At 58.8% G+C, this 57,671-nt stretch carries 48 protein-coding genes (2 of these 48 running past the window's edge); 28 read left to right on the top strand and 20 right to left on the bottom strand.

The window, feature by feature from the left end:
- Positions 1–629: the 3' portion of an ABC transporter substrate-binding protein gene (locus ACIPY9_RS06510; RefSeq protein WP_400698251.1), read on the top strand. It extends 352 nt beyond the left edge of the window; only the last 629 of its 981 coding nucleotides appear in the window; the start codon falls outside the window, past its left edge; its stop codon occupies positions 627–629.
- Between the two features lie 80 nt (positions 630–709).
- Here ACIPY9_RS06510 and ACIPY9_RS06505 read toward each other — a convergent pair whose 3' ends face one another.
- Positions 710–1,612 (bottom strand): LysR family transcriptional regulator, encoded by a 903-nt coding sequence (locus ACIPY9_RS06505; protein WP_400698247.1) that lies wholly within the window; start codon positions 1,610–1,612, stop codon positions 710–712.
- A gap of 147 nt (positions 1,613–1,759) precedes the next feature.
- On the opposite strand from ACIPY9_RS06505, the gene ACIPY9_RS06500 reads away from it, so the two are divergent.
- A complete protein-coding gene (locus ACIPY9_RS06500) occupies positions 1,760–2,665 on the top strand; it encodes a TauD/TfdA dioxygenase family protein (RefSeq protein WP_400698245.1) in 906 nt (301 codons plus the stop codon).
- Between the two features lie 33 nt (positions 2,666–2,698).
- Here the strand turns inward: ACIPY9_RS06500 and ACIPY9_RS06495 are convergent, their stop codons facing one another.
- From ACIPY9_RS06495 to ACIPY9_RS06485, 3 genes are all read right to left on the bottom strand, one after another.
- Positions 2,699–4,303 carry an alkaline phosphatase family protein gene (locus ACIPY9_RS06495; protein ID WP_400698243.1) on the bottom strand — a complete coding sequence of 535 codons (1,605 nt, stop codon included), beginning with the start codon at positions 4,301–4,303 and terminating at the stop codon, positions 2,699–2,701.
- Positions 4,304–4,321: 18 nt separating this feature from the next.
- The gene (locus ACIPY9_RS06490) at positions 4,322–5,386 is read right to left on the bottom strand and encodes an ABC transporter substrate-binding protein (RefSeq protein ID WP_400698240.1); all 1,065 of its coding nucleotides are present in this window, start codon (positions 5,384–5,386) and stop codon (positions 4,322–4,324) included.
- 113 nt (positions 5,387–5,499) lie between these two features.
- Positions 5,500–6,450, bottom strand: coding sequence for a LysR family transcriptional regulator (locus ACIPY9_RS06485; RefSeq protein ID WP_400698238.1), 951 nt, complete (start codon positions 6,448–6,450; stop codon positions 5,500–5,502).
- Between the two features lie 140 nt (positions 6,451–6,590).
- On the opposite strand from ACIPY9_RS06485, the gene ACIPY9_RS06480 reads away from it, so the two are divergent.
- The 9 genes from ACIPY9_RS06480 to ACIPY9_RS06440 all read left to right on the top strand — a co-directional run bounded on the left by ACIPY9_RS06480 (position 6,591) and on the right by ACIPY9_RS06440 (position 17,696).
- Positions 6,591–8,957, top strand: coding sequence for a TonB-dependent receptor (locus ACIPY9_RS06480; RefSeq protein ID WP_400698237.1), 2,367 nt, complete (start codon positions 6,591–6,593; stop codon positions 8,955–8,957).
- A 26-nt stretch (positions 8,958–8,983) separates the two neighbouring features.
- The gene (locus ACIPY9_RS06475) at positions 8,984–10,324 is read left to right on the top strand and encodes an aryl-sulfate sulfotransferase (RefSeq protein WP_400698235.1); all 1,341 of its coding nucleotides are present in this window, start codon (positions 8,984–8,986) and stop codon (positions 10,322–10,324) included.
- A 342-nt stretch (positions 10,325–10,666) separates the two neighbouring features.
- Complete coding sequence (locus ACIPY9_RS06470) at positions 10,667–11,581, top strand: glutamate/aspartate ABC transporter substrate-binding protein (RefSeq protein WP_400698232.1); 915 nt, start codon at positions 10,667–10,669, stop codon at positions 11,579–11,581.
- Between the two features lie 190 nt (positions 11,582–11,771).
- Positions 11,772–12,518: an amino acid ABC transporter permease gene (locus ACIPY9_RS06465; protein WP_400698229.1), complete on the top strand. Its 747-nt coding sequence runs from the start codon at positions 11,772–11,774 to the stop codon at positions 12,516–12,518.
- Positions 12,515–13,183 (top strand): amino acid ABC transporter permease, encoded by a 669-nt coding sequence (locus tag ACIPY9_RS06460; protein ID WP_400698337.1) that lies wholly within the window; start codon positions 12,515–12,517, stop codon positions 13,181–13,183. Before ACIPY9_RS06465 ends, ACIPY9_RS06460 begins: the two co-directional genes overlap by 4 nt.
- On the top strand, positions 13,180–13,914 hold the full coding sequence (locus tag ACIPY9_RS06455; protein WP_400698226.1) for an amino acid ABC transporter ATP-binding protein: 735 nt from the start codon (positions 13,180–13,182) through the stop codon (positions 13,912–13,914). The genes ACIPY9_RS06460 and ACIPY9_RS06455 overlap by 4 nt, the downstream gene beginning before the upstream one ends.
- A 76-nt stretch (positions 13,915–13,990) precedes the next feature.
- A complete protein-coding gene (locus ACIPY9_RS06450) occupies positions 13,991–15,886 on the top strand; it encodes an ATP-binding protein (RefSeq protein WP_400698224.1) in 1,896 nt (631 codons plus the stop codon).
- A 126-nt stretch (positions 15,887–16,012) separates the two neighbouring features.
- Positions 16,013–17,338 carry a sigma-54-dependent transcriptional regulator gene (locus ACIPY9_RS06445; protein WP_400698221.1) on the top strand — a complete coding sequence of 442 codons (1,326 nt, stop codon included), beginning with the start codon at positions 16,013–16,015 and terminating at the stop codon, positions 17,336–17,338.
- Between the two features lie 19 nt (positions 17,339–17,357).
- On the top strand, positions 17,358–17,696 hold the full coding sequence (locus ACIPY9_RS06440; protein WP_400698219.1) for a GlpM family protein: 339 nt from the start codon (positions 17,358–17,360) through the stop codon (positions 17,694–17,696).
- Positions 17,697–17,806: 110 nt separating this feature from the next.
- Here ACIPY9_RS06440 and ACIPY9_RS06435 read toward each other — a convergent pair whose 3' ends face one another.
- Positions 17,807–18,406 (bottom strand): GntR family transcriptional regulator, encoded by a 600-nt coding sequence (locus tag ACIPY9_RS06435; protein WP_400698334.1) that lies wholly within the window; start codon positions 18,404–18,406, stop codon positions 17,807–17,809.
- 318 nt (positions 18,407–18,724) lie between these two features.
- Here ACIPY9_RS06435 and ACIPY9_RS06430 point away from each other — a divergent pair, with 318 nt between their 5' ends.
- The 6 genes from ACIPY9_RS06430 (at position 18,725) to ACIPY9_RS06405 (ending at position 26,278) form a co-directional block, all read left to right on the top strand.
- On the top strand, positions 18,725–19,957 hold the full coding sequence (locus ACIPY9_RS06430) for an NRAMP family divalent metal transporter (protein WP_400698217.1): 1,233 nt from the start codon (positions 18,725–18,727) through the stop codon (positions 19,955–19,957).
- A gap of 20 nt (positions 19,958–19,977) precedes the next feature.
- Entirely contained in the window at positions 19,978–20,736 is a 759-nt protein-coding gene (locus tag ACIPY9_RS06425; protein WP_400698214.1) for a LamB/YcsF family protein, read from the top strand.
- 8 nt (positions 20,737–20,744) lie between these two features.
- Positions 20,745–21,539 carry a putative hydro-lyase gene (locus ACIPY9_RS06420; RefSeq protein ID WP_400698211.1) on the top strand — a complete coding sequence of 265 codons (795 nt, stop codon included), beginning with the start codon at positions 20,745–20,747 and terminating at the stop codon, positions 21,537–21,539.
- A 9-nt stretch (positions 21,540–21,548) separates the two neighbouring features.
- A complete protein-coding gene (locus ACIPY9_RS06415) occupies positions 21,549–23,153 on the top strand; it encodes a 5-oxoprolinase/urea amidolyase family protein (protein WP_400698208.1) in 1,605 nt (534 codons plus the stop codon).
- Complete coding sequence (locus ACIPY9_RS06410) at positions 23,150–24,886, top strand: acetyl/propionyl/methylcrotonyl-CoA carboxylase subunit alpha (protein WP_400698206.1); 1,737 nt, start codon at positions 23,150–23,152, stop codon at positions 24,884–24,886. Before ACIPY9_RS06415 ends, ACIPY9_RS06410 begins: the two co-directional genes overlap by 4 nt.
- 150 nt (positions 24,887–25,036) lie before the next feature.
- Positions 25,037–26,278: an OprD family porin gene (locus ACIPY9_RS06405; RefSeq protein WP_400698203.1), complete on the top strand. Its 1,242-nt coding sequence runs from the start codon at positions 25,037–25,039 to the stop codon at positions 26,276–26,278.
- Positions 26,279–26,441: 163 nt separating this feature from the next.
- Here the strand turns inward: ACIPY9_RS06405 and ACIPY9_RS06400 are convergent, their stop codons facing one another.
- From ACIPY9_RS06400 to metE, 3 genes are all read right to left on the bottom strand, one after another.
- Positions 26,442–27,095 carry a DsbA family oxidoreductase gene (locus ACIPY9_RS06400; RefSeq protein WP_400698200.1) on the bottom strand — a complete coding sequence of 218 codons (654 nt, stop codon included), beginning with the start codon at positions 27,093–27,095 and terminating at the stop codon, positions 26,442–26,444.
- A gap of 46 nt (positions 27,096–27,141) precedes the next feature.
- The gene (locus ACIPY9_RS06395; protein WP_400698197.1) at positions 27,142–28,134 is read right to left on the bottom strand and encodes an alpha/beta fold hydrolase; all 993 of its coding nucleotides are present in this window, start codon (positions 28,132–28,134) and stop codon (positions 27,142–27,144) included.
- 126 nt (positions 28,135–28,260) lie between these two features.
- Positions 28,261–30,570 carry a 5-methyltetrahydropteroyltriglutamate--homocysteine S-methyltransferase gene (metE, locus tag ACIPY9_RS06390; protein WP_400698194.1) on the bottom strand — a complete coding sequence of 770 codons (2,310 nt, stop codon included), beginning with the start codon at positions 30,568–30,570 and terminating at the stop codon, positions 28,261–28,263.
- A gap of 106 nt (positions 30,571–30,676) precedes the next feature.
- Between metE and metR the strand changes: the two genes are divergently transcribed.
- The gene (gene metR / locus ACIPY9_RS06385) at positions 30,677–31,594 is read left to right on the top strand and encodes a transcriptional regulator MetR (RefSeq protein WP_400698191.1); all 918 of its coding nucleotides are present in this window, start codon (positions 30,677–30,679) and stop codon (positions 31,592–31,594) included.
- Positions 31,595–31,728: 134 nt separating this feature from the next.
- Here the strand turns inward: metR and ACIPY9_RS06380 are convergent, their stop codons facing one another.
- From ACIPY9_RS06380 to ACIPY9_RS06370, 3 genes are all read right to left on the bottom strand, one after another.
- Entirely contained in the window at positions 31,729–32,136 is a 408-nt protein-coding gene (locus ACIPY9_RS06380; protein ID WP_400698188.1) for an NUDIX domain-containing protein, read from the bottom strand.
- Positions 32,133–33,224 (bottom strand): D-alanine--D-alanine ligase, encoded by a 1,092-nt coding sequence (gene ddlA / locus ACIPY9_RS06375; RefSeq protein WP_400698185.1) that lies wholly within the window; start codon positions 33,222–33,224, stop codon positions 32,133–32,135. The genes ACIPY9_RS06380 and ddlA overlap by 4 nt, the downstream gene beginning before the upstream one ends.
- Before the next feature lie 134 nt (positions 33,225–33,358).
- Entirely contained in the window at positions 33,359–33,637 is a 279-nt protein-coding gene (locus ACIPY9_RS06370) for a type B 50S ribosomal protein L31 (RefSeq protein ID WP_400698182.1), read from the bottom strand.
- A 330-nt stretch (positions 33,638–33,967) separates the two neighbouring features.
- On the opposite strand from ACIPY9_RS06370, the gene ACIPY9_RS06365 reads away from it, so the two are divergent.
- The 4 genes from ACIPY9_RS06365 to ACIPY9_RS06350 all read left to right on the top strand — a co-directional run bounded on the left by ACIPY9_RS06365 (position 33,968) and on the right by ACIPY9_RS06350 (position 38,428).
- On the top strand, positions 33,968–34,333 hold the full coding sequence (locus tag ACIPY9_RS06365; protein WP_400698179.1) for a hypothetical protein: 366 nt from the start codon (positions 33,968–33,970) through the stop codon (positions 34,331–34,333).
- A 291-nt stretch (positions 34,334–34,624) separates the two neighbouring features.
- Entirely contained in the window at positions 34,625–36,238 is a 1,614-nt protein-coding gene (locus ACIPY9_RS06360; protein ID WP_400698176.1) for an FMN-binding glutamate synthase family protein, read from the top strand.
- A 165-nt stretch (positions 36,239–36,403) separates the two neighbouring features.
- The gene (locus ACIPY9_RS06355; RefSeq protein ID WP_400698173.1) at positions 36,404–37,537 is read left to right on the top strand and encodes an OpgC domain-containing protein; all 1,134 of its coding nucleotides are present in this window, start codon (positions 36,404–36,406) and stop codon (positions 37,535–37,537) included.
- 42 nt (positions 37,538–37,579) lie between these two features.
- On the top strand, positions 37,580–38,428 hold the full coding sequence (locus tag ACIPY9_RS06350; RefSeq protein WP_400698171.1) for a hypothetical protein: 849 nt from the start codon (positions 37,580–37,582) through the stop codon (positions 38,426–38,428).
- Positions 38,429–38,491: 63 nt separating this feature from the next.
- Here the strand turns inward: ACIPY9_RS06350 and ACIPY9_RS06345 are convergent, their stop codons facing one another.
- Positions 38,492–39,361 carry a hypothetical protein gene (locus tag ACIPY9_RS06345; protein WP_400698168.1) on the bottom strand — a complete coding sequence of 290 codons (870 nt, stop codon included), beginning with the start codon at positions 39,359–39,361 and terminating at the stop codon, positions 38,492–38,494.
- 300 nt (positions 39,362–39,661) lie between these two features.
- On the opposite strand from ACIPY9_RS06345, the gene ACIPY9_RS06340 reads away from it, so the two are divergent.
- On the top strand, positions 39,662–40,345 hold the full coding sequence (locus tag ACIPY9_RS06340; RefSeq protein ID WP_400698165.1) for a hypothetical protein: 684 nt from the start codon (positions 39,662–39,664) through the stop codon (positions 40,343–40,345).
- A gap of 57 nt (positions 40,346–40,402) precedes the next feature.
- Here ACIPY9_RS06340 and ACIPY9_RS06335 read toward each other — a convergent pair whose 3' ends face one another.
- Both ACIPY9_RS06335 and ACIPY9_RS06330 read right to left on the bottom strand, forming a co-directional pair.
- Entirely contained in the window at positions 40,403–41,251 is an 849-nt protein-coding gene (locus ACIPY9_RS06335; RefSeq protein WP_400698163.1) for a hypothetical protein, read from the bottom strand.
- A 2-nt stretch (positions 41,252–41,253) separates the two neighbouring features.
- Positions 41,254–42,183, bottom strand: coding sequence for a hypothetical protein (locus ACIPY9_RS06330; protein WP_400698160.1), 930 nt, complete (start codon positions 42,181–42,183; stop codon positions 41,254–41,256).
- A 305-nt stretch (positions 42,184–42,488) separates the two neighbouring features.
- On the opposite strand from ACIPY9_RS06330, the gene ACIPY9_RS06325 reads away from it, so the two are divergent.
- From ACIPY9_RS06325 to ACIPY9_RS06315, 3 genes are all read left to right on the top strand, one after another.
- Positions 42,489–45,629 (top strand): transglycosylase domain-containing protein, encoded by a 3,141-nt coding sequence (locus tag ACIPY9_RS06325; protein WP_400698157.1) that lies wholly within the window; start codon positions 42,489–42,491, stop codon positions 45,627–45,629.
- Between the two features lie 72 nt (positions 45,630–45,701).
- Entirely contained in the window at positions 45,702–46,298 is a 597-nt protein-coding gene (locus tag ACIPY9_RS06320; RefSeq protein WP_400698154.1) for a PadR family transcriptional regulator, read from the top strand.
- Positions 46,295–47,065: a siderophore-interacting protein gene (locus tag ACIPY9_RS06315; protein WP_400698152.1), complete on the top strand. Its 771-nt coding sequence runs from the start codon at positions 46,295–46,297 to the stop codon at positions 47,063–47,065. The genes ACIPY9_RS06320 and ACIPY9_RS06315 overlap by 4 nt, the downstream gene beginning before the upstream one ends.
- 67 nt (positions 47,066–47,132) lie before the next feature.
- Here ACIPY9_RS06315 and ACIPY9_RS06310 read toward each other — a convergent pair whose 3' ends face one another.
- Positions 47,133–47,789, bottom strand: a complete 657-nt coding sequence (locus tag ACIPY9_RS06310; RefSeq protein ID WP_400698150.1) for a Pr6Pr family membrane protein — start codon at positions 47,787–47,789, stop codon at positions 47,133–47,135.
- Positions 47,790–47,828: 39 nt separating this feature from the next.
- Positions 47,829–48,056 carry a VF530 family DNA-binding protein gene (locus ACIPY9_RS06305; protein ID WP_400698149.1) on the bottom strand — a complete coding sequence of 76 codons (228 nt, stop codon included), beginning with the start codon at positions 48,054–48,056 and terminating at the stop codon, positions 47,829–47,831.
- Between the two features lie 234 nt (positions 48,057–48,290).
- Between ACIPY9_RS06305 and ACIPY9_RS06300 the strand changes: the two genes are divergently transcribed.
- Together ACIPY9_RS06300 and ACIPY9_RS06295 are read left to right on the top strand one after the other, a co-directional pair.
- Positions 48,291–50,321, top strand: a complete 2,031-nt coding sequence (locus ACIPY9_RS06300; protein ID WP_400698331.1) for a TonB-dependent receptor — start codon at positions 48,291–48,293, stop codon at positions 50,319–50,321.
- Positions 50,322–50,607: 286 nt separating this feature from the next.
- Positions 50,608–53,016 (top strand): glucose/quinate/shikimate family membrane-bound PQQ-dependent dehydrogenase, encoded by a 2,409-nt coding sequence (locus tag ACIPY9_RS06295; RefSeq protein WP_400698147.1) that lies wholly within the window; start codon positions 50,608–50,610, stop codon positions 53,014–53,016.
- 69 nt (positions 53,017–53,085) lie between these two features.
- Here the strand turns inward: ACIPY9_RS06295 and ACIPY9_RS06290 are convergent, their stop codons facing one another.
- The 4 genes from ACIPY9_RS06290 to ACIPY9_RS06275 form a co-directional block, all read right to left on the bottom strand.
- A complete protein-coding gene (locus ACIPY9_RS06290) occupies positions 53,086–53,616 on the bottom strand; it encodes a hypothetical protein (protein WP_400698144.1) in 531 nt (176 codons plus the stop codon).
- Between the two features lie 449 nt (positions 53,617–54,065).
- Complete coding sequence (locus ACIPY9_RS06285) at positions 54,066–54,488, bottom strand: group 1 truncated hemoglobin (RefSeq protein WP_400698141.1); 423 nt, start codon at positions 54,486–54,488, stop codon at positions 54,066–54,068.
- Positions 54,488–55,351, bottom strand: a complete 864-nt coding sequence (locus ACIPY9_RS06280) for a DUF3034 family protein (protein ID WP_400698138.1) — start codon at positions 55,349–55,351, stop codon at positions 54,488–54,490. Before ACIPY9_RS06280 ends, ACIPY9_RS06285 begins: the two co-directional genes overlap by 1 nt.
- Positions 55,348–57,671, bottom strand: partial view of an EAL domain-containing protein gene (locus tag ACIPY9_RS06275; protein WP_400698136.1) — the 3' portion only. The gene runs 37 nt beyond the window's last position; 2,324 of the gene's 2,361 nt are visible here — the last part of the coding sequence; its start codon lies off the right edge, out of view; its stop codon occupies positions 55,348–55,350. The genes ACIPY9_RS06280 and ACIPY9_RS06275 overlap by 4 nt, the downstream gene beginning before the upstream one ends.

The raw sequence follows: 57,671 nt of genomic DNA, 5'->3' as shown, positions 1-57,671 counted from the left end.
GCATCAAGCATTATCTGGCCGTGGTGCCGGGCTCTGGGATCAAGACCCTGCAAGACCTTAAAGGCAAACGAGTTGCTGTATTCCGCGGCACGGCCAGCCAACTGTCTTTCGATACCGCGCTGGCCAGTCAGGGATTGAACGAGAAAGACCTGAAAATCATCAACCTGGACTTCAACGCCGCACTGGCAGCATTGGCCGCCAAACAGATCGACGCCACTTGGGCGCTCTCGGGCCTGACGGCGCTGGAAGCCAAAGGTCTGGCAGAACTGCCCCTCAGCTCCAAGGATCTGGGCGGCGCAGGCAATATCCAGGGCGTGTTAATCGCTGATGGCGCTTTCGTCGATGCCCATCCGGAAGCCATCGCCCGCCTGCTCAAGGCACAGGAACAAGCCACACACTGGCTGACCGACGAAGCCAATAAACAGGCCTACATCGACCTGGTGTCCGGCTATGCGAGCTATCCGGCGGCCATCATGGAAAAAGACCTGCGCACGGAAAAAATGAGCGTCCTCTTTCCTTCGCAGCTCGACCCGCAGTTTCTCGCGGCCTTGCAGGCTTCGGTGGATATCGCCGCCAGAGAGCGGTTGATTCGCAGGCCGTTCAAGGTAAGTGAGTGGGTGCAGCAGTAATGACCCCTTCGCGAATGAATTCGCTCCTACATATATCGGTGGGAGCGGATTTATTCGCGAAAGCAGTACACGGTTGGGAGTCAGGCCCCATCCACCTCCAGAATCATCTCGATCATCGCCCGCGCCGCGGGTGACAACCTGAAACCTGCGCGGCTGACGATGCCGTAGCGGGCGCTCAGGCTGTCGAGCTGGCTGGGCAGGTTGCGCCAGTGCAGACGGGCCAGGGTGCCGTTGGCGATGTCTTGCTCCAGTGCCTCTTCGGGGCCGATGCCGATGACGTTCGAGCCTTGCACGATTTTCATCAGCACCGGGAAGTGTGCGGTTTCGATGTGCAGGGTGAAGTCGGAGCGACCGCTGAGGTTGGCCAGCCCCTTGCGGATGCCCGGCGGGATCAGCGTGGCACCCAGCGGATAATCGAACATGTCATTGGTGGACAGACTTTCCTTGCTCAGCAACGGGTGCCCTGCCCTGCAAAAGAACAGACCACGACGGGCCTTCAGGGGACGGGTCTGGAAGTTGGGGTCGGCCTCGAACTGGCGAGTGTCGGCCACAAAAAATTCGATTTCCTCACGGGCCAGGCTGCGCCCCAGTTTTTCCCAGTTGTTCACTTCCAGGTAAGTGCGCACCTTGGGATGAGCGTCGATGAACCGGGACATCGCGTCAGGGATCAGCCGCATGGCGGGTGCCGGTCCGGAGCCGAAGCGTATTTCACCGGCATCGAGCTTGGTCATCTGCGCCACTTCACTGCTCAGCAGCGCCGCCCCTTGCACCAGCCGCAAGGCATGCTGCAACACCACGTGGCCCTCGGGCGTGGGACGCAGGTCCTTGTTGCCGCGTTCGACCAGTACACAACCGAACTCCTGCTCCAGCCCCTGAATGCTGCGGCTGAACGCCGGCTGGGTAATCCCCATGGCGTCTGCCGCACGCACGAAACTGCGGTGCTCGTTCAGTGCGATGAAGTAGCGTAATTGGCGCAGATCCATATGCATTCCAGGCATTTGAAAATGAGGCCAAAGGTATTGGCCGTGCAGGTGGGTTGAGGTTTTAAATGCAAGCTCTTATGCCGTCAACGAACAAAACAAACATCAAATAGACCTTTTGATTCTAACGATAGATAAAGAGGATTTGCCATGAGCCAGGCTGCATTTGCTGTACAACCCACCGCCCTGACGCTGGACATTCAACCGGTCGCAGGCCGGATCGGCGCACAGGTCAACGGCATCACATTGAGCGCGGAGCTGGATGCCGCCACGGTGGACGCCCTGCAAGCGGCGCTGCTGCAGTACAAAGTGCTGTTCTTTCGTGGCCAGCATCATCTGGACGACCAGAGCCAGGAAGCCTTTGCCAGGTTGCTGGGCGAGCCGATTGCGCACCCGACGGTTCCGGTGCGTGACGGGACTCGTTACCTGATGCAGTTGAGTGGCGCTGACGGTCAGCGCGCCAATTCCTGGCACACCGATGTCACGTTCGTGGACGCTTACCCCAAGGCCTCGATCCTGCGTTCGGTGATCGCGCCCGCCTCGGGCGGCGATACGGTCTGGGCCAATACCGCCGCGGCCTATAACGACCTGACACCCGAGATCCGAGAGCTGGCCGACAAGCTCTGGGCCTTGCACAGCAACGAATATGATTACGCCGGAATCAAGCCGGGCGTGACCTCGGAAAAGCTTGAGCAATACCGCAAGGTCTTCTCCTCCACCGTGTATGAAACCGAACATCCGGTGGTGCGGGTTCACCCCATCAGCGGTGAGCGCAGTCTGCTGCTCGGCCACTTCGTCAAACGCATCAAGGGTTATTCGACCGGCGACTCCGCTCACCTCTTCAACCTGCTGCAAAGCCATGTCACGCGCCTGGAAAACACTGTGCGCTGGCGTTGGGCAGCGGGTGACGTGGCGATCTGGGATAACCGCTCGACCCAGCATTACGCGGTGGACGACTACGGTCAGCAGGAACGTATCGTGCGCCGCGTCACCCTCAAGGGCGAAGTGCCTTTCGGTGTTGCCGGGCAGCAGAGCGTGACCGTCAAGGGTGCCTGAAGCGTTCGCGGGCGCTCACACGTCCGCGATGTTTCACCAGACGCCGATCAGTACCAGCTTGTCTTCCTCCGGTTCGCCATAACGGAACCGCTTCCCGCGCAGATCGATCTCCTCGTTGCTGATCGTGGTGCGTCGTTTCAGCCCCCGTAACCAATCGAACAGGTAGCTCTGATGCTGCTCGCGTACCTGAGCGAACGCAGGATCGGCCCCCAGGTCATGAAGCTCATGAGGATCATTTTCCAGATCGAACAACTGCGGCCGGAAGCCATCGTAAGCCAGGTATTTGAAGCGCTCGCTGCGCACCATGTACATGCGGCAACGGTCGATCGGTTGTCCTAGGCGCTCACGGGCCGGGGCCTGGAATGCATAGTCATATTCGGAAATCGCGAACTGACGCCATTGAGGTTGCTGACCGTGCAGCAGCGGAATCAGTGAACGGCCTTCAAGGCGATGCCCGGCAGCAGGCAACCCCAGTGCCTCGAGAAAGGTCGGCAAGGCATCGATGGTTTCCACCAGACGCTCATCGACACGACCACGGGTCACGTCGGCCTCCGGGCGTGGGTCACGTACGATCAGCGGCACGCCCACGGCAGGTTCCAGAAGAAACTCCTTTTCGCCCAGATAGTGGTCACCCAGGAAATCACCATGGTCACTGGTGAAGACGATCAGGGTGTCGTCCCAGCGGCCTGTGTTCTGCATTACATCGAACAGCCGCCCGAGCTGATCGTCGATCTGCTTGATCAGCCCCATGTAGGTCGGAATGACATTCAGGCGCACTTCATCGCGGGAAAAATTGCGACTCTCCTCATGCTCGCGAAAGGCGCCATACACCGGGTGATCGCTTTCCTTTCCCGGCTCGGGACGAATTGCCGGGACCACATGCTCGTGGCCATACAACGCGTGGTAAGGCGCCGACGCGATGTAAGGCCAGTGCGGTTTGATGTACGACAGGTGCAGGCACCAGGGTTGCTCGCCCTGCTCCGCCATGAAGTCGATGGCGCGGTCGGTGGTGTAGACCGTTTCCGAGTGCTGCTCGGCAATACGTGCAGGCAAGTGGGAATGACGCATTTTCCAGCCGCTGAGGATTTCACCGCTCTCGCCTTCGGCGGCATTGGCCCAGTCGTGCCAGGGGTTGAGACCGTCAAAGCCCAGGCTGCGCAAGTGATGGGTGTAGGGCGCACTTTCACGCTTGTCAGCGAACACCGGATCGTCCGGGAAGATACCGTCATGGCGAAAAAAGGCCTCAAAGCCGACTTCATTCAGGTTCTCGGCTTGAGCGCTGTCGGGGTCCATCGCCAGCCGTTGCTGGGCATCCAGATTGGGCGTGGCGTGTGTCTTGCCGACCAGCGCAGTACGAATCCCGGCCGGACGCAGGTAATCGCCGAGGGTGAGTTCATCCAGCGGCAGCGGCACCGAGTTCCAGGCCACCTGGTGGCTGCTGACATAACGGCCCGTGTAGGCCGACATCCGCGACGGCCCGCAAATGGTGCCCTGGGTGTAAGCCCGAGCGAAGCGTACGCCCGCCTGCGCCAGACGGTCGATGTTCGGCGTGTGCAGATGCGGATGCCCATAGCACGACAGGTAGTCACGGCGCAGTTGGTCGCACATGATGTACAGCACGTTCTTGATTGCAGTCATGAGAAGTTACCTGTCAGGTCAGAGCGCATTGCCAGCGGCATCGAAGGCGGGCCAGAAACCGGTCAGTTTCTGTTGTTGCAAAGCGGTGTCGACGAATCGTGGCTCGAACCACTCCGCCACCTGGAATGTGCGTCGGATCAACCCCAGAGCTCTGGCCTGATCGACACTGTCTTGCAGGGTAGACTTCAGAAACGGATCGAGGCGCGGCGAGTTGCGGAACTTCAGGTCATCGCCTTTCAATTCCCGCTCGAACAAGGCCGCGGGCGTGGAGCTTCTTTCTCCCATCAGGGCACTGTAGGCCGGAAGATTCTGAGCATCGCTCAGCCAGACCGCATTCTTGACCAGCACATTGATCAGCCGCTGGGTCAGGTCTGGATGCTGATCGATGAACGCCTGGGTACCGATCAAACCGGCCTGGGTGGTGGACTGACGGGAAAGCTGCTTGGTGCTGACCGGGAACTGAATGCCCTTGCTCTCAAGGCCCAGCACGCCCATGCCCGACCACGTCGCATCGATCTGCCCACTGGCCAATGCGGCTCTGGCGGCGGCCCAGTCCAGGCTGATGATTTGCAGATCACGTTCTTTCAGGCCCTGACTTTCCAGCGCACGGGCAAAGGAAAGCTGATCCGCCGTACCGCGATAGACCGCGACACGCTTGCCCTTGAGGTCGGTCAGTTGTGCAATGCCCGCTTGTGGCGCCACCGCCAGATACATGTTGGCCCCGCGCGCGCCCAGCAGCAGACGGGTCTGCAAACCGCTGGAACGGCCGATGATCGCCGCCAGATCCCCCAGCCATGCGAAATCCAGTTGCTGATTGGCCAGCGCTTCATTGACCGCCGGCCCCGCGCCCTTGAAGAAGTGCCACTGCACTTTTACTCCGGAAGCGGCGAACTCCTGCTCAAGTTGTTGCCGGATATGCGCCAGCCCCACCACGCCTTGTATGAACGGCTGGCTTCCAGCGCCTTGATCCGGCGAGCCGATGCGAATGGTCACGCCCTCATCGCTGGCCTGGGCATGGCCCAGAAGCCCCGCGAGAAGCACGCCCATCAAAGGCTTGAAGAGATGTTTCAGAGATCTGCTCATGGTTCGGTCCGTTGATGTACAGGCTAATGGCGGCTATTTCGCGATTCGCGCAGCCATTCCTCAAGTGCATTTGCTGAATAGTTGATATGCAAGGCGTGCATACCGCGACCGCATTACACCGCCAGGCTGGTCAGCAGCGATTCGTGAGCGGCGTCTTCTGCCTGATCGACCTTCTTGATCTCTTCGATCATGGCCTGAGCCAGCGGCGATAACCGATAACCGGCCCGGCTGACGATGCCATAGCGTGTGTACAGCTCTTCGCAATGCTCATCGAGGCCCTCGATGCGCAGGCGTACCAGTTCCTGTCTGGCGTAATACAACGCATCGCTGTACGACCCCGCGATACCGATAGCGTCGGAGTTCATCACCACGGCCAGCAGGCTGAAGGTGTTCTCGCACTCGACGTTGGGGGCGAAATCCGGCTGGCCGCTCAGGTCGGCCATCACTTTGCGCAGGTTTGGTGGCCGAAGGGTCGCGGCCAGCGGGAAGCTCAACAATTCACTGGCCGTCACGCTCTCCTGCTGTGCCAGCGGATGCCCGGCCCGGCAGCAGAAATGCCACTTGCGCGGCCGCAGCTTGTGAGTCACGTAACTGGGGTCGGCCTCGAACTGTCGGGTGTCGGCCACAAAGAACTCAAACTCTTCATTGAGCAGCCGCTTGCCCAGGCTCTGCCAGTCATCCACCAGAAAATGCACCCGCGCCTTGGGCAGACGGCCAATGAAACTGCCGATCGCACGAGGCACCAGCCCCGACGCCGGAGCCGGCCCACACCCAAAGCGCAGCTCGCCTGCTTCCAATGCATTGAACTGGCTGATCTCACTGGTCAGTTGCCGGGCACCGCTGACCAGCCGCCGCGCATGTTCAAGCACCACCTGGCCTTGCTGGGTGGGCGACAGATCCTTGCTGACCCGATCGACCAATTGGCAGCCGACGCTGTGCTCCAGCGCCTGGATGCTGCGGCTGAACGCGGATTGCGACAGGTTCACCGCCGCTGCCGCGGCGACAAAGCTTCGATGCTCGGCCAGAGCGATCAGGTGACGGAGTTGGCGAAGGTCGATATGCATTTTTCACATAAAAAGTATCGGGCAAATGCATTTGCTCTGCCTCGGTAGCACTCCTTATAAAGGCAATCTCTTATTCGGTAAAACTTTATAAATACATATTCAAATAACCAAAAAGAATATTGCGTCACAGGAGCCGTGCCATGAACATTCCACAATCCGCCATTCCCATCGCTGCCGGACAGCTCAAGCGCTTGCCCCTCGCGTTGCTGCTGGCGGGGTGCGCCGGCTTTTCGCTTGCCCATGCCGCCGAGGCCCCGGCCACCAACAGCACAGTCGCACCGACGACCGGTGCAAGCACGGATGACACACGCCTCAAGACCGTAACGGTCACGACACGACGCCGCGAAGAAAGCTCACAGAACGTGCCCACGCCAATCAGTGTCCTGGATGGCACCGCGCTGGAGAGTCAGCGGGTGTACCAGATCCAGGACCTGCAACAACTGGTGCCGAGCCTGAACGTGGCTTACATGCACGCCCGTCAGTCGAGCGTTTCCATCCGCGGGCTGGGCAATAACCCGGCCAGCGACGGCCTGGAAGGCAGCGTGGGGTTGTACATCGATAACGTTTATCTGGGCCGCCCCGGCATGGCGGTGTTCGACCTCATGGACATCGAACAACTGGAAGTGCTGCGCGGCCCGCAAGGGACGCTGTTCGGCAAGAACACCACCGCCGGGGTCCTGAATATCAACACCCGCGCCCCCGGTTTCACCCCGGAGCGCAGTATCGAGACGTCCATCGGCGAGCGCGGTTACTTCCAGACCAAGGGCACGATTTCCGGCCCGCTCAATGACCAGCTGGCCGGACGTTTCTCCGCCTATCGCAGCCGCAGCGATGGCGATCTGGATAACGAATACAACGGACACAAGCTGGGCGGCGGCTCACGGGAAGGCTTTCGCGGGCAGTTGCTGTTCAAGCCCAACGAAGACTTCAGCCTGCGCTGGATTGGCGACTACAACGAGGAAAGCTCCAGCGCGGGAACACGTGCGCTGTTCAGCACCGGGCCGACCATCAACGGCGTCAATCGCTATGAAAGCCGCGCCGCCGCCGCAGGTGCCACGCTGGTGGATGGCTCGCACCGCAAGGTCAACCTCAACAGCGATCAACGGGTCACCGTGCATCAGGGCGGCACCTCCCTGGAAGCGAACTGGAAGCTGGCCAACGATTTCACCCTGACCTCCGTGAGTTCCTATCGCTGGTGGAATTTCACCCCGCGCAACGATGACGGCCTCAATGCTTCGGCGTCCTACAACGGCGGTGTGTCGGTGGAAGATAAACAGTGGTCCCAGGAATTCCGCCTGGCGTCCCCGACCGGCGGTTTCTTCGATTACGTCCTCGGCGCCTATTACTTCGGCTCGGACCTGGATAACAAGTCATTCACGAACTATGGCCCGCAGGCCGATATCTGGAACGGCACACCCAGCGGCGCCCTGGCCGACGTCAACAGCCTGGGCAAAGGCCATATCGAAACCAACAGCTTCGCCCTCTTCGCCCAGGGCACCTGGCATCTGACGCCCAAACTGGACTTCACCGCCGGTGTTCGCGGCACTTACGAAGAGAAGAATGCCTGGGTGCAACGCGATGCGCCGCAAGGTGGCACGACGGTTACCGGCGCCGCACTGACGGCACGCAATGCACGGACAGGCGCCTATGACTCGGGCGACCTTAACCAGTACACCGCCAGCCCTTCGGGTCTGCTCAACCTGAGCTACCACTTCACCGACGACCTGCTGGGTTACGCCACTCTCTCCCACGGCGAAAAATCCGGCGGGGTCAATCTGGCGGTCGGCACCGCACCGACAGCCGGTGCCGACTCTCTGTTGATCGGCACCGAACGCGCCAACAACGCGGAACTGGGGCTGAAAAGCACCCTCTGGGATCGTCGCCTGCAGCTCAACGCCAACCTGTTCTGGACTCAGGTCAACGGTTACCAGACCAATGCCTATGACAACGCCAACCGGGTCCAGTACCTGACCAACGCCGGCACCGTGCGCTCACGCGGCCTGGAGCTGGAAAGCATCATTCTTCCCATCCGTGGGCTGACGCTGAACATCAACGGCTCCTACAACGACGTGCGTTACACCTCTTATAAGGATGCGCCTTGCCCGCCAGAAGTCAGCCTTCAGGCCGGTGCTCCTGCCTCGTGCGACTTGAGCGGTCATCAGGTGGTTGGTGCATCCAAATACATCGCCAACCTCAACGGCGAGTACAAATGGGACCTGGACAGCGGCCTGCAAGAGTACGTCACAGCCAGCTATGCCTTCCGCTCCAAGGCCGTGGGCACGGTTGAAGACTCCGATTACGCGCAGATCCCCAGCTACGCCGTCGTTAACCTCAGCACCGGCTTGCGCGGCGATCTCGGCCAAGGCCAGTGGGATGTCTCGCTGTGGCTGAAGAATGCCTTCGACAAGACCTATTACACGACCCTGTGGAGCGAACCCAACGGCGGCTATGGCGGCCTGCTGGGCACGCCACGCACCCTGGGCATGACAGCACGTTATGACTTTTGATTTGCCGACCTGACTGGAGCCGAACCATGACCTTATCAACCTCTGCCTGGCTGGCTGCGGCGGTGTCCGCGCTTAGCCTCACCGTCCAGGCTGCGCCGAGCGTCTACCCCACGGGCGTCACCCTTTACGATCCCGCCAGGGCGTACAACCAATACGTGATCTTTTCGGGCGCAGACAAGCAAACCCACTTGATCGACATGAACGGCAACGAAGTGAAACGCTGGCCTTACAAGGGCTTCCCGTCTGCAATCATCGATCCGCAACGGGTGGGGGGCGAACGGGGCCGCGTGTTCCTGCAACTCTCGGAAAAGGCCCCGGGCAAGCTCGGCTCGGCAGGCAATGGCCTGAGCAATCAGAGCGTCGGTGAACTGGACTGGAACGGTCAGGTCGTCTGGCAGTGGGGCGACAAGGCACCCGGTGGCGCGGCTCAGCAACACCATGACCTGCGTCGACTGAGCAATGGTAATACGCTGGTGCTGGCCAATCAGGTGCATAAGGTCGCCGGTTTCAAAGTGCCCGAGGTGATCGATGACGTGATCTACGAGGTCTCGCCCTCAGGCGAAGTGAAATGGAAATGGCTGGCCAGCGAACACCTCAAGGAATTCGGCTTCAGCACTGAGCAGTTGAAGCTGGTGCATGCCAGCGAAAACCCCGACTACCTGCACCTCAATAACCTGAGCCCCGTCGGCCCCAACAAATGGTTCGATGCGGGCGATAAACGCTTCCATCCCGATAACCTGCTGGTGGATTCGCGCAACGCCAACTTCATCGCGATCATCGACAAGACCAGTGGCAAGGTCGTCTGGCGTCTCGGGCCCAATCTGCCGGTCATCAACCCCAGGACCGCACAGCAGGTGCCACGCCCTGTCGATCAGTTCGTCGGCCAGCATGACGCGCATATCATCCCCGCAGGCCTGCCGGGCGCGGGTAACCTGCTGGTCTTCGACAATCAAGGCAGCGCGGGCTATCCCTCCGTGCCTCTGGGGCTCATCAGCGGCTCTCGCATCCTGGAAATCGACCCCGTTACCCGTCAGGTCGTCTGGCAATACACCGCGGCCAGTTCCAGGCAGCCGGGCTGGGCGTTCTACAGCTCGTTCATCAGCAGCGCCCGACGCTTGCCCAATGGCAATACCCTGATCGATGAAGGCATGAACGGTCGTTTCTTCCAGGTCACCCATCAGGGAGAAATCGTCTGGGAGTATGTCAGCCCGTATACGGGCAAGGCTCCGTCAGGAGACGCCGTCAGCAATTGGGTCTACCGCGCACTGCCGGTCGATTACGACTGGGTACCCGCCGGCACACCTCGCACAGAGGAAGCCGTGAATCTGTCGGCAGGCACAGTGAAGACGGTCGGCAACAACCACTGACGGGCACTCGCTCCACATGACCTCCTGAAACCGTTGCCTGGGTGCAACGGTTTTCATCTATATGCACCTCCCCCTCCATTCGGTTTTCCGAACGCACCACCCGAGCGGGTTCGGCAAGCCGGACGCCATCCGGCTTGAAACACCATGAAACAAGCATTTAACCCCTTATAAATCAGCAGGTTAACCAAGTGTCCAGCCTTTGGCATGACTCCTGCTCTACACTCCTTGTCGATAGCTTCGACTGTAGCTATGTCTGGCTAGGGTTTTGTCGAAGCATTCACTGAAGAATCGGGTCCTGTAGCAATGGCCCTATGAATAAAAAACGAATTCGAGGATTCATCGATGCGTATCGTTCCCCAGTTGTTGGGCGCAGCAATCACTGCCGCTCTGATTAGCACTCCAGTTTTCGCAGCCGAATTGACCGGCACACTGAAGAAGATCAAAGAGTCGGGCACCATCACCCTCGGTCACCGTGACGCTTCCATCCCGTTTTCCTACATCGCCGATGCTTCTGGAATTCCGGTTGGCTACTCCCACGATATTCAGTTGAAAATCGTCGAAGCCATCAAGAAAGACCTGGACATGCCTGACCTGAAGGTCAAGTACAACCTGGTCACTTCCCAGACCCGCATCCCGCTGGTACAGAACGGCACCGTTGACGTGGAATGCGGTTCGACCACCAACAACGTCGAGCGCCAGCAGCAAGTGGACTTCTCGGTCGGCATCTTCGAGATCGGTACACGCCTGCTGTCCAAGAAAGACTCCAGCTACAAAGACTTCGATGACCTCAAAGGCAAGAACGTCGTGACCACCGCCGGTACCACTTCCGAGCGGATCCTCAAGGCGATGAACGCCGACAAGCAAATGGGCATGAACGTCATCTCCGCCAAAGACCACGGCGAATCCTTCCAGATGCTCGAATCCGGTCGCGCCGTTGCCTTCATGATGGACGACGCCTTGCTGGCCGGTGAAATGGCCAAGGCCAAGAAGCCTGACGACTGGGCTGTGACCGGCACCGCTCAATCCTATGAAATCTATGGCTGCATGGTCCGCAAGGGCGATGCACCGTTCAAGAAGGCCGTGGATGACGCCATCGTAGCGACCTACAAGTCCGGCGAAATCAACACCATCTACAACAAGTGGTTCCAGTCGCCGATCCCGCCAAAAGGCCTGAACCTGCAGTTCCCGATGAGCGAAGAGCTGAAAAAACTGATCTCCGAGCCGACCGACAAGGCCGCCGAAGACAAGAAAGCCTGAGCAGCCGACTCACCGTGAACCTGCGGTGTCCCGAGCAGGCCCAGGCCTGTTCGGGAGCCGATCATCACTCACTGTAGCCAGACAATGAACGCCGGGACGGAGTCTGAAGGCGTGTCGGGGTACACAAGGGCTCGAACGGATTCATGCGAGACGGGTGCGTGCATTTCGACAACAAGAGGGGGAGACCCTGATGAATTACAACTGGGACTGGGGCGTATTCTTCAAGTCCACCGGCGTGGGTAGCGAAACCTACCTGGACTGGTTCATTTCCGGTCTGGGCTGGACCATCGCCATCGCCGTGGTCGCCTGGATCATCGCCTTGATACTGGGTTCCATACTCGGTGTCATGCGTACGGTGCCCAACCGTCTGGTAGCCGGCATCGCCACGGTATACGTGGAAATCTTCCGTAATGTGCCACTGCTGGTGCAGCTGTTCATCTGGTACTTCCTGGTACCCGATCTGCTGCCGGAGAACCTGCAGGAGTGGTACAAGCAAGACCTCAACCCGACGACCTCGGCCTTTCTGAGCGTCGTGGTCTGCCTGGGTCTGTTTACCGCCGCGCGGGTCTGCGAACAAGTCCGTACCGGCATCCAGGCACTGCCTCGTGGCCAGGAATCCGCGGCCCGCGCCATGGGTTTCAAGCTGCCTCAGATCTACTGGAACGTGCTGCTGCCACAGGCCTACCGGATCATCATTCCGCCACTCACCTCCGAATTCCTGAACGTGTTCAAGAACTCTTCGGTGGCGTCGCTGATCGGCCTGATGGAGCTGCTGGCTCAAACCAAACAGACCGCCGAGTTTTCCGCGAACCTGTTCGAGGCATTCACGCTGGCCACCCTGATCTACTTCACCCTGAACATGAGCCTGATGTTGCTGATGCGTCTGGTCGAGAAGAAAGTCGCCGTGCCGGGCCTGATCTCCGTGGGGGGTAAATAATGGACTTCAATGGAATCGTTCCCGCCATTCCAGGCCTCTGGAACGGCATGATCATGACCTTGAAACTGATGGCCCTGGGCGTCGTTGGCGGCCTGGTCATCGGGACCCTGCTGGCACTGATGCGTCTGTCGTCGAACAAGATACTGGCCAATGTGGCCGGTGCCTATGTGAACTACTTCCGTTCGATCCCGCTGCTGCTGGTCATCACCTGGTTCTATCTGGCGGTGCCGTTCGTACTGCGCTGGATCACGGGCGAAGACACACCTATCGGTGCGTTCACCTCCTGCGTCGTGGCGTTCATGATGTTCGAGGCAGCCTACTTCTGCGAAATCGTGCGGGCCGGTGTGCAGTCCATCTCCAAAGGTCAGATGGGTGCCGCCAAGGCGCTGGGCATGACTTACGGGCAAATGATGCGCCTGATCATCCTGCCCCAGGCGTTCCGCAAGATGACCCCGCTGCTGCTGCAACAGAGCATCATCCTGTTTCAGGACACCTCTCTGGTGTACACGGTCGGTCTGGTGGACTTCCTCAACGCCTCCCGCGCCAGTGGCGACATCATCGGTCGCGCCAATGAATTCCTGATCTTTGCCGGTCTGGTGTATTTCACGATCAGCTTTGCCGCCTCTCTGCTGGTGAAGCGTCTGCAAAAAAGGTTTGCCATATGATTTCCATCAAGAACGTCAACAAGTGGTATGGGGACTTCCAGGTACTGACCAATTGCAGCACCGAGGTCAGCAAGGGTGAAGTGGTCGTGGTCTGCGGCCCGTCCGGCTCCGGCAAATCGACCCTGATCAAATGCGTGAACGCCCTGGAACCCTTCCAGGAAGGCGACATCGTCGTCGATGGCACCTCGATCTCCAATCCGAAGACCGATCTGCCGAAACTGCGTTCGCGTGTCGGCATGGTGTTCCAGCACTTCGAGCTGTTCCCGCACCTGAGCATCGTGGAAAACCTGACCATCGCACAGATCAAGGTGCTGGGCCGCAGCAAGGCCGAAGCCACCGAGAAAGGCCTGAAACTGCTGGACCGTGTCGGCCTGTCCGCCCACGCCCACAAGCATCCGGGCCAGCTTTCCGGCGGTCAGCAGCAGCGTGTAGCGATTGCCCGCGCACTGGCGATGGACCCGGTGGTCATGCTGTTCGACGAACCGACCTCCGCCCTGGACCCTGAAATGGTCAACGAAGTGCTCGACGTGATGGTGCAACTGGCCAACGAAGGCATGACCATGATGTGCGTGACCCATGAAATGGGCTTCGCGCGCAAAGTGGCCAATCGGGTGATCTTCATGGACAAGGGGCAGATCGTCGAAGACTGCGCCAAGGAAGAGTTCTTCGGGGACGTGAACGCACGCTCCGAACGCGCCCAGCAATTCCTCGCCAAAATCCTTCAGCACTAAGCAATACCGTTCACTGCTCATGCCCGGCGCTTTCAGCTCCGGGTATGGGCAGCTGTTCGCCTCAGGACGACTTGTGATGAAATGCGACCCCACTCTTTATAGCGCTGCGCCGCCATCACTCGCCGTGAAACCCCGTCTGATACGCCAACTGTTTCTACCCCCCCTGATTCTCATGCTGATGATAGGACTGGGCTACGCCGCCTATCTGGTCAGCGAAAACCGTGGCATCAAAAACCTCAGTGAAAATGGCGAACGCCAGCTGGAGCTGCATGCCCGTACGGTCGAAAGCGAAATCAACAAATACACCTACTTGCCCAGTGTGCTGGAGCTTGAGTCCAGCGTTTCGCAACTGCTGAAGAACCCGACGCCCGACCTCCAGGGCAAGGTCAACAGCTACCTGGAAGGCCTCAATCGTCGCAGCCGCAGCCGGGCCATTTACGTCATGGACACCACCGGGCGGGTGCTGGCCACCAGCAACTGGCGGGACAGTGACAGCTATCAGGGCGAAGACCTGTCATTCCGTGCCTACTTTCAGGATGCCGTGCGCGGCCTGCCCGGTCGCTTCTACGGGATCGGCACCACCGTCGGTGAGTCCGGCTATTACCTGGCCCATGGGCTGGAAGAACGTGGCCGCATCATCGGCGTCGCCGTCATCAAGGTACGACTCGAAGCCCTCGAAGAGCGCTGGCAGCGGGCACGCATGGAGGCCTTCGTCAGCGATGAAAACGGCATCATCATCCTGTCCAGCGACCCGGCACGCCGTCTCAAATCGGTTCGCCCGCTGAACCCGACCATCAAGGAGCGCCTGGCGCGCAGCCTGCAATATTACTGGTGGCCCCTGAACGAACTGGTGCCACTGGAACGTGAAACCCTGGCCGAAGGCGTCGAGAAACTCACCTTCCCCGCCAATGTCAGCGTCGATCGCGAACACACCCAGGTCAGCTATCTCGCACAGAGTCGGCAATTGAGCGATACGCCCTGGCACCTGACCCTGCTCACTCCGCTTGAGGACTTGCGCCGCGAAGCTGCCAACCAGGGCATGCTGGTCGCCGTGGCCTGCGCATTGGTGGCTTTCTTCCTGATCGCCTGGAACGAGCGGCGCAAGGTGATTTCCACCCGGCTGGCGGCACGTGAGGCCTTGCAGGCCGCCAACGACGAACTGGAACGCAAGATCGCGGAACGCACCGAGCACTTGCGCGCCAGCAACGAACGCCTCAAGGCACAGATTCGCGAACGCCGACAGGCCGAAGACACGCTGCGCAAGGCTCAGGATGAACTGGTACAGGCCGGCAAGCTGGCCGCCATCGGGCAGATGTCCACCAGCATCGCCCACGAACTGAACCAACCGCTGGCCGCCTTGCGGACCTTGTCCGGCAACACCGTTCGCTTCCTTGAGCGCGGCGCTCTGGACACCGCCAGCACCAACCTGCGGACCATCAACGATCTGGTGGACCGCATGGGCCGCATCACCGCCAGCCTTCGGGCCTTTGCCCGACGCGGCAACGATCAGGGCCAGGCGCAATTGAGCAAGGCAGTCGATGCGGCGCTGCAACTGTTGAGCGCCCGGCTGGAACACTTTTCCCTGACGCTGCATCAGGACTTCATCGATGCCGGACTGATGATCGATCAGACGCGCCTGGAGCAGATTCTGGTCAACCTGATCGGTAATGCCCTGGACGCGATGCAGGCCCAGCCACTGCCCGAGCTGTGGCTTGAAGGCGAGATTGTCGGGGATCGCTACCGTTTGCGCGTACGCGACAACGGCCACGGTATCGACGACGAGGCCCGCAAGCATTTGTTCGAGCCGTTTTTCACCACCAAGCCCGGCGAACAGGGGTTGGGCCTTGGCCTGACGCTGTCCGCCAGCCTCGCTGCGGCGGCGGGTGGCAGCCTGAGTGCGGAGTATCCGGCAGGCGGGACGACCTTTGTGTTGACGCTGCCGTTGACCAGGGATGAGGAGCAGGATTCATGAAGGCTTTCCTGTGTCTCTCGCACGTCAAATACCTTTCGCGAATGAATTCGCTCCTACAGGGTTGTGGGCGCGAAGGGAATCAGTCGACCTCAAAGGACCTGAGCGATCACCATGAGTAATTCGAAAATGACCACTGATCTGACTGTACTCATCGTCGAAGACGACCCGCATGTGTTGCTCGGCTGCCAACAGGCCCTGGCGCTGGAAGACATTGCCAGCGAAGGCGTCTCCAGTGCCGAGGAAGCCCTGGCGCGCATCGGTGACAACTTTGCCGGCATCGTCATCAGTGACATTCGCCTGCCCGGCATCGACGGGCTGGAATTGCTGAGTCGCCTCAAGGCCCGCGACAGCAGCCTGCCCGTGGTGCTGATTACCGGGCACGGCGATATCTCCATGGCGGTCAATGCCATGCGTGACGGCGCTTATGACTTCATGGAAAAACCCTTTTCGCCGGAACGACTGGTCGATGTCGCCCGTCGCGCCCTGGAGCAGCGCGGGCTGGCGCGGGAAGTCTGGTCCCTGCGCAAGCAACTGGCCGAACGCAACTCGCTGGAAGGCAAGATCATCGGTCGCTCGCCCGCCATGCAGAACCTGCGGGCACTGATCGCCAATATTGCCGACACCTCGGCCAATGTGCTGATCGAGGGCGAAACCGGCACCGGCAAGGAACTGGTCGCACGCTGCCTGCATGATTTCAGTCGCCGCACCAAGAATCAGTTCGTGGCCCTGAACTGCGGCGGGCTGGCGGAAAGCCTGTTCGAGTCGGAAATCTTCGGCCATGAAGCCAATGCCTTCACCGGTGCGGGCAAGCGCCGGATCGGCAAGATCGAACACGCCCACAACGGCACGCTGTTCCTCGATGAAGTGGAAAGCATGCCGATCAACCTGCAGATCAAGCTGTTGCGGGTCTTGCAGGAGCGGACTCTGGAACGGCTGGGCTCCAACCAGAACGTCGAGGTGGATTGCCGGGTCATCGCAGCGACCAAGTCCGACCTCAATGAATTGAGCAAGGCCAGCCAGTTCCGCAGTGACCTGTATTACCGCCTCAATGTCGTCACCCTGGAATTGCCGCCCTTGCGTGAGCGTCGCGAAGACATCCTGCAATTGTTCGAGCACTTTCTGCAGTTGTCTTCACTGCGCTTCGACCGCGAACCGCCGCAACTGGATCGACAGACAGCCTCGGCCTTGATGAGCCATGACTGGCCCGGTAATGTGCGCGAGCTGCGCAACGTGGCCGAGCGCTACGCTCTGGGCCTGCCAGCCTTCAAGAAATCCGATAACGCCGACAGCCAGAGCCTGGGCTTTGCAGAGGCCGTGGAAGCCTTCGAGAAAAGCCTGCTGCGCGAAGCGTTGCAACGCAGCGGCGGCAACCTCAGCCAGGCCAGCCAGGAGCTGGGCATGGCCAAGACCACGCTGTTCGACAAGGTCAAGAAATACGGGCTGCAAGCCTGATACTGAACGGGAATACATAGTGGATCTGCTACTCAAGGCCCTGCTGGGCGCAGCCGTTGTCGTGATTCTGGCCGCACTGGCCAAGACCCGAAACTATTACATCGCAGGGCTGGTGCCGCTGTTTCCGACCTTCGCCCTGATTGCGCACTACATCGTCGGCAAGGGCCGTTCGCTGGATGATCTGAAAACCACCATCCTGTTCGGCATGTGGTCGATCATCCCCTACTTCGTCTATCTGGCCGCCCTGTACTTGCTGGTGGACCGCTGGCGGCTGGAAGTGTCGCTGGCACTGGCGGCGCTTGCCTGGCTGGTGGCTGCCAGCCTGCTGGTGACATTCTGGGTACGCTTTCACGGCTGATGACACCGTAGGAGCGGATTTATCCGCGAAAACTTCATTTCAGACGCAACATGCCTTGCGAATGTACCGGCTTCTTCGCGAATGAATTCGCTCCTACCGATCCCTAGAATCTAGCGCTTCATGCTGCGTTCATAGGCCGCCAGCACGGTCCGCTCGGATTGCACCAGGTAGGTTTCGAGCATGACCGTCGCCTCCTCGACCCGCCCTTCTTCGACGCAATTCAGAATCGCGGCGTTCATGTCCAGGTAAGGCACGTGCAGGAATTCGGGGTCATCAAGCACGCCGAAGGCCAGGCGCAGTTCCGCTGATATCTGTCCGTAGAACACCACCAGCCGCGGGCTGTCGGCCAGTTCGACAATGGCCTTGTGGAACATCATGTTGGCGGTACCGACCGCCACCCAGTCCTTGTTTTCACGGCCGCGAATACCGGCTTCGACCGCTTCGCGCATTTTCAGCGCGCCCGGATGCAGCGGGAAAGCCTGGGCAATGGCCTTGCATTCGATAAAGCGGCGCACGCGATAGATGTCGATGATCGACGCCATATCGGGCTCGGCCACGGTCACGCCACGATTGGGTTCGTGCTTGAGCAACCCTTCACGGGTCAGGACTCTGAACGCTTCTCTCAAGGTATTACGGGAAATATCCAGGCTCTCGGCCAGTGCCGCTTCGGACAGGCGCTGACCCGGAACCAGCTCGCCTTCGACCAGCATTCGGCGGATTTCCTGGGTGATGGTTTCTCCCAACGTGCGAGGAAGGGAGGGAGAAGCGTCGTTCATGAGCAATCCAGAATGAAGAAAACTGGCAGATGTTCCCTGAGAGCTTAGTGCGTGGCAAGGCACAAGCATGTCGCCTGCTTCATTAAGTAGCGCGCACGGGTTAAAGGGTAACAATATGGTGCAAATAGCTCACACATACAGATAACATTGTTCAACAATGTTTTGTTGATACGCCTACATATCAGCGCCATTTACAGGTCATTGGCACGCTCATTGCTCAAGCAAGGTACCTCCCACCGTAGGATTGATGCCGTGACACAGACCGCTCATGACTTCACCAAGGCGCGCCGCTCTTCTCTGATCGCCGCGATCTTCATGATGGCGACCTCCGCCATCGGTCCGGGTTTTCTGACCCAGACTGCTACGTTCACCGCCACACTCGGTGCCGCATTCGCCTTTGGCATCCTGGCTTCGATCCTGATCGACTTTGTCGTTCAACTGAATGTCTGGCGTATCGTCACCCTGACCCGCATGCGCGCATCCGATCTGGCCAATGCGGCCATTCCGGGCAGCGGTTATCTGCTGGCCGTACTGGTCATCTGTGGCGGTCTGGTGTTCATGCTGGGTAACATTGCCGGTGCGGGCCTGGGCTTGAATGCCCTGACCGGCCTCGATCCCAAATGGGGAGGCCTGCTAAGCGCACTGCTTGCCATTGCGATCTTCTCGTCCCACCGGGCGGGTGTTGCCATGGACCGCATCATGATTGTGCTGGGCCTCCTGAAAGTGGGCCTGATCCTTTTTGCGGCCTTCGCGACTCATCCCCCACTGGGTGAAGCCCTGCGGCAAACGGTATTGCCCGATTTCATCGACTTTGCCGCCATCACCACCATCGTCGGCGGCACCGTCGGGGGCTACATCACCTATGCCGGTGCTCACCGCCTGCTCGATCGCGGCACCGTGGGAGTGGAAAATATCGAAGCAGTGTCCAAAGCTGCGCTGACAGGCATTCTGGTCACCGGCGTTGCCCGCTACGTCCTGTTTCTGGCTATCCTCGGCGTGGTGGCCAGTGGCGTTGTCATCGATGTGTCCGGCCAGGGCGCAAACCCTGCGGCCCAGGCCTTCCATGCGGCCGCCGGCGATATCGGCATGATGATGTTCGGCCTGGTGCTGTGGGCCGCCGGCATCAGCAGTGTGATCGGTGCATCCTATACGACGATGTCCTTCACCACCGTGTTCTCGAAACGCATCACCGAGCGCGTGCGCAACCTGGCCACCGTCGGCTTCATTGTCATCACCGTATCGGTGTATATGGCCATCGGCAAACCACCGGCGGCGCTGCTGGTGTTCGCGGGCGGTTTCAACGGTTTGATTCTGCCGCTCGGCCTGAGCATTTTCATGTACGTTGGCTGGCGCCGTTCCGATCTCATGGACGGCTATCACTACCCACGCTGGCTGCTGGTGCTGGGCGTGCTGACCTGCTTGCTGTCGTGGTTCATGGCATTCAAGTCGGCCGGTGCCATCTTTGCCTTTATCAACGCAGCCTGATCTCAACGGAGACCCTATAGATGCGTAGCATTGACCTGAACAGCGACCTTGGCGAAAGCTTTGGTGCCTGGAGCATGGGCGACGATGCGGCGGTTCTCGAAATCGTCAGCAGCGCCAACGTCGCCTGCGGCTTTCACGCCGGTGATCCGGCAGGGATTCTGCGAACCCTGGAGGCTGCTGCCGCTCGCGGCGTGGCCATCGGTGCCCATGTAGCCTACCCGGACCTGGTCGGGTTCGGGCGACGCAACATGGATGTGCCCTCCGGGCAACTGACGGCCGATGTGATCTACCAGATCGGTGCATTGCAGGGGCTGGCACGCAGCGTGGGGACACGAGTGAGTTACGTCAAACCCCATGGCGCGTTGTACAACACCATCGCTGGCGAACCACGCCAGGCAGCGGCGGTGATCCAGGCGCTGCTGCGCATCGACCCGCAACTGAAACTGGTGTGCCTGGCCAACTCGCCATTGCTCGGCTGGGCCCGTGAGGCAGGCCTGCCCTGTGTGGCCGAGGCCTTCGCCGACCGTGCCTATACAGCCGAGGGCACACTGGTATCACGCTCGCGGCCAGGGGCTGTGCTGCACGATCCCGAACTGATCGCTCAACGCATGTTGCGTCTGGTGCGCGACGGGGTCATCGAAGCCGAGGACGGCAGCCTGATCAACCTGGAAGCCGATTCGATCTGTGTGCATGGCGACAACCACGACGCGGTCGCCATCGCCCGCAATCTGAAAACCCGCCTGCTCGAAGCGGGCGTCACGATCAGCGCATTTACCTGAGGTTGACCATGAACGCACTCCAGCAGGCCCGTGAGGCCGCCGTTGCCGCCCGTGCCCGTTATCGCGCAGGCGCCGTTGCTCCGACAGCAGGCCAGGCGCCCGGTCTGACCCAGGCCAACATGATTTCCCTGCCCCGGGAATGGGCTTATGACTTTCTGTTGTTTGCCCAACGCAACCCACAGGCCTGCCCGGTGCTCGATGTCACCGAGCCAGGCAGCCACAGCACATTCCTGGCCGAGCAGGCCGACCTGCGCACCGACCTGCCTCTGTATCGGGTCTGGCGCGACGGGCAACTGGCCGGGGAAGTGAGCGATGCCACTGAGCTCTGGGCAGAACACAGCGATCTGGTCAGCTTCCTGATCGGTTGCAGCTTCAGTTTTGAAACCGACTTGTTGAACGCCGGTATCGATGTGCGGCACATCAGTGAAGGCTGCAACGTGCCGATGTATCGCACCAACCGTGCCTGCCGGCCTGCCGGACGCCTGCAAGGCGAAATGGTGGTTTCGATGCGTCCCATCGCGGCCGACCGGGTCGCCGATGCGGCGAAAATCACCGCGCGCTATCCGGGTGTGCATGGTGCTCCGGTACACGTCGGTGAACCGGCCTTGCTCGGTATCCAGGACATTTCGCGTCCGGATTTCGGCGATGCGGTCAGCATCAAGCCCGGTGAGATCCCGGTGTTCTGGGCCTGTGGCGTGACCCCGCAGGCGGTGGTCATGGCCTCTCGCGTGCCATTTGCCATTTCCCATGCACCGGGCCACATGTTCATTACCGACATTCCCGACAGCTACTACCACGTATAGGAGTGGATCATGCGTTTCTATCCGGTCAGCCTGGATGCACTTCTGGTTGAGTTGGCGAACCTGGACGAGACCCTTGCCCTGTTCGACTCGTTACAGCAGGAGCCCATTGCCGGCGTACAGGAAATCATTCCTGCCGCACGCACGGTGCTCGTGCACTTTCGTCCCTCGGCCATCAGCCGTGAGGCGCTGGCTGCGCGGATTGCAGCGCGCAATGTCCACGGTTCGGTTCGAGAAGCAGGCAAGCTGATCGAGATTGCGGTGCATTACAACGGCGAAGACCTGGCCGATGTGGCCCGTGAACTGGACACCAGTGTCGAGGACGTGATCCAGCGCCACACCGGCAGCGATTACAACGTGGCCTTCTGTGGTTTTGCGCCGGGCTTCGCCTATCTCAGCGGCGGTGCCGGATTCATGGTGCCGCGCCGCACGACGCCACGCACCCGCATTCCGGCAGGTGCCGTAGCCCTGGCGGGCGGTTTCAGCGGGGTCTACCCACAGGCCAGCCCTGGCGGCTGGCAGATCATCGGCGTGACCGAGACCAAAATGTGGGACCTGGAGCGTGACGAACCTGCCCTGCTACAGCCGGGTTATCGCGTTCGTTTTCAAGATGCCGGTCCCTTGCCGACCCGAAACGTTTCAGTGACGGTGCCAGACCGTCAACCGGCGGCACCTGTCACCGGCGACGTTCTGGAAATCGTTTCTCCCGGCCTGCAAACCCTGTTGCAGGACCTCGGACGTCATGGTCGTGCCGGGCAAGGCGTATCGGCGTCCGGTGCCATGGATCAGGGCGCATTGCGCGCCGCCAACCGTGCGGTGGGCAACGACCCGGCAAGCGCTTGCCTGGAAATTCTCATGGGGGGGCTGACATTCGTTTGCCACGGCCAGGCCTTGATCGCAATAACAGGCGCTACCGCAGCGATAGAAGTGCATACCGCCGAAGGACGGCTGCTGCGCCCGGCACTCTACACGCCGTTCGCCTTGCAGGACGGTGACCGGGTCAGTATCGATGCGCCCAGCGCCGGCCTGCGTAACTACCTGGCGATTCGTGGCGGCTTCACCCATGCGCCCGTGCTGGGCAGCCTGTCCACCGACACCCTGGCCCATGTCGGACCGGCACCGCTGGCGGCCGGCGACCGTCTTGGATTCCAGCAGCGAGTCGGCGGGCTTGCGGTATCCGTCACCGAGCAAGCGGCGTTCGAGATGCCGCGCTCCGATCAAGTCATCACGCTGGATGTCGTCATGGGCCCGCGCAGCGACTGGTTCACTCCAGAGGCCCAGGCACTGCTGGCCGAACAGACCTGGCGGGTCACGCCGCAGTCGAACCGCATCGGTATTCGTCTGGCGGGCGATCAGTCACTGGAACGTGCGATTGGCGGTGAGTTGCCCAGCGAAGGCACCACCGTCGGCTCCATTCAGGTTCCGCCCAGCGGCCAACCCGTATTGTTCCTGGCCGATCATCCTCTGACCGGTGGCTACCCGGTCATTGGCGTCGTAGCGCCGTATCACCTGGACCTCGCCGGTCAGATCCCGGTCAATTCACGCATTCGTTTCAAACCGCTGGGCGCCTTTGAGCCCGTGCGGCCTGCCCTTTCAGACGAGACCAACAACCCATGAAAAAGGTTCTGATTGCCAACCGTGGCGAAATTGCCGTCCGTATCGCCCGCGCCTGTCGCGACTACGGCATCTCTTCAGTGGCGGTGTATGCCGATGCCGATATCGATGCGCTGCATGTACGCCAGGCCGACGAAGCCTATGCGTTGCATGGCGAACGCCCTGCCGACAGCTACCTGAACATCGACAAGCTGCTGGCCGTCGCAGCCCGCGCCGGTGCTGACGCGGTGCACCCCGGTTATGGCTTTCTCTCGGAACGCGCCGACTTCGCCCGCGCCGTGATCGATGCCGGCCTGACCTGGATCGGCCCGGACCCGAGCACCATCGACGCGCTGGGCGACAAGGTCCAGGCCCGCCGTATTGCCCTGAAAGTCGGCGCACCGCTGGTGGCGGGCACCGAAGACCCGGTGAAAGATGCCAGCGAAGTGATCGCCTTTGCCGAACAGCATGGCTTGCCAATCGCCATCAAGGCGGCATTCGGCGGCGGTGGCCGCGGCCTGAAAGTGGCCTGGAAACTCGATGAAGTCGGCGAGCTGTACGAGTCAGCAGTGCGTGAAGCCGTGGCAGCCTTTGGCCGTGGCGAATGTTTTGTCGAACGCTTTCTGGATCGCCCTCGGCATATCGAGGCCCAGATCATCGCCGATCGTCATGGCCGGGTAGTGGTAGTCGGTACACGCGACTGCTCGTTGCAGCGACGCAATCAGAAACTGATCGAAGAAGCCCCTGCGCCTTATCTCGACGATGCCTTGCGCCAGCGCATTCACGATTCGGCACGCGACATCTGCGCCGAGGCGGGTTATGTCGGGGCAGGCACTGTGGAGTTCCTGCTCAGCGGTGATGGCACCCTGTCGTTCCTTGAGGTCAACACCCGCCTGCAGGTGGAGCATCCCGTTACCGAGGAAACCAGTGGCGTCGATCTGGTCATCGAGCAGTTGCGGGTTGCCGAAGGCCTGCCTCTGTCGTTTGAAGGCACGCCAACGCCTCGCGGCCACAGCTTTGAATTCCGCATCAACGCCGAAGATGCCGGCAACGGTTTCCTGCCGACGCCAGGCCCCATCGAGCTGTTCCAGGCGCCATCCGGTCCGGGTGTCCGGCTGGATACCGGCGTGGTCGAAGGCTCCCGCGTGTCACCGAACTTCGACTCGATGATTGCCAAGCTGATCGTCACCGGTGCGACCCGCGAGCAGGCCATCCGCCGCGCCCGCCGTGCCCTGGCCGAGTTCCGTGTGGACGGCGTGGCGACGGTGCTGCCGTTCCACCGGGCAGTCATGGACCATGACGACTTCACCGCTGCCGATACCTTCGCCGTGCATACCCGCTGGATCGAAACCGATTTCGCCGAACAGGTGACCATCGCTCCGCGCAACACCGCTGCGACTGATCCGGGGGTATTGCGCACCTTCGTCGAGATCGACGGCAAGCGTCATGAGCTGGGGCTGCCAGCGGCACTTCTGCGTGGCATCAGCCTGAACACGGAAGCGCCCGAAGCTCGCGTGGCCACAACCGAAGCCAGCGATCCGCAAGCGGTCGTCACGCCGGTCGCAGGCAATCTGCATGCCTGGGTTGTCGCGGACGGCGAATCCGTGGAAGCCGGGCAAGTCATCGCGGTAATGGAAGCGATGAAAATGGAAACGTCGATCCTGGCGCCTTGTGCCGGTCAATTGAAGATTGCCGAACAACCCGGTCGTTACTTTGACGCCAAGACCAAAGTGGCACGCATCGAACTTATAAGTTAATTCAACAGTTCCATCACGCCCAAGTTACGCGCAACCGGTTAATCACCCGGTTGCTGCGTGCTGCCCGCAATAATGTTTATGCCGACATTGCAACACCTATAAAAACAAACCGTATCGATTAAATCTGCCATTACCTGGAGTATCACGGAAATGTCGATCAACAAGACTTTTGCAATGGTCAGTACCTGCGCACTGGTTTTTCCTCTTACGGCCTCGGCGGACTTCATTGCCGATAGCAAGGCCAGTGTCGAATTGCGTAACTTCTACTTCGACCGCGACTTTCGCAATGGACCACCCACCACCCAACGAGACTCGGCCCGGGAATGGGCACAGGGTGCGATGCTCAAGTTCGAGTCGGGTTACACCGCGGGAACGCTGGGACTGGGCGTCGATGCCCTCGGCATGCTCGGCCTCAAGCTGGATGGCGGCGACGGTTCGGGTGGCACGGGCTTGCTTCCCGCCGACCTGAGTTCCAGAAACAGCCGCGGCTCACAGGACGAATATTCCAAACTGGAGCTGACAGCCAAGGCCAAACTGTCCGAAACCGTGCTCAAGGTCGGCTCGCTGGCCTTCAGGACGCCCGTGGTGTCGAGCAATGACACACGCTTGCTGCCATCGACCTTTGAAGGCGCCATGCTGACCTCCAAAGAGATCGACCGGCTGGTGTTACAGGGTGGCAAGCTGGAACAGATCAAATTCAACAGTTCCTCGGATTACCAGGACTTCACCGGCAACCGTATCGGCGGAGTCAGTGACAACTTCCGCTTTGCAGGCGGCACCTACAATTTCAGCAAGGCATTCAGTACCAGCCTGTACTACGGCAATCTGGAGAACGTCTATCGGCAGTTCTTCGGGGGTGTGGTCTATGAAGTTCCACTGGCGGACAAACAGTCACTGAAGTTTGATCTTCGTTACTCGAAAAGTACCGAAGACGGTAACTTTCGCAATCTCGATAACCGGGCGGCGAACGGCATGGTTTCCTACACGCTGGGCTCCAGTGTGTTCAGTGCAGCCTACCAGCGCATGAGTGGCGATGACCCGTTTCCTTACATCGCCAATACCGACCCTTATCTGGTCAACTTCGTCCAGATCAATGACTTTGCGAACATCGACGAACGTTCGTGGCAAGTGCGCTATGACTACAACTTCGCCGCGCTGGGCATTCCCGGCCTGACCTTCATGAGCCGTTATGTCAGCGGCGATAATGTGCAGGTGTCGGGCAGCCATTCGGGCAAGGAGTGGGAGCGCAACACCGATATCGGTTATGTCATCCAGAGTGGTTCATTGAAGAACCTGGGCATCAAGGTCAGGAATGCCACGGTTCGCTCGACCTTCGGCAATGACCTGGATGAAACCCGGCTGATCCTGAGTTACACCCTGGCCTTGTGGTAGAACCTGGACTTGAGGACGGTGCAGGCGGGAAGGCGGTATTTCCAACGGTAAAGAGTCGTTGGATGTGCAGCTCTCTTCGCGGTTAAAACCGCTCCTGCGCGTAGGAGCGGTTTTAACCGCGAAGAGGTTGGCAGGTATGCAATCTTCGCGAATGAATTCGCTCCTACCCGTTGCTCCGTTCGCTCAGGATCTGTCGGATTGCACCGACAAACACATCGACCGGCTGACCACCGGACACCGCATACTGATCGTTGAACACGATGGTCGGCACCGAGCTGACGCCTCGCGAGGTCCAGAGTTGTTCGGCCTCGCGTACTTCGGCGGCGTATTCGTTGCTGTTCAGGATGGCCTCGGCGCGCAGTCGGTCCAGCCCGACCTTCTGAGCGATACTGGCCAGAACCTGATGACTGGAAGGGTCTGCAAGGTCCGTGAAATACGCCGAGAACAAGGCTTGTTTCAAGGCTTGCTGCTTGCCTTCCAGCTCTGCCCAGTGCAACAGGCGATGGGCGTCGAAGGTGTTATAGATACGTCGTTCGCCCTGACTGAACACAAACCCCAGCTCCGCACCGCGAGCTCGGATGTTTTCATGAATGTCTTTTATCTGCTCCGGTGTGGAACCGTATTTCTCGGCAATGTGCTCCTTGATGTCCTGGCCTTCGGCAGCCATGTTCGGGTTCAGCTCGAACGGCTGAAAATGAATCTGCGCCCGAACCTCATCGCCCAGCGCGACAAGTGCCTGTTCCAGCGCACGCAGGCCAATGACACACCACGGGCAGGAAATGTCGGAAACGAAGTCGATTTTCAGGGGAGTGGTCATGGTGACGCTCGCACTTGGCAGAAAATGACCACCATACACGCCTGACTTACAGCTGCGCCATATGCCTGCCGTCTTCGTGCTGCGCCTTGAGATAAGGCAGCACCGCGGCCAGCAGCGGTGCCTTGAAGGCTTCCTGAAAGCGATGTGCCAGACCGGGAATCAAACGCAGCTGGCTGCCCTGGATATGCGCAGCGACATGCACGCCATGCATGACCGGCAGCAATGGATCGGCCGTCCCATGCACCACCAGAACTGGTAGACGCAGGCGATTGAGCAGTTCGACCCGGCTGGGCTCAGCCAGAATCGCGGTGATCTGGCGCTTTACGCCTTCGGGGTTGAAGGCCCGGTCATAGGAGGCGGCGGCCTGTTGCAACAGCACGGCCCGATCGTCATGAACCTGTGGACTGCCCAGCGCGGCCAGCAAATCCGCCTGTTGTTCGATGGCCACTTCCCGGTTCGGCGCACCACGGCGCGCCAGCAATTGCAGCAGGGCGGCATTGGGCATCGGCAGGCCCTGGGCACCGGAGCTGGTCATGATAAGGGTCAGGCTTTCGATGCGTTGCGGTGCGAGGTCGGCCAGATGCTGAGCGATCATCCCGCCCATGCTCGCACCCAGCACATGAAACTGTTGAACGTGCAGGGCATCCATCAGGCCCAGCGCGTCGTCGGCCATGTCCGTCAGGGAATACGGAGACGATACCGGCAGCCCCAGCTTGTAACGCAGCACTTCATAGGTGAGGTTGGCCTCGGCCGGTGGCTGTACCCAGCTCGACAGACCGACATCACGGTTGTCGTAGCGGATCACCCGATAGCCCTGCTGACAGAGGGCAGCCACCACCTCGTCGGGCCAGTGGATCAGTTGCCCGCCAAGCCCCATGACCAGCAGCAAGGCCGGGTCGGATTCATTGCCGATGCTTTGATAGGCAATCCGTACTTCCTTGAGTTCGGCCACCTGTACAGGAACGCTGACATCACATATTGAGGCCGCAAAAGACGGCAAGCCGCACAGAAGCGCGGCCAGGAAAAGTAAAACCCGCATGAAAAACACCAAAAAACAGATCCCCAGTAGGCACCCAGTCTGATGATGTTTTTCAGAGCGCGCTGCCACAGTTGCGTGACAGTTTGATGAATCGGGATCAACGGCAACCTTGAAGGCCTGATCCCCTTACAGCACCCTGGTTCTCAATTGCCGAGCAGCGGCCACCATGTTGACCAGTGCCGCCTCGGTTTCCGGCCAGCCACGGGTCTTGAGGCCACAGTCCGGGTTGATCCACAGGCGCTCGGCCGGGATGCGCTGCACAGCCTTGGTCATCAGCTTGACCATCTCGGAGGTGTCCGGAACCCGTGGCGAATGAATGTCGTAGACACCCGGCCCGATGTCGTTCGGATAGTCGAACGCCTCGAAGGCGTCCAGCAACTTCATGTCCGAACGCGAGGTTTCGATGGTGATCACGTCCGCGTCCATGGCCGCGATGGACTCGATCACATCGTTGAATTCGCTGTAACACATGTGGGTATGGATCTGGGTTTCGTCACGCACACCCGAGGCGCACAGGCGAAACGCTTCCACGGCCCAGTCCAGATACTCCTGCCATTGCGCCTTGCGCAGCGGCAGGCCTTCACGGAAAGCCGCCTCGTCGATCTGAACGATCTTGATCCCGGCCCGCTCCAGGTCCACCACTTCGTCACGAATCGCCAGCGCCAGTTGCTGCGCCTGAACCTTGCGGGACACGTCTTCGCGCGGGAACGACCACATCAGCATGGTTACAGGGCCGGTCAGCATGCCCTTCATGACCTTGCCGGTCAGGCTCTGGGCATAGCGAATCCATTCCACGGTCATCGCTGCCGGACGGCTCAGGTCACCAAATATTACCGCCGGTTTGACGCACCGCGAACCGTAGCTCTGCACCCAGCCAAAACGGCTGAACACGTAGCCATCCAGTTGCTCGGCAAAGTATTCGACCATGTCGTTGCGCTCGGCCTCGCCATGAACCAGCACGTCCAGCCCCAGACGCTCCTGGATCTGCACCGCATGGCGGATTTCATGGCGCATGGCGTCGGTGTAGTCATTGAGCGAAAGTTTGCCTTGCTTGTAGGACTGACGCGCCAGACGAATCGAAGACGTCTGCGGGAATGAGCCAATGGTTGTTGTAGGGAAAGCCGGTAATTGCAAACGGGCACGCTGCACTTCAATACGCTTGGCGAACGGTGACTGACGCTGGGTATCGGCTTGGGTAACCGAAGCCAGACGCGCCTGGACTTCAGGCTTGTGGATTCGCGGCGACTGCTTGCGGCTGGTCTGTACTGCACGGCTCTGAGCCAGAGCAGCGAGTACGCCGGGGTTTTGCGGATCATTCAGTGCCTGACTGAGCACTGCGATTTCTCCACACTTCTGCACGGCAAACGCCAGCCAGCTTTTCAGTTCGGCGTCGAAGCGGTCTTCACGATCCAGGTTGACCGGGCTGTGCAGCAATGAACATGAACCCGCGACCCACAGGTTATCGCCAAAACGTGTCTGAGCCTGTTGCAGCGCTTCCAGCGCCTTGTCCAGATCACAGCGCCAGACGTTACGCCCGTTGACCACGCCCAGGGACAGCACTTTATAGCTCGGCAGGCGATCCAGAACGGCAGCAAGCTGCTCCGGTGCGCGGACCAGATCGATGTGCAGGCCATCGACCGGCAGGGAAACCGCCAGCCCGAGGTTGTCTTCCAGCCCACTGAAGTAGGTGGCAACGAGTTTCTTCAGCGGCGAGTATTGCAGGCTGTGATAGGTGCGCTCGAAGGCATTCTTCCAGTCCTGAGGCAGGTCAAGGGTCAGGATCGGCTCGTCGATCTGTACCCACTCCACGCCTTGTGCAGCCAGACGCCCCAGAATTTCTCCATATAACGGCAGCAGACGATCCAGCAGGTCGAGCTTGTTGAAATCACTCCCCTTGGCCTTGCCCAGCCACAGGTAGGTCAGCGGGCCGATCAGGACTGGCTTGACCTTGTGGCCCAGTGCCCGCGCTTCATCGACTTCTTCAAACAGTTGCTTCCAGCTCAGTTTGAAACGTTGATCCTGCGTGAACTCGGGGACCAGATAGTGGTAATTGGTGTCGAACCATTTGGTCAGTTCCTGAGCGTATTGCGCCTTGGCCTGCGCGGCGCCACAGCAGGTGCTTGCCCCTCGCGCCATGGCGAACAGGGTGTCGAGCGTCGGCAGGCCCGCCGGGCTTTTCAGGTCAGCAAAGCGTTCGGGAATGACACCGAAGGTCAGCGAATGGGTCAGAACCTGGTCGTACCAGGCGAAATCACCAACGGGCAGCAGTTCGATACCCGCGTCTTTCTGCAGTTGCCAATGGGCGGCACGCAATTCACGCCCCACAGCACGGAGGCCGTCCTGATCCAGGTCGCCCTTCCAACAGGCCTCCAACGCTTTCTTCAGTTCGCGGTCAGCACCAATGCGCGGAAATCCAAGGTTGTGAGCCAAAGCCATGCTGCGTCCTCCATAAAAGATGGCGCTATTGTCGACAGCCAGGCAAACATGAGACAAACTCATTGTTTTCTTGTTGGTCACAAATTTTATTCATGGAGCGCTGAAGGTGCTTGAAATACGCCACCTCAAAACCCTGCACGCCCTGCGCGAAGCCGACAGCCTTGTGGAGGCCGCCGAACGCCTGCACCTGACCCAGTCCGCCCTCTCCCACCAGTTCAAGGAGCTGGAAGAACGCATGGGCATGCAGTTGTTCGTGCGCAAGACCAAACCGGTGCGGTTTACCAGCGCGGGGCTACGCCTGCTGCAACTGGCCGATACCCTCTTGCCGCAACTGCGCAGTGCCGAGCGTGACATTGCGCGGCTGGCCGGTGGCACGGCCGGGCGTCTGCACATGGCCATCGAATGCCATAGCTGCTTTCAATGGCTGATGCCCACGATCGATCAATTCCGTGATGCCTGGCCTGAAGTGGAACTGGACCTGTCCTCAGGGTTTTCCTTCGCCCCCTTGCCGGCCCTGGCCCGTGGCGATCTGGACCTGGTGGTCACTTCCGATCCGCAGGAAATTCCGGGCATCACCTATGTGCCGCTGTTCACTTACGAAGCGATGCTCGCCGTGGCCAATCAGCATGTGCTGGCGGGCAGGCCGTACATCGTGCCTGAAGATCTGGTCACCGAGACGCTGATCACCTACCCTGTGGAACGGGACCGGCTGGATATTTTCACCCGCTTCCTGGAGCCCGCCGACATTGAACCGGCACAGGTCCGCACCTCTGAACTGACGGTCATGATGATGCAACTGGTGGCCAGCGGACGGGGGGTATGCGGCATGCCGCACTGGGCACTGCACGAGTACAGTTCGCGGGGTTACGTGAAAGCCAAGCGGCTGGGGGACAAGGGGTTGTTCGCCACCCTGTATGCGGCGATTCGCGCCGACATGCTGGACGCGCCTTACATGCGGGATTTTCTGCTGACGGCCAAGGACACGTCGTTCTCGACGCTCGATGGGGTCAGTGCGGTGCGCTGAGACACGCGCCTTCAAACGAGCGCAGGAGCAGATTCATTCGTGAAGAAGCCAGTACATCCGGTCAATATTGACCGGATGGTGGTCTGTCTTCGCGGATGAATCCGCTCCCGCACCGTGTGCGCATTGGCGTCAGATCAGGCTTCTTCGCGCATCTCACGATACAGCGGCAGAATCAGATCGCGGGTCAGGGGAGCCAGTTCCAGCGTTGGCGGCACTTCGGGCCCGACCCAGATGATCTCCTCGATCTCGGCCGCAGGCACCACCTGGACATCGGTGCGTACCCCGAACAGCTGGCAGCGCACTTCAAAACCCGGTTCGTTGGCCGCTGGCGCACTGAACTCACCGAGGAAAATGGCCTGCTGCGGGTCGATCTCAAGCCCCAGCTCTTCCTGCAGTTCCCGAACCAGCGCATTCGCTGCGGGCTCATCCGCTTCGATCTTGCCGCCCGGCTGCATGAATGCTTCGGTACCACGCTTGCGCACCAGCAGGGTCCGGCCATCCGGGCCAATCAGCAAGGCGGCGGCAATGTTGATGATCTTCATGCAAAAATGTCCGTCTTCAGCAATCGAGCCTCATCATCGCGCTCCAGTGCCAGCACGATCAAGCGGTCGATCAGCCCGGCGTAGGACAAGCCAGTGGCCTGCCACAGCTTGGGGTACATGCTGATGGACGTGAAACCCGGGATCGTGTTGATCTCGTTGATGATGATGTCCCGCGCTTCGGTCACGAAGAAGTCGACCCGTGACAGCCCGGCACAGCCCAGAACCCGGTAGGCCTGCAACGCAACGTCGCGTACCTGTTCACTCAGTTCGGGGGCCAGCTCGGCCGGAATCGCGATGCGTGCCTGATCGCCATTGAGGTACTTGGTGTCGTAGGCGTAGAACTCGTCATTGGCGATGACTTCACCGCACACGCTGACCTGCGGATCGCGGTTGCCCAGCACGGCGCATTCCACTTCACGGCCGACAATGCCCTGCTCGATCAGAACCTTGTGGTCGAACTCGAAGGCCAGTGCCAGGGCCGCCACGAAGCCGGCTTCGTCGGTCACCTTGCTGACGCCCACCGACGACCCCTGGCTCGCCGGTTTGACGAACATCGGCAGCCCCAGTTGCCCGGCCACGTCGTCGAACGTCGCCGTCTGGCCGCGCGTCAGGACCACGAACGGGGCCACGCTGATGCCGGCATCACGCAACAGTCGCTTGGTCACATCCTTGTCCATGCAGGCAGCAGAGCCCAGCACGTCCGGCCCGACAAAAGGAATGGCCAGCAGACGCAGCAGGCCTTGCAGGGAGCCGTCTTCGCCAAAGGCTCCGTGGATCAATGGAAATACGACATCGATACGCTTGAGCGGTTTGCCCGATTCAACCTCGACGAACTGCCCGTCCGTACTGCCGGGCAACAAGGCCAGAAGGCTGCCTGAGGTGCTGAGCCTGATCTTTGCAGGATCGCTCGCATTGAGCAGGTAATCGCTTTCATCGAACCGCAACCAGCGGCCCAGCTTGTCAATGCCGATCAAGGTCAGCTCATAGCTTTCGCGATCGATGGCATTGATCACGTTGCGTGCCGACTGCAACGAAACTTCATGCTCGCTGGACTGCCCACCGAAAACGATGGCGACTGATTTTTTCAAAGCGGGTACTCCTGTTTTTCAGGCCGCGAAGATAAAAGCAATCCCCGGTGTTAGTCCAGAAAAGCAGGCAAAAAAATCCCCGATTCAGAGCAATCCTGCACAGATCGCGCCGAACCGGGGAATGAAACGCCTCATCAGGCTGCCGACGGGCCTTTCTTGTTGCCGGACCCGAAGGTCGCAAAACGTTTGTTGAAGCCCGCGATACGGCCTTCGGTCGTGGTCTTGCGTTGCTGTCCGGTGTACATCGGGTGCGAAGCGCTGGAAACGTCCAGAGCGACATAAGGATAGGTATTGCCGTCGGTGTGCAGTTGCGTGCGATCCGTGTCGACCGTGGAACCGATCAGGAAATAGACGTCAGCAGCGGTATCGTGGAACAGGACGGTGCGATAGGCAGGGTGGATATCGGGTTTCATGGGGTGCTCCGGGTGGACATCAATTGATTTGTTATACCATAACATATTGTTTCGCTTTAATGATAATCAATGTCATTGGAGCCCAGTCTCCCGAACTTGATCGGGCTGCCGCTTGAAGCTATGGTTCGCCCCCCGACTCTGCCAATTCAGCGGCCCGGAATGGAGCTCCCGGTTTACTGGTAGCCAGGACAGCACGCCTTTTGTATCCGTAGCGACATGGCATCCAGTCAAGGGCGAGCCGCGGCATGCCAGTGCCTACTAGCCAGTCAGATCAATCGCACGTCGATGGGTCCCGACTGCGGATGGAATAACAAGTCAGTAGGATTTCTCATGTCTGATAGCACCCACTACGACCTGCCTCAATACGCTTACGAGCGCTTGATCGAGGCCCGCGACTCACTGCGCTTGCTCGACGGCTACGTCAACAAGACCGATGTGCTCTGTAACCCTTCAATGCTGGTGGGCTATGTCTCGATGCTACAAAGCGCCCTGCACGACATCATCACCGCCAGCACCCCTGCCGAACCTCGCGACTCCTTCATGCGCAAGGCTGATGAACTGGGTTTCATTGCACTCAATCCCAAGGAGCAGGCACTGATCCAGCACTTGCGCTGGACTAACCTGGAAGGGCGTGAAGATATTTATGCCATGGCCGAACGGCTGCGGCATATCAAGCCGTGGGTATTGGAAAGCTGAGAAGACAGCTTTTTTATTACCCCGTCATGCCTGAATCCAGACGTCTCGGCAGCTCTCCCTCCAAACCAGCCGCCCCATTTGACGGCTTGCGCCTCTCAGGAGCAAAGACGCCCCTCTTTGCCCTTATTCATTTATGACTCGCCTGCTACATTTCATCGTGGCCTCACCCTGAAAACGACTCGTGGGCCTACAACGATGTATATGCAACCCTGCGGTCCTGCGTGCACAGACACGCAGAGAAAAAGACAGGGCGCATTTGTGTGAAAACCGCCATTAGCCCAAGGATGTCGTATGAGCCTTTCGTTACTCAGTCGTTATGCAGTCTTCGTTGTTTGCGTGCTGTTCACTCTGTTCAGCCTGCCGTTCTGGCATCACGAATGGCTATGGCCTTTCACGCTGTTGACGGCCGTATTGAGCGTGATCGGTATGATCGATCTGCTGCAATCGCCTCATTCGGTGCGTCGCAATTACCCCATCCTGGGCAATATCCGCTATGCCGTGGAGGCCATCCGCCCGGAGATCCGCCAATACCTGCTCGAGTCCGACAGCGATGCCCTGCCCTTCTCCCGTGCCCAGCGCTCGCTGGTCTATTCCCGGGCCAAGAACGAATCGGCGGACAAGCCGTTCGGCACCTTGAAAGATGTGTATGAAGCCGGCTTTGAATTCATCGGCCACTCCATGCGCCCGGCACCGTTGAGCGACCCGAACTCGTTTCGCGTGATGATCGGTGGTCCCCAATGTTCTCAGCCGTACTCGGCATCGATCTTCAATATCTCGGCCATGAGCTTTGGTTCGCTCAGCGCCAATGCCATTCGGGCCTTGAATCAGGGCGCCCGGCTTGGCAATTTCGCCCACGACACCGGGGAAGGCAGCATCAGCCCTTATCACCGCGAGCATGGAGGTGACCTGACCTGGGAACTGGGCAGCGGTTACTTTGGCTGTCGCACCGCCGATGGCCGGTTCGACCCGGAACGCTTTGCAGCACAGGCGCGTGATCCGCAGGTGCGCATGATTGAAATCAAGATGAGCCAGGGCGCCAAACCGGGTCACGGCGGCATATTGCCCAAGCACAAGGTCACACAGGAAATCGCCGAAACCCGCGGCATCCAGATGGGCGAGGATTGCATTTCACCGTCTCGCCACAGTGCCTTTTCGACCCCTTATGAATTGATGCAATTCATCGCCCGGTTGCGCGAGCTGTCTGGCGGCAAGCCGATCGGCTTCAAATTCTGTCTGGGGCATCCCTGGGAGTTCATGGGCATCGCCAAGGCCATGATCGAGACCGGCATCTACCCTGACTTCATCGTCATCGACGGGGCCGAAGGCGGCACAGGCGCTGCGCCGGTCGAGTTCACCGATCACATGGGCTCACCCATGCGCGAAGGCTTGCTGTTCGTCCATAACACACTGGTGGGCCTGAACCTGCGGGACAAGATCAAGCTGGGTGCCAGCGGCAAGATCGTCAGCGCCTTCGATATCGCCAGCGTGCTGGCCATCGGCGCCGACTGGGCCAACTCGGCGCGCGGCTTCATGTTTGCCATCGGTTGTATCCAGTCGCAAAGCTGCCACACCAATAAATGCCCGACCGGCGTCGCCACCCAGGACGCCCTGCGCCAACGGGCGCTGGTGGTTCCGGACAAGGCTCAGCGAGTGTTCAATTTCCATCGCAATACCCTCAAGGCCCTGGCCGAGATGCTCGCCGCCGCCGGGCTTGACCATCCCTCTCAACTGGAAGCGAAACATTTGGTGCGACGCATGTCCGCAACGGAAATCAAGCTCTTCTCCCAGACCCATGTGTTCCTGCAACCGGGCCAGTTGCTCAATGGCATTCAGGACGACAGTTTCTATTCGAGGATGTGGCAGATGGCACGCTCGGACAGCTTCGAGGCTGCCGAGATCGATTAACGTCCCCATCAATGACGGAGACATTCTGTAATAGCCCGGCTTTTGCATTTCCCGTCGATTAACGCCACCCTGCCGCGCCGCCGACCGACACTGACTGGCGGTGCGGAACCTCAGTCCCCTGCGGCTGATCCTTATTCAATCGACACACTTCAAGAGCCCACCGTTATGACTAACGGACGCGATTATCGAATCGACTTCTTTCGAGGTCTGGCGCTGATCTTCATTTTCTGGGATCACGTGCCCGACAACCCGCTTGCACAGCTGACCGTGCGCAACTTCGGCTTCAGCGATGCCGCAGAGATATTCGTCTTTCTGGCCGGTTACGCCGCCATCCTGGCCTACGGACGTATCGCCCGACGCGACGGGATGATGGTGGCCTGCGTGCGTATCCTGCGCCGCACCTGGGTGCTGTATGTGGTGCACATCTTCCTGCTGACCCTGTTGATGGGCATTGTCTTCGTCGCCAACAACCATGTCGAAACCCGTGACATGGTCCAGCAGATGGGCCTCGAATACTTTGTCGGCAATCCGCAACAGGCTCTGGCCGACGAATTGCTGCTGCGCTTCAAACCCAACCTGACCGACCCGTTACCGCTCTACATCCTGCTATTGCTGGCTCTGCCGCTGATCCTGCCCTTGATGCTGCGCAAGGTCGAGATTGCGGTCGGCCTGTCCATTGCGCTGTACATGATGGTGCCGCTGTTCGGCTGGAACCTGCGGGCCTATGAAGGGGGCGGAGTCTGGTACTTCAACCCCGTGGCCTGGCAACTGCTGTTCGTGCTGGGAGGGGCCTGTGCATTGCGAACCCGCGATGCACCTGTCATCCGCGAACATCGTCCCTTGCACCGGCAACCGCTTTTTCTGTTGGCGACATTCTATGTCCTGATCGCCGGCGTGCTGACCTTCTGCGAAAAGTGGCCAGAACTGCATGGCGCACTGACAACAGCCATGGGCCTTGAAAGCCTGTACCCCATCAGCAAGACCGACCTGGCACCTGTCCGTCTCCTGCATTTTCTGGCTCTGGTCTACGTGGTCGCCAGGCTGCTGCCCACCCGTCAGACCTGGCTCGACAACTGGCCCGCACAACAAACCTGCCGCATGGGGCGCTACTCGCTGGAAATCTTCTGCCTGGGGGTATTACTCGCGCCACTGGCCGATATGGCCAACGCCCTGGCTGGCGACACATGGCCGATGCAAGTCACCACCGCCCTTGTCGGACTGGGCTTGATGGTCTTGATGGCCAATGGACTGGAATTGAACAAACGGCTGGGGAAACCACAGAAAGTAGTCACGGCCTGAAAGCGGCCGTGTAGAAAGTCTTTCAACCGATCGAGCAGATAAATGTCTGCTCGATCTTTTTACCCGGTAGAAAATACTTGCCTTGTTTTTGAGGACAGCATCGCACAAAAGCTGTTTCTCGGAATATTCCCACAGCGTTATCAGGCCAAGTTTCATGTTCAGTGGCCGTTATCAAAAGGGAGTCAATTATTTCGGGGAATGCACATCATGAATATAAACAGCATCTCGCCACATATTGTAAAACCTCAACCACTCATCCGTTCCGAAACTCCAGGTGCCGAAAAAATACCGACGGCTGAAGCAGAGTCTGTTTTGAGTGTCAAAGAGGCACGAGCGAAAGCGTTCTATACGAGGGAGGAAGAGCCTTGGGTGGGGAAGTTTTATTACAATGGCAAAATCGGTGCTGAGGAGATCAAGACGCCGATGACCAAAGAAATATTCCTTGACTTTAAGAGAGCGAGTTCCGCTTCACAGCTTAGAATTCAACAATCCATATACGATACATTCAGAAAGGAACTGATTGACTTGAAGCCAGAGCTGGCCAATAAAGGTTTCAGTTATACGCTTGGCGATGATGCACAAATCAAGGTTATTTCTTATGAAAACAGCCTGAGTGAGGATGACCTGCAATGGCTCACGAAAGCCCTCAACGGCACTCAGGCATTCAAGGAAAGTGTTCAATCTCATGCAAAAATCATGATGACTCTTGTCGATCATGATACGGAAATATTTGGCGAAAAATACAACCTGAACCTTCTGAATTTTCAGAACACCATTGATTACGGAAAAATCATAGCCATCCGAAAAAACGATTTAAATGATGGATGGATACAGCAGATACATCAGAATGCAGAGAAACGCGAAACACACCTACTTTATATCAAAGCCTGACCAATGAAAAAGGCACTCAACCTGAGCAAACCTGGCTGAGTGCCTTTCAGTCAAAAACACACTTCAACTTCTTGACCAATTAACCAGCATTCGCTTACAAACATGTCCAAAATCGTACTTATACGGTTGCTCTGCCCTATCTTCCAGAAGCACATTAAACGCTCTGTAGTGCCCTACTCTGTATAGCGTAGCCCATGTATTTTTACCCTTGACATGGTTCTTATGGACAAAATTCTTCGCATACTTACCTCCGTCACATCGATTGAATTCGATAAGCTCTGAAATTTTTCCGGCAGAATCGGATATCCAGGTTTTTGTAATTTCCTTTTCTCCCTGATGAGGCTCCAACTCAAACCTCATCACCCCGCCCTCCAGCGGAAACGCCTTGCTGTCGGTAAACCAGGCCTCAAGCAATGCCTTTGTATACGCCTGAGTGGCCAGGAAGGGAGGATCGGTCAAACCATGGGGTATTTTCAGAAAACCTTCTTCGTGATGCAGCTCGTAGCGCATATGAGGATATGAACCCAACACCACCTGATAAGCAGCCTGCTGAAACTGTGCCTCTTCAAGAGCCATCACACGAACCTTGACTGTTGATCCCGGCTTCAGATTTTTGATAGCCACCGGACTATTGAAAGCCTTGGTTTCCCATTGGCCCCCATCAACCTGGTACTCGACCTTCCACAGACTATTACCCACGCTAAACCCCGGAGTCGCCAGCAAGACATCCTGACCTCGTACCGAGGTAAAGCTATAGCGAGACATCGCTGTAGGATTCGGTAACGCGCCATCAATCTGATGAAGCCGATCACTCAGTTCGGTAAAAACATCGCCTGACGCAGCCTGTGTCTGCTGCGCCAAGCCATGACAGGAAGCGGCCAGTAAAACACCCGATATCCAGGTACGATAAAACCATTTTTTATTCTTGTTCATGATAGGTCCTTCAAAACTTACGCCATTTAATGCTGGGCATACTCGCCACTGCCTTTAAAAAAGCAATCACTGCACGACATAAAAATCAATCGATCTTATTAATAGAAACACCCTACAGCCCAGCAGCACCCTCGCGCCACAAAGAAAGAGCGGACTGATACTTCCCACCCGGACGCCACATCTGACAACCCTGTCTCAAAAAAGCAATCGATCGGAATATTCCCACAGTATTATCAGGCCAAGTTTTACGTTTAACAGCCGTTATCAAAAGGGAGTAAATTATTTCGGGAAATGCACATCATGAATATAAATAGCATCTCGCCACATATTGTAAAACCTCAATCACTCATCCGCTCCGAAACTCCAGATGCCGAAAAAACATCGACGTCTGAAGCAAAGTCGGTATTGAGTGCCAAAGAAGCAAGGGCGAAAGCCTTCTATACGCGGGAGGAAGAGCCTTGGGTAGGGAAATTTTATATATACGGGGATGATTTTATAAAGTCCGAGCTACGTCCCATGACCAAAGATATCTATCTACGGGATCAAGAAACAGGTGCAAGCATAGAGCTCACCCTTCAACAGTGCTACTACGATAGATTCAGAAAAGAGCTTGTCGACCTGCGACCAGACCTCGCCAACAAAGGTTTCAGCTATACGCTGGGCGATGACGCACAAGTCAAGGTTATCGCAACGGCCAACACCCTGAGCGAGGATGACATCACTTGGCTGACAAAAGCCCTCAACAATTTTGGGCGACTCCAGGAAAGTGTCCAATCCCACGCAAGAATAATGATGACCCTCGTCGATCATGACACAGAGAAGTTCGGCGGAAAATACAACCTGAGCCTTCTGAACTTTCAGGACACCATTGACTATGGAAAAGTCGTCGCTATCCGGAAGAACGATTTAAGTGAAGAATGGATACGACAGATCCATCAGAATGCAGAAAAACGCGAAACACTGCTGATTGATATCAACGCCTGACCATGAGGAAAAGCACTCAGTCTCAATGGTTCAGACTGAGTGCTCTTTAGTCAACCTTTAACTTCTTGACCAATTGACCAGCATTCTCTTGCAAATGTGCCCAAAATCGTACTCATGCGGCTTATCTGCCATGCTTTCCAGAAGCACATTGATCGGAATGTACGTTCCAGTTTTGTATCGAGTCCCCCATGTATTTCGACTCTTATCTTTATGGATAAAATTACCCGCATAACTGCCACCTTCGCAACGATTAAACGTGATAACTTCTGAAATGCTCCCAGCCATATCAGACATAAAAGTCTTGATGATCTTTTTTTCCCCTTCATTTGGCCTCAACTCAAACCTCATCACCCCGCCCTCCAGCGGAAACGCCTTGCTGTCGGTAAACCAGGCCTCAAGCAATGCCTTTGTATACGCCTGAGTGGCCAGGAAGGGAGGATCGGTCAAACCATGGGGTATTTTCAGAAAACCTTCTTCATGGTGCAGCTCATAGCGCATATGGGGATACGAGCCCAGCACCACCTGATAAGCCATCTGCTGGAACTGCGCTCCCTCAACAGCCATCACGCGCATCCTGACCGTTGATCCCGGTTTCAGGTTTCTGATAGCCACCGGACTATTGAAAGCCTTGGTTTCCCAGTTTCCACCATCAATCTGGTACTCAACCCTCCACAGGCTATTGCCCACGCTAAACCCCGGTGTAGCCAACAAGACATCCTGACCGCGTACCGAAATAAAGCTGTAGCGATGTATCGTTTCGATCCCCTGTAATGTGCGCTCGATTTGATGAAGCCGATCGCTCAGTTCAGTGAACTCACCTTCCGTACTCTTCTCGACGAAGGCAAGGGTGTGGCAGGAGACCGTCAATAGAACACCAGAAATCAACGCATGAAAAAACCGCCTCACGTCTAATGACCTCCACTGACTAAAGTGCGCCGACACAAATGCCCAAACGCATACTCATGCGGTTTATCTTCCAGACGGCCCGGCAGTGCGTTACTGGCGCTGTACCTTCCGACCTTGTAACGGATACTCCATGTATTCCGGCCCGTTCTCTCATCGGTGAAACTGCCTGCCCGCTCGCCACCTTCGCAACGGTTGAATTCAATGAACCTTGAAACCTTGCCCAGGCTGTCAGAGATGAAGGTCCTGTGAATTTCCTTGTACCCGTCATGGGGTAGCAGCCTGAAGTCCATCACAGCCCCTGCCACGGGATGTCCTTTGCTATCGGTAAACGTGGCGTCGAGCAGTGCTCGGGTAGAGGCCTGGGTCGCCAATACAGCCGACGTGGTCAAGCCATCGGGTATTCTCAGTACACCCTCCTCATGACGCAGTTCATAGCGCATGTGAGGGTAGGAGCCAAAAAACATACGGTAGTCAGCCTTTTCAAAACGGGCTCCGGCATTGGCCGTCACTCGAATATTGATCCGCGTTCCAGGGCTCAGGCCCTGGATGACTTCAGGCCCTTGATATTGCCTGGCCTTCCACGCTTGCCCTTCGATCTGGTATTCGACTTTCCACAGCGGATCAGGCCCGTCGTGTTCCAGCGTTGTCAGCAAGACATCCTGGCCACGTCGCGAGATAAAGTGATAACGATGAACCGATGTTTCATTTTCCAGTTGGTGATGGATCTGATGAATACGATCATCCAGAAAAGTGGAACTCGACCTGATGACCGTCTGCGTACCGACTCCAAGTCTGGCCGGTGAAACAGAAGTCTCTTGATGGTTTTCAGGCTGTGCAAAAGAATGGCATGAAACCGTCAATAGAATGCCGGGCAGCCAGGTATGAAAGTGCCGTCTTTTATTTTTATTCATGGTATTTCTCTCAATATCCAATACGTGGCTTCCTGCCACAGACAGCCTGGACATAATCATCAAGTAATCTGGATATCAATCCGGGTGGATGTTGAAAAAGAAAAATCCTACAAAATATAAAATTCGAGACTTAAAAGACTCACTCCACATTTTTTCTATCCGCCAGAAGCGCTCAAAAACCACATCGATATCGGCCAGAGGTCTCCGTCCCCGCTCAGTCTTTTGCTCTGAATTTTCCCACGACCTCAGACAATTTCTCCCGCAGCTCCGGCCAACGTCTAAGCTTGAGACAAGTGCGACCAACAGGGTGACCGGGCCAATCGATCATGGGTGTATTACGGCATTCCGATACCAGGCAAGGTGTGATTTCTGCTGATCGTCAGGATGACTCTCCCCCGTCGAAGCCTTTTCGTCGCAAGCGTTACGGATGGCGGGTGTTCTGGGTGGTCATGGCCATGGGCGGTGTTGCGCTGGGTGTCGCGATCGCCGTTGAAAGCCGCAGCTCAAGGCTTCAGGCAAAGGAGTTCAGTCGTTTTGCGTCCAGCCTGAGCTACTCGATGCAAGCCGGTCCGAGCGATTCGGTGGTGTATCCCGGCGAGGGGCCTTTCGACAAACGTTTGGGGTATTCGTCGATGGATGAATTCCTCTCACGTCTGCTCAAGCGTGACTACCTGATTACCCGACAGGCACATTTTTCTCCTGAACTACTGCGCTACAGCCAGAACGGTTTCTTCATACCCTACCAAGAGAAAATCCAGGCAGGCCTGTCGATCACCGATTGCCGGGGTGCGCCGCTGTATGAGTTTCGCTACCCACAACAGCTTTACCCCGACTTTGCCTCCATCCCGCCGCTGGTGGTGAATAGCCTCTTGTTTATCGAGAACCGGGACCTGCTCGATGAGCAGCAACCGCTGGCCAATCCTGCGGTGGATTGGCCGCGTTTCGTCAAGGCGGCCCTGTCGCAACTGGCCAAGGTATTCTCGATCCCGGGTCAGTCGGCAGGCGGCAGTACCCTGGCGACACAGCTGGAAAAATATCGTCACTCTCCCGACGGCCTGACGCAGTCCGGTTCGGAAAAGCTGCGGCAGATGATTTCTGCCAGTGTGCGGGCCTATCTGCCCGGCGAGCAGACCTTGCTGGCCCGCCAGCATGTCGTGCGCGACTACCTGAACAGTGTCCCGCTTTCCGCCGTACCGGGGCATGGCGAAGTGCATGGCATGGCGGAAGGTCTGCGGGTCTGGTTCGGGGCCGACTTTTCAAGAACCAATCAGGTACTCGCCGCTGACCCGCTGGATGCAAAGGGCCTGGCTGAAAAAGGCCTCGCGTTGCGAGAGGTGTTATCGCTGGTGATTGCCCAGCGCCGCCCCTCTTACTACCTGACCAAAGGGCGACTGGAGCTGGCAGACCTCACGGACAGCCATATTCGCCTGCTCTCACAGGCCGGGGTCATCGATCAGCCCTTGGCCGCGGCAGCACTGGCCAGCACCGTCACCTACCGCGACTGGGTGCAAGAGCCGACAATCCAGCCCATCGAGTCCAACAAGGGCATCAGCGTTGCCCGCAGCCGCTTGTCCAACCTGCTCAATCGCCCGCTCTACGACCTGGATCGACTCGACCTGTCAGCCACCAGCACCTTGCAGGGCGACCTGCAAACAAGCATCAGTCAGTACCTGCGCGACCTGGCGAACCCTGTATTCGCAGAAAAGGTCGGCCTGCTGGGCGAACGGTTGCTGACGCCGGCCAGCACGGCTCAGGTGCGCTACAGCTTCACCCTGTTCGAGCGCGGTCCTGACGGTTCGCGGGTCCGTGTCCAGACCGACAGTACCGATCAGCCGTTCGACATCAACGAGGGCAGCAAGCTTGAGCTGGGCTCCACCGCCAAGATGCGGGTACTCACCACCTACCTGGAAATCATTGCCGAGCTGCACGCGCGCTACTCGACAATGAGTATCGCCGAGCTGAGAAAAAGTCCGGTCGAAGAGCCTGACCGGCTGACCCGCTGGGCGCTGGATTACCTGATGCAGAACAAGGACCGGGACCTGTCGAAAATGCTGTCGGCGGCGCTGGATCGACAATATTCGGCCAGCCCTGGCGAAAGCTTTTTCACCGGTGGCGGTCTGCATCGCTTCAATAACTTCCGCCGCGAAGACAATGAACGGATTCCGACCCTGCGCGAGTCCTTGCGAGAATCGATCAACCTGCCCTTCATTCGCCTGATGCGCGACCTGGTGCGCTACAGCACCTACCAGGCCCCGAACAACAGCGCCGAGTTGCTCAAGGATGATGACAACCCGCGCCGCCAGGAATACCTGAGCCAGTTTGCCGACCGGGAAGGCACAGTGTTTCTCCTGAAGTTCTGGAAGCGCTACAAGGAAAAGTCCACCCAGGAACGGCTGGACACCTTCCTCGATGGCATCCACCCCACGGCAGTCCGGCTGGCAGCGGTGCACCGCTATCTGTTGCCCGGCGCGGATCAGGACACTTTCAATGCCTTTGTCCGCGCTCATCTGGACGATCCCAGGGCCACTCAGAAACTCACCGACAAACGCCTGACTGATCTGTACAAGAACTATGGGCCGGGCGCCTACGACTTGCCGGATCAAGGCTATATCGCCCGCGTTCACCCTCTGGACCTGTGGCTGTTGGGCTATCTGCTGAAAAACCCCGAAGCACAGTTCAAGGATGCCGTTGCCGCCAGCCGCCATGAACGCCAGGAAGTCTATGGCTGGCTGTTCAAGAGCCGGCACAAGAGTGCTCGTGACAGCCGGATACGGACGATGATGGAAGTCGAGGCCTTCCTGGACATCGAGCAGCGCTGGCAACGAGTGGGCTACCCGTTCGACCATCTGGTCCCGTCACTGGCAACCGCCATCGGCAGTTCGGGCGACCGCCCGGCAGCGCTGGCCGAGTTGATCGGCATCATTCAAAACGACGGCATTCGCCTGCCGGCCCTGCGCATCGACAGCCTGCATTTCGCCGCCGACACCCCCTATGAAACCGTACTGATCAGCAACCCGGAACTGGGCAAGCGGGTATTGCCTTCCGAGGTCGCGGCGGCCATGCGAGAGGCGCTGTCTCAGGTGGTCGATGGCGGTACGGCCAAACGGGTCCAGGGCACCTTCAAGTTGCAGGACGGCAGCGTCCTGGCGATGGGGGGCAAGACCGGGACCGGCGACAACCGGATCGAAAGCATCGGTGCGGGAGGACGGGTCATCAGTTCAAGAGCCATCAACCGCACCGCCACTTTTGTGTTCTACATCGGGGAAAACCATTTCGGCACGCTGACAGCCTTTGTCCCCGGACGCGCAGCCGAAGGCTTCAGGTTTACCTCGGCCTTGCCGGTGCAAGTCCTCAAGGGCATGGCGCCGATTCTCACGCCTTATCTGGAAAATGCCGGACATGCCATGTGCGGCCCGGCCTCATCCTCCCTGACAGCGGAACACAGCCCGACACCGACTTACAAATAAGAACCGTTCGTCTTTAACTCTTTGCACACACAATTAGATATATCTTAAGGTATATCTAAATCGTAACGAGAGATGAAGACAATGCGTGATGACCCTCACCGCCCCCACGATCGCCCCCTGCTTCGCGAATATGGCGATGGCCGGGACGGTTTTGAAAAACGCCCGGGCCGCGAGCGCGGCGGACGTGGCCCTCGAGTCTTTGCACCAGGCGACTTGAAACTGTTGCTGCTGGCCTTGATTGCCGAACAGCCCTGCCATGGCTATGACCTGATCCGCCAGATCGAGGGCATGTTCGACGGTGCCTACAGCCCCAGCCCCGGCGTGATCTACCCCACCCTGACCTTTCTTGAAGAAAGCGAGCTGATTCTGGGTGATGCCCAGGCCGGCAAGAAACGCTATGCCATCACCGATGCCGGTCAGGAATGGCTGACCGGCCAGGCCATTGCACTGGATGGCGTGCGTATGCGGATCGAAGTCAGCAAGCGCTCACTGCGCGGGCACGACCGGCCGCCTGAAATCCATGAAGCCGTGCATAACCTGCGTCATGCGCTGCAAATGCACCATGGGCGCTGGAACCCGGAAGAGATTCTTCGTGTTCGCGACCTGCTCAACGAAACCGCCAAATCCATCGTCGATGGCCCCCAATCTGTATCGGAGAAGTCCGTATGAATTCACAGCAAGAAATCCATCGTGTCAGCCATGAAATCAAAGTGCGCAAGCTTGAAGTGCTGCGCGTGACAAACCTGACGCCGCTGATGCGCCGTATCACCCTGCATGGCCCGCAGTTGGCGGGTTTCATCAGCCTGGGGACGGATGACCACGTCAAACTGCTGTTTCCACAGACGCCCGAAGAACAGGCAACGCTGGACAACTTCACACCCGGCGGCAGTGAAGACGGGCCACGCCCGGCCATGCGCGACTACACACCACGCCGTTACGACGAATCGACCGGCGAGCTGGATCTCGATTTCGTCCTGCACGGTGACGGCCCAGCCTCGACCTGGGCAGCTCAGGCAGAACCCGGCCAGCACCTGCATATCGCTGGCCCACGTGGTTCCATGATCGTCCCGGATATCTTCGACAGCTACCTGCTGATCGGTGACGAAACGGCCATCCCGGCCATTGCCCGTCGTCTGGAGTCGCTGCCCGCGAAACGTGTCGTACGGGCGCTGATCGAGATCGCGAACAAGGATGAACAGCAGGTCTTCAAAAGCCAGGCACAGGTCGATATCACCTGGGTCATTCGCGGCGAGCAAACGCTGCTGGATGCCACCCGCCAACTGACAATGCCTGAAGGCAGACTCTACGCCTGGGTGGCGACAGAAGCCGCTGTATCACGCAAGATCCGTCGTGTCTTGCTGGACGAATTCAAGCTCAATGACGGGTTCGTCAAGGCGGCGGGGTACTGGCGTCTGGATGAAAACGATGAAGAGTGATTGAGTGACTCGTGAATGCTTCGCGACTGAAGTCGCTCCTACAGGCCTGGTGTCGGCAGGAGCGATTTCAATCGCGAAACCTGAGAAGCCTGTCGATCCCCAGCAAGACCAGCGCAATCACGACAAACCCCGTCAACACACCCAGTGCATTCATGAGTGCCTGGGTGTACCCCAGCGTGCCGATATCGATGAAGGGATACAGGTAGTCGCCAATGGCATCGCCACGCAGCAGGACGTAGCCGAAATAGAGCATGGGATACAGCGCCCACAGCCCCACATGGGCAAGGCGTAGCGTGCCTTTGGGCACGTAAAGGCACCAATACACCACGAACAGCAGCGGCATGACGTCATGCAGCAGTTCATCGGCCACCCACTGCCAGCCCTGGGGCTGCCACAGATGGCGCAACAGGATGTTATACGCGATACCCACCAACGCAATGCTGGCGGCAATACCGCTGCATACCGTCGGATGGCGAAAGAAAGCATGCCCGCGCGACTGCCGATGAGTCAGGGCACAAGTCAGGGCAACCGCTGCCAATGTGTTGCTCAACACCGTAAAGAAGCTGAAAAACCGGATCAGCCCGCCCAACAGGCTGGCGTCATCGACCCAACGCGCCCAGAGAATCAGATACAGCTGGATGGCTAACCCGGACCAACCCAGGCAAGCAGCCACAAGGGTGTAGCAGCGCTGCCCCTGCGCTGGCTGCGGATGTTCGCTGTGCATCTTTTTATCCTTGAAGGCCTTCGCCCGTGCCCGGCGTCTTTACCAGCCCTTGCTGCGATGCAACTTCACGTACAGCGCTTCCACTTTCTCGCGAGCCCAGGGTGTCTTGCGCAGGAACGTCAGGCTGGACTTGATGCTCGGATCGCTCTTGAAACAACGAATGTCGATACGTTCGGCCAGACCTGACCATTGGTAATGCTCGACCAGAGCCTTGAGGATCTGCTCAAGCGTAACGCCGTGCAGAGGGTCGTTGTGGGTTGTTGTCATGACTGACCTTGAAGCGTGATGAATGCGAAGGTGCGCACCTTAGCCGAGCCATCAGAAGGTAGGAAGAGCTTAGCGTGAGATGGCTGAAGTTTCGCCCCGCCGCCCTTGATCAAAAAGTTCCCCTTTTCACACAAAAAGAGATGTTATAGTGTAACAACACATTACACACCTCCACGCTTGCTCTCGATCAGGGCCCTGCTCCGCGCCCCGCCAAGGAAAACCGCTATGTCACCGATGCACCGCAACCTGCTCTGGCGCCTCACGCCACTGGCAACTGCCCTGCTGCTTGCCGCACCCGCTCATGCCGCCGACAGCCTTGAGCTGCAACCCCAGGTCATCACGGCCAACCCGCTGGGCAGCGATCAACTGGCAACCCCGACGACCGTGCTGGAAGGCGACGCCCTGACCCTTGAGCAGAAAGGCAGCCTGGGTGAAACCCTGAACAAGCAACCGGGGGTTTCCTCGTCCTACTTCGGCCCCGGTGCCAGCCGCCCGATCATTCGTGGCATGGACGGTGACCGTATTCGCATTCTGCGCAACGGCGTCGGTGCCCTGGATGCCTCGTCACTGTCCTATGACCACGCCGTACCGCTCGACCCGGTCAACGTCGATCGCATTGAAATCGTGCGTGGCCCGGCAGCCTTGCTCTATGGCGGCAGCGCCATTGGCGGTTTGGTCAATACCTTCGATAACCGTATCCCGACCGAAGCCATCGAAGGCATCCACGGTGCCGGCGAGCTGCGTTACGGAGGTGCCGACACCACGCGCAGCAGCGCAGGCAAGCTGGAAGCCGGCAATGGCCAGTTCGCCTTGCACGTCGATGCCAACTCTCGCCAGTTCAATGACCTGCGCATCCCCGGCTATGCCCGTACCAGCGAGCTACGGGCTCAAGGCAGCGAAGAAGGTGACAAGAAAAAACGCCTGAGCAACAGCGACGGACGTCAGGATGGCGGTGCCGTCGGGGGCTCCTACACCTGGGATGACGGCTATGCCGGCGTGTCGTACAGCAACTACGACTCCAATTACGGTTCGCCCGCCGAACAGGACGTGCGCATCCGCATGCAGCAAGAGCATTACGCCTTTGCGTCCGAGATCCGTAACCTGTACGGCCCGTTCACCTCGGTCAAACTGGACGCGGGCTACACCGACTACGAGCACCGTGAAATCGAAGGTGGCGAAGTCGGCACGACCTTCAAGAACAAGGGCTATGAAGCCCGCGTCGAAGCCCGTCACCAACCGATCGGCCCCCTCAACGGCGTGGTCGGTGCTCAAGTGACACGCAGTGAGTTTTCGGCCCTGGGCGAAGAAGCCTTCGTACCGCAGACCGATACCGATGCCGGGGCGCTGTTCATTCTGGAAGAACTGCAAGCCACTGATCGCTTGAAGCTGAGCCTCGGTGGACGTGTCGAACACACCACCGTCGACCCGGATGCACAGGGCAAAGACCGCTTCGCCGCTGCCGACAGTTCCAGCAGCTTCACGGCAGGCAGCCTGTCGTCTGGTGCGGTCTACACCCTGACTCCGATCTGGTCCGTGGCGGCCACCCTGGGCTACACCGAGCGTGCTCCGACCTTCTATGAGCTGTATGCCAACGGTGCTCACGTTGCCACCGGCACCTATGAACGCGGCAATGCCGACTTGTCCAAAGAGAAAGCGGTGTCCAGCGACCTGGCCCTGCGCTTCGACAACGGCACCCACAAAGGCAGCGTAGGCGTGTTCTACAGCCACTTCTCCAACTACATCGGGTTGCTGAGCAGCGGTCGCACACTCGATGACGAAGGTGAAGAAGATGCCAATGGCATCCCGGAATACAACTACTCAGGCGTTCGCGCCCGCTTCAGCGGCATCGAGGCACAGGACCACTGGAAACTGGGTGAAAACCAGTACGGCAGCCTGGCACTGGAACTGTCCGGCGACTACACCCGGGCCAAGAACCTGGACACCGGCGAAGCCCTGCCCCGTATCGCGCCTCTGCGCCTGAACAGTGGCCTGCTGTGGGCACTGGACAAATGGCAGGCGCGCATCGATGTTGAGCACGCCAGCGCCCAGCACCGGGTTCCGGATAACGAATCCAGCACCGACGGCTACACCACCCTGGGTGCCAGTGTCGGTTATCACTTCAATATGGGCGAAAGCCAATGGCTGGCGTTCGTCAACGGCGAGAACCTGACCAACCAGACCGTGCGCTACGCCAGCTCGATCCTGCGTGATATCGCACCGGCACCGGGCCGCAGCGTGGAAGTAGGCCTGCGCACCACGTTCTGATACCGCTCATCAGTTCCCCACGTGCAAGGCGTGGGGGACTGAACGTCTTTTGCCTCCCCCTCCCTTCATCGTCCCCCCCTCACACTCTTTGGTGCACGATCCCGGCTGTCAGCGGTCTACGCCTGAATGCCCCCTGTTTCGGGCAGTTACAGGGCTTCTGACCAATGGTTGATTTCAACTGTCGGAAATTCGTTTCTAGAACTAGCGTTCAAAAACATGACGCCAACGCTGTGCACTGCGCAACGGTGCGCCAATCAAACACTCAATCGTCAAGGAGATTCGCATTATGAGCACTGAAGGTGCTTTGAGTAGAAATCGCCTGTTACCCACCCTCCTCGGGCTGGTGATCGCGTTGATGGGGCTGGTCCTGCTGGCGGGAGGGCTCAGGCTGATGCAACTGGAGGGCTCGTTCTATTACCTGCTGGCAGGCATCGGCTTTGCGGTCACGGGAGTGCTGCTCATCATGGGTCGCCGCTCCGCGCTTGGCCTGTATGCGCTCCTGCTGTTTGCGAGCACGCTCTGGTCATTGTGGGAAGTCGGCCTGGACTGGTGGCAACTGGTGCCACGTCTGGCGCTCTGGTTCGCACTGGGCATCGTCCTGCTGTTGCCGTGGTTTCGGCGTCCGCTGCTCAGTGGTGAGCCAGAGCGGCTGAACACCGGAGCCTTGACGGGCGCGGTCGTCCTGGCCGGCGTGGTCGCACTGGCCAGCCAGTTCACCCATCCCGGGCGGATCGAGGGGCAACTGGACCGGGAAACGGCAGGCACCGTCAACACAGCCCCCGCCATGCCCGACGGCGATTGGCAGTCCTATGGCCGAACGGCCTTTGGCGACCGCTACTCGCCCCTGTCCCAGATCACGCCGGAAAACGTCCACACGCTGGTTCCGGCCTGGACCTACCGCACAGGCGATATTCCCGGGCCGAACGATCCCGGAGAAACCACGGCCGAGAACACGCCGCTCAAGGTCAACGGCATGTTGTACGTGTGTACGCCGCACAGTCAGGTGATTGCCCTGGAGCCAGACACCGGCAAGGAGATCTGGCGCTTCGATCCAAAGATCAGCACCCAGAGCGCAGAAAACTTCAAAGGCTGGGCGCACATGACCTGCCGCGGCGTCTCGTATCACGATGACGCAGCCTATGCGGCAGACACTCCGGCTCAGACACCGGCAGTTGAAAGCAGCACCGGCAATGTCTGCCCGCGTCGCATTTTCCTGCCGACCGCCGACACCCGTCTCATCGCCCTCAATGCCGACACCGGCAAGATGTGCGAGGACTTCGGTAACAAGGGTTCGATCGATCTGAGCGCCAATATCGGCACCTTCGCACCCGGCGGCTACTACTCCACATCGCCACCGGCAGTGACCAAAGACCTGGTCGTGATCGGCGGTCATGTGACCGACAACGTTTCCACCGACGAGCCTTCGGGTGTGATCCGTGCCTACGATGTCCATACAGGCCGACTGGTCTGGAACTGGGACAGCGGCAATCCGGACGATACAACCCCGATTGCAGAAGGCCAGACCTATACCCGCAACTCACCGAACATGTGGTCCATGTTCAGCGTCGATGAAAAACTGGGCATGCTTTACCTGCCCATGGGCAACCAGATGCCGGACCAGTGGGGTGGCAATCGCACCCCGGCCTCGGAGAAATACAGTGCAGGCCTGGTCGCTCTGGATATCGCCACCGGTCATGTGCGCTGGAATTATCAGTTCACTCACCATGACCTGTGGGACATGGATGTGGGCGGCCAACCGACCCTCATGGACATGAAAACCGCCCAGGGCATCAAACCGGCAGTACTGGCTTCGACCAAGCAAGGCAGCATCTATGTGCTGGACCGCAGCAATGGCCAGCCCATCGTGCCGATCAACGAAGTACCGGTGCCACAGGGCGCGGTCGAAGGGGATCGAACCTCGCCGACGCAACCGAAATCCGAGCTGCACTTCATGCCGCCTCCGCTCAAGGAGCGTGACATGTGGGGAGTGACGCCATTCGATCAGATGCTGTGCCGGATCGATTTCAAATCCCTGCGCTACGAAGGCCCGTTCACACCTCCGTCGCTACAGGGCACGATCGTCTATCCCGGCAACTTCGGCGTCTTCGACTGGGGCGGCATCTCGATTGATCCGGTCCGCCAGATCGCCTTCGTCAACCCGAGCTACATGGCCTTCCGCTCAAAACTGGTGCCCGCCGCCGAGGTTGAAGCCGGCCCGGGTCGCAAGAGCGAAACCGAAGGCGTGCAACCGAACAAGGGCGCACCTTATGGCGTGATTCTCGAAGCCCTGCTCTCGCCCATGGGGCTGCCTTGTCAGGCTCCGGCCTGGGGGTATGTGGCCGCCGTGGACCTGACCACCCACAAGACCCTCTGGATGCACAAGAACGGGACCGTGCGTGACAGCTCGCCGATACCGATTCCACTGACCATGGGCGTCCCGAGCCTGGGTGGTACCTTCACCACGGCCAGCGGTCTGGCCTTCCTGAGCGGCACGCTGGATCAATACCTGCGCGCCTACGATGTGCGGAACGGCAAGCAGCTTTGGGAAGCCCGCCTGCCTGCAGGTGCCCAGACCACTCCGATGACCTACACCGGCAAGGATGGCCAGCAATACGTGCTGGTGGTGGCTGGAGGTCACGGCTCGCTGGGGACCCGACAAGGTGACTATGTCATGGCATTCAAACTGCCGAAGTGACGGCTCCGTAAAGCCATGAAAAAGGCGGCGACCCGACAAGGTAGCCGCCTTTTTTGCCAGGCTCTCGGGTCAGCAGCCCTTGGAACCGGCCTTGGGCACGAATGCCGTCTTCACGCCTGGTTTCAGAGTGATATAGGCACGACGCCATGGCTGGTCACCAACCATTTCCCAGCGATGCCCCGGCCCTGTGGTGTCCTGGGCAACCAGCACATCGCCCGGCCGCAAGACAAAGGTTTCGCCTTCGGTGGTAAAGAACTTCAGGGTTCCCGAAAGGCTGATCACGTACTGCTCTTCAGGAGCCGGGTGCCAATCGTAGGAAGAATGCGCCGGGGTTTCCTTGAAGTGAATGACCTCTACATCGGTACGAAACGTTTGATCGAGCGTCCCTTCCTGAATATGTGAAAGGTTGTCAGGGCCTGTACACAACTTGAAGGCTCTTATTCCCTGCTGCTCGACCTTTGTCGCCGGTGCAGCCGCGTGGGCACTCTGGAGAGGCAACATGGCTGCCGCCGACAAGACCCATAAGGCTCCCCATACTCGAAACGAAGCGACTGGGCGGGAGACGACTTTTTTCAACAACAGATATTCACTCTGAAACATATAACTTCCCTGAGAAATATAGCGCGCACTGCAAGCTGCCCTGGTTATCCATAACGATGACCAGAACCCAAAGCCTCAATGGGCATTGCATGTTTTAAATACAAACTACCGCCGAAAAGGCGGCTAATGTCATGTACGACTTTGTATCCGGATCACGACAACAAGCATTGCCAACAAACAAACGGATACAGGCTTACACCCGGCCGCCGAACAGAAAGAGACGACCGGTTTCAAGCACTAAAACGGAATACCACAAGCCTGAAAAATTTAGAAATATTTTTTTCAAGGGCAGGCTATGTGCATTCTCTATGAGCCAACTATCAAGCAGGGCGAGCCCTTGATTAATAATTTTTCATAAAGATGGAAAGTCACAAAAAGAAGAAAGACAGGTTCTAACTTCCAGGCCATCAAGTTGATGACAGACCTGGAAGTTACGCCACTGCAAGGCGTTATTTCTCGATCACTTCAGCACGCATCGGGGCCAGCCTGGCAATCAGGCGGTTTTGCACGGGCACCGGTATTTTCTCGGCATCCATGGCATCGATCAGGTTTTCCACCAGAGCATTGAAATCGCTACGGGTCAGGTTCTGGCCTTTATGAGATTCGGCCATGCTGGCACCGGTGTACTGGCAAGGTCCCCCCGACTCGACACACAACTGCTCCACCAACTTGTCGCGCAGACGCACGATATCGATCTTCTTGAAACGCTCGACGATGCGATCGTCCCTGGCCACGTTCATCAACATGCCTTCGACGATACGCTGGATGCCGGCGCGCTGTCCGAGGTCCTGGTAGAGACTGTCGTCCTTGGGTGGCTGCTGGGCACAGCCCGCCAGCAGAGCAAGCATCAGGCAAATCAGCAGACGGTTCATCAGAAACTCCCCTGCAAGGACAGATAAGTGCCGTTCTGGTTATCCAGCGTGGCAATTTCCCCCAGGCGGGCATAGGCCAGAACCACAGAGAAGTGCTTGTTCGGGAAATACCCGATAAACAGGTCCGCCCAATCGCTTTCACCGGCAAACGACAGGTTGTCCGGTTTTTCGCGATATTCCACGCCCATGGCCCAGCGCGGGTTGAACAGCACCGCCACCGAGCCTTCCTTGAGTACGCTGCGCTCGTCGCGACGATCGCCGCCAAAACCCAGCAGGCCGGTTTCGTTGGCACGGCTGTAGCGCACGCCGCCGTTGACCACGACGTTGTAGCCAAAGGCAGCCCCCATGAACAGGCGACTGGCCGTCAGATAGCCTTCGACATCCGAGTCACGCCTGGAGCCGATCAGGCTCGGGATCAGGAAGTCGTTTTGATGCTTGTACTGAACACCCAATGAAACCTGCGGCAAGGAGTCGTAGATCAGGTCCCCGAACAGTCGAACCTTGACGCCGAAAATATCCTGCGTCAGGTTGTCTTCCGGCAGGCTCAGCTTGTGCTGCAACGTACCCAGATCGAAGCGCTGGTGAGCATAGGAAAACTCAACGCGGTTACCGTAGGCGACAGCCAGGCCTGCGACATCCAGCGTGTAGTCCGGCAGGTCGACATGCGTGGCAAACGCACTGGCACCCCATTCGCCCTGCTCCCCGTAACCGGTGATCAAGGCCCAGGGTGTGATCCCGCCGCCCGCAGCACCTTCTATGCTGCTGGCCCCGCCCGTAGCGATCAAACGACCGTTATCGGCCATGGAAAGGGACGAGAAAGCCCCCAGAAAACAACCCAACAACAACGAAGTTCTGTAGGTCATAGTTCATTAACCATCTGGCTGGGTGAAATCATTGTCTGGTCGATCCAGGCCTCGAACGCAGGTGCGGTCAGAGGGCGGCTGATGAGGTAGCCCTGGGCCGTGTCGCAGTGCCAACGCTCGAGCAAATGCAGGCTGTGCTCATACTCGACGCCTTCAGCGACCACCTTGAGGCCCAGGTTATGGCTCATCTCGATGGTGGAGCGCACGATCACGGCGTCCTCACTGGTTTCGTCGAGGTTACGGACGAAAGACTGGTCGATTTTCAATTCCTGGACCGGCAGCCGCTTGAGGTGGGCCAACGAGGAATAACCGGTTCCGAAGTCGTCCACCGAAAGGCTGATGCCGCACTCGCGCAAACGGTGAAGCACGACCAATGCCTTTTCAGGCTCGCTCATCACGGCGCTTTCCGTGATCTCGAAAATCAGTTGCTCGGCTGGCACGCCATAACGCTTGAGCAACGTCAGGACATAGTCGGCCAGATCGCCGCCCAACAAATCGTCGGCGGAAATGTTGACCGACAGCTGTATGAACAGGCCGCGTTTGCTCCACTCGGCCAACTGGCGCATCGCCTCTTCGATCACCCAGTTGGTCAATAGCTGAATGCTGCCGGTGCGCTCGGCCAGCACGATGAACTCGGCAGGCGACACATTGCCGAACTGCGGATGGCTCCAGCGTAATAGCGCCTCGGCCTGACGGACATGCCTGCGGTGGATATCCAGTTTGGGCTGATACTGAAGAAACAGCTCGCCATTCTGTGCCGCCTTGCGCAGATCGCGAATGAGGCTGATCTGGCGCTGGTGAGCCAGGTCGCGGCCATCTTCGTAGATCTGCATGCGACCAGGCAGATTCGCAGCGTCTTTACGTGCAATCGCAGCCCGGCTGAGCAATTCTTTCGGCGCATTGCCGTTTTCCGGGTACGTCGTGATGCCAATGCAGCAATCAAGCGAGATATCGTGGCTATCGACCCGATGGGGTTCACTGAGGATCCGTTGCAGGGTATCGCCCATGGCCACGGCTCCATCGCTGGTGGTTTGATCCAGCAACAGAAGGAATTCGTTGGCCGTCAGACGGGCCACCGTATCACCGGCCCCCAGAACATCCTGCAGTTGTTGCCCCACCTGGCGCAGCAACAGATCGACCCCCTCGGCACCACAGCTCTCGTTGATCGACGCCATGTTTTCGATGCCCAGGTACATCAACGCCACCGGGCGCTCGGCCGAAATGGCACTGCCAAGACGTTCGATGACCAGCGCACGGTTGGGCAAACCGGTGACGGCATCGTGCAGGGCATTGTGGGCCAGTTGCCCCTCACGCACGGCAATACCTTTCTGCATCGCATTGATCGCACCGGCAAGCATGCCCAGTTCGTCGCTGCGCTTCATGGTGACGGGGGTCTCGTAATCGCCTTCTTCGATGCGCTTGGCCGCCAGCGCCAGCGCCCGAACCGGCGTGGACACACTCCGGGCCAGTGCCAGTGTCCCGATCAGGGAGGCCAGCAGTGCCGCCAGGGATATCCAGAAGATCTTTTCATCCAGAGGAGCAAAGGCTTGCAAGGCCTTGTCCAGCGGACTTTGCAGCAAGGCGATCACTTGCCCGTCGCTCGCCTGACCGGTGTTGGCCAGCATGATCGACTGGCTGAGAAAATTCAGATTCAACTGTTCGGTGACCCGCATCTGCCCTTCGGACGAACTGCGCATCAACTCGACCAGACTGGGGTGCAAAGCCTCTGGCTGGGTGCTGATCAACTTGCCGGGCTGGCCGTTTTCCACGGTCAGGAACGACACCTCCAGACCGCTGAGCGAGCGCAGCTCCTGAGCGATGTCGCTGTCGATGGCAAACCCCATCACCACACGCCCGAGGGGCAAGGGGGCCAGCACCGTACTCTCGACCAGCAGATGCGGTATGCCGCCGCCCGGCACGATCAGTACCGACTGTTTATTGCGCTTGGCATTACGCAAGGCCTGGTCATACACGAACTTGGAGCCTTCAGGCACCTCGGCCTCGGTACTGGCGATCACCGTACCGTCCATGCCCAGCAGAAACATGTCGCTGGCATTGATGCGCCCGCCATGGTTCAAGAGCACCGAACGGATGGTCGACGAATCTTCACTGGCGACCGCGTCGCGGAAGCCAAAATCGGCAGACAGGAGTTGAACCGTATCGCGCAGGCGCTTGCCGCGCAGATCGATCAGGCGCTCGAACACCCGGCTACCGACTTCCAGTTGCGCCTGAGCCTGAGTACGGACGGCATCGCCAGTCGCAATCTTGACGGCGAGAAACACCGCGCCGACCACGATCACCAGCAAAGCAATCAATACAC

This window comes from Pseudomonas sp. NPDC089734 (genome assembly GCF_044748865.1).
GTDB lineage: Bacteria > Pseudomonadota > Gammaproteobacteria > Pseudomonadales > Pseudomonadaceae > Aquipseudomonas.
This window is presented reverse-complemented; position numbering and strand designations above follow the sequence as displayed.

Coding starts and splice junctions, on each gene's coding strand:
- ACIPY9_RS06505 (WP_400698247.1), bottom strand. CDS start 1,612: ATGGATCTGCGCCAATTACGCTACTTCATCGCACTGAACGAGCACCGC.
- ACIPY9_RS06500 (WP_400698245.1), top strand. CDS start 1,760: ATGAGCCAGGCTGCATTTGCTGTACAACCCACCGCCCTGACGCTGGAC.
- ACIPY9_RS06495 (WP_400698243.1), bottom strand. CDS start 4,303: ATGACTGCAATCAAGAACGTGCTGTACATCATGTGCGACCAACTGCGC.
- ACIPY9_RS06490 (WP_400698240.1), bottom strand. CDS start 5,386: ATGAGCAGATCTCTGAAACATCTCTTCAAGCCTTTGATGGGCGTGCTT.
- ACIPY9_RS06485 (WP_400698238.1), bottom strand. CDS start 6,450: ATGCATATCGACCTTCGCCAACTCCGTCACCTGATCGCTCTGGCCGAG.
- ACIPY9_RS06480 (WP_400698237.1), top strand. CDS start 6,591: ATGAACATTCCACAATCCGCCATTCCCATCGCTGCCGGACAGCTCAAG.
- ACIPY9_RS06475 (WP_400698235.1), top strand. CDS start 8,984: ATGACCTTATCAACCTCTGCCTGGCTGGCTGCGGCGGTGTCCGCGCTT.
- ACIPY9_RS06470 (WP_400698232.1), top strand. CDS start 10,667: ATGCGTATCGTTCCCCAGTTGTTGGGCGCAGCAATCACTGCCGCTCTG.
- ACIPY9_RS06465 (WP_400698229.1), top strand. CDS start 11,772: ATGAATTACAACTGGGACTGGGGCGTATTCTTCAAGTCCACCGGCGTG.
- ACIPY9_RS06455 (WP_400698226.1), top strand. CDS start 13,180: ATGATTTCCATCAAGAACGTCAACAAGTGGTATGGGGACTTCCAGGTA.
- ACIPY9_RS06450 (WP_400698224.1), top strand. CDS start 13,991: ATGAAATGCGACCCCACTCTTTATAGCGCTGCGCCGCCATCACTCGCC.
- ACIPY9_RS06445 (WP_400698221.1), top strand. CDS start 16,013: ATGACCACTGATCTGACTGTACTCATCGTCGAAGACGACCCGCATGTG.
- ACIPY9_RS06435 (WP_400698334.1), bottom strand. CDS start 18,406: ATGCTGGTCGAAGGCGAGCTGGTTCCGGGTCAGCGCCTGTCCGAAGCG.
- ACIPY9_RS06425 (WP_400698214.1), top strand. CDS start 19,978: ATGCGTAGCATTGACCTGAACAGCGACCTTGGCGAAAGCTTTGGTGCC.
- ACIPY9_RS06420 (WP_400698211.1), top strand. CDS start 20,745: ATGAACGCACTCCAGCAGGCCCGTGAGGCCGCCGTTGCCGCCCGTGCC.
- ACIPY9_RS06415 (WP_400698208.1), top strand. CDS start 21,549: ATGCGTTTCTATCCGGTCAGCCTGGATGCACTTCTGGTTGAGTTGGCG.
- ACIPY9_RS06410 (WP_400698206.1), top strand. CDS start 23,150: ATGAAAAAGGTTCTGATTGCCAACCGTGGCGAAATTGCCGTCCGTATC.
- ACIPY9_RS06405 (WP_400698203.1), top strand. CDS start 25,037: ATGTCGATCAACAAGACTTTTGCAATGGTCAGTACCTGCGCACTGGTT.
- ACIPY9_RS06400 (WP_400698200.1), bottom strand. CDS start 27,095: ATGACCACTCCCCTGAAAATCGACTTCGTTTCCGACATTTCCTGCCCG.
- ACIPY9_RS06395 (WP_400698197.1), bottom strand. CDS start 28,134: ATGCGGGTTTTACTTTTCCTGGCCGCGCTTCTGTGCGGCTTGCCGTCT.
- metE (WP_400698194.1), bottom strand. CDS start 30,570: ATGGCTTTGGCTCACAACCTTGGATTTCCGCGCATTGGTGCTGACCGC.
- ACIPY9_RS06380 (WP_400698188.1), bottom strand. CDS start 32,136: ATGAAGATCATCAACATTGCCGCCGCCTTGCTGATTGGCCCGGATGGC.
- ACIPY9_RS06370 (WP_400698182.1), bottom strand. CDS start 33,637: ATGAAACCCGATATCCACCCTGCCTATCGCACCGTCCTGTTCCACGAT.
- ACIPY9_RS06365 (WP_400698179.1), top strand. CDS start 33,968: ATGTCTGATAGCACCCACTACGACCTGCCTCAATACGCTTACGAGCGC.
- ACIPY9_RS06360 (WP_400698176.1), top strand. CDS start 34,625: ATGAGCCTTTCGTTACTCAGTCGTTATGCAGTCTTCGTTGTTTGCGTG.
- ACIPY9_RS06355 (WP_400698173.1), top strand. CDS start 36,404: ATGACTAACGGACGCGATTATCGAATCGACTTCTTTCGAGGTCTGGCG.
- ACIPY9_RS06350 (WP_400698171.1), top strand. CDS start 37,580: ATGTCTGCTCGATCTTTTTACCCGGTAGAAAATACTTGCCTTGTTTTT.
- ACIPY9_RS06345 (WP_400698168.1), bottom strand. CDS start 39,361: ATGAACAAGAATAAAAAATGGTTTTATCGTACCTGGATATCGGGTGTT.
- ACIPY9_RS06340 (WP_400698165.1), top strand. CDS start 39,662: ATGAATATAAATAGCATCTCGCCACATATTGTAAAACCTCAATCACTC.
- ACIPY9_RS06325 (WP_400698157.1), top strand. CDS start 42,489: ATGGGTGTATTACGGCATTCCGATACCAGGCAAGGTGTGATTTCTGCT.
- ACIPY9_RS06320 (WP_400698154.1), top strand. CDS start 45,702: ATGAAGACAATGCGTGATGACCCTCACCGCCCCCACGATCGCCCCCTG.
- ACIPY9_RS06315 (WP_400698152.1), top strand. CDS start 46,295: ATGAATTCACAGCAAGAAATCCATCGTGTCAGCCATGAAATCAAAGTG.
- ACIPY9_RS06310 (WP_400698150.1), bottom strand. CDS start 47,789: ATGCACAGCGAACATCCGCAGCCAGCGCAGGGGCAGCGCTGCTACACC.
- ACIPY9_RS06305 (WP_400698149.1), bottom strand. CDS start 48,056: ATGACAACAACCCACAACGACCCTCTGCACGGCGTTACGCTTGAGCAG.
- ACIPY9_RS06300 (WP_400698331.1), top strand. CDS start 48,291: ATGCACCGCAACCTGCTCTGGCGCCTCACGCCACTGGCAACTGCCCTG.
- ACIPY9_RS06295 (WP_400698147.1), top strand. CDS start 50,608: ATGAGCACTGAAGGTGCTTTGAGTAGAAATCGCCTGTTACCCACCCTC.
- ACIPY9_RS06290 (WP_400698144.1), bottom strand. CDS start 53,616: ATGTTTCAGAGTGAATATCTGTTGTTGAAAAAAGTCGTCTCCCGCCCA.
- ACIPY9_RS06285 (WP_400698141.1), bottom strand. CDS start 54,488: ATGAACCGTCTGCTGATTTGCCTGATGCTTGCTCTGCTGGCGGGCTGT.
- ACIPY9_RS06280 (WP_400698138.1), bottom strand. CDS start 55,351: ATGACCTACAGAACTTCGTTGTTGTTGGGTTGTTTTCTGGGGGCTTTC.